This is a genomic window from Shewanella xiamenensis, assembly GCF_014647135.1.
Taxonomy (GTDB): domain Bacteria; phylum Pseudomonadota; class Gammaproteobacteria; order Enterobacterales; family Shewanellaceae; genus Shewanella; species Shewanella xiamenensis.
In genome coordinates, this window is record NZ_BMOP01000008.1 from 57,672 (window position 1) to 115,342 (window position 57,671).

53 protein-coding genes (2 of these 53 cut by a window edge) are annotated in these 57,671 nt (G+C 47.7%); 29 read left to right on the forward strand and 24 right to left on the reverse strand.

Going from position 1 to position 57,671, the window contains the following annotated elements; all coding sequences use genetic code 11:
• Positions 1 to 25, reverse strand: partial view of a ComFC family protein gene (locus IEY09_RS09340; RefSeq protein ID WP_188870810.1) — the start only. It extends 764 nt beyond the left edge of the window; the window shows 25 of its 789 coding nt (coding positions 1-25); it begins with the start codon at positions 23 to 25; its stop codon lies beyond the left edge, outside the window.
• Positions 26 to 50: 25 nt separating this feature from the next.
• Between IEY09_RS09340 and bioH the strand changes: the two genes are divergently transcribed.
• Complete coding sequence (gene bioH / locus IEY09_RS09345; RefSeq protein ID WP_188870812.1) at positions 51 to 845, forward strand: pimeloyl-ACP methyl ester esterase BioH; 795 nt, start codon at positions 51 to 53, stop codon at positions 843 to 845.
• 61 nt (positions 846 to 906) lie between these two features.
• Positions 907 to 1,461, forward strand: coding sequence for a hypothetical protein (locus IEY09_RS09350; RefSeq protein WP_188870814.1), 555 nt, complete (start codon positions 907 to 909; stop codon positions 1,459 to 1,461).
• Positions 1,462 to 1,518: 57 nt separating this feature from the next.
• Here IEY09_RS09350 and IEY09_RS09355 read toward each other — a convergent pair whose 3' ends face one another.
• From IEY09_RS09355 to greB, 3 genes are all read right to left on the reverse strand, one after another.
• Positions 1,519 to 3,492, reverse strand: coding sequence for an LTA synthase family protein (locus IEY09_RS09355; protein ID WP_069453971.1), 1,974 nt, complete (start codon positions 3,490 to 3,492; stop codon positions 1,519 to 1,521).
• A gap of 215 nt (positions 3,493 to 3,707) precedes the next feature.
• Positions 3,708 to 6,074 carry a Tex family protein gene (locus IEY09_RS09360; RefSeq protein ID WP_188870816.1) on the reverse strand — a complete coding sequence of 789 codons (2,367 nt, stop codon included), beginning with the start codon at positions 6,072 to 6,074 and terminating at the stop codon, positions 3,708 to 3,710.
• Positions 6,075 to 6,203: 129 nt separating this feature from the next.
• A complete protein-coding gene (gene greB / locus IEY09_RS09365) occupies positions 6,204 to 6,719 on the reverse strand; it encodes a transcription elongation factor GreB (protein WP_037423740.1) in 516 nt (171 codons plus the stop codon).
• Positions 6,720 to 7,093: 374 nt separating this feature from the next.
• Between greB and ompR the strand changes: the two genes are divergently transcribed.
• The 3 genes from ompR (at position 7,094) to IEY09_RS09380 (ending at position 11,269) form a co-directional block, all read left to right on the forward strand.
• A complete protein-coding gene (ompR, locus tag IEY09_RS09370; protein WP_037423742.1) occupies positions 7,094 to 7,819 on the forward strand; it encodes an osmolarity response regulator transcription factor OmpR in 726 nt (241 codons plus the stop codon).
• 40 nt (positions 7,820 to 7,859) lie between these two features.
• Positions 7,860 to 9,176: a two-component system sensor histidine kinase EnvZ gene (gene envZ / locus IEY09_RS09375; RefSeq protein WP_037423745.1), complete on the forward strand. Its 1,317-nt coding sequence runs from the start codon at positions 7,860 to 7,862 to the stop codon at positions 9,174 to 9,176.
• Between the two features lie 116 nt (positions 9,177 to 9,292).
• Entirely contained in the window at positions 9,293 to 11,269 is a 1,977-nt protein-coding gene (locus IEY09_RS09380) for a methyl-accepting chemotaxis protein (protein WP_188870818.1), read from the forward strand.
• 83 nt (positions 11,270 to 11,352) lie between these two features.
• Here the strand turns inward: IEY09_RS09380 and IEY09_RS09385 are convergent, their stop codons facing one another.
• Positions 11,353 to 12,630, reverse strand: a complete 1,278-nt coding sequence (locus tag IEY09_RS09385) for a DUF5666 domain-containing protein (RefSeq protein WP_188870820.1) — start codon at positions 12,628 to 12,630, stop codon at positions 11,353 to 11,355.
• A gap of 89 nt (positions 12,631 to 12,719) precedes the next feature.
• Here IEY09_RS09385 and IEY09_RS09390 point away from each other — a divergent pair, with 89 nt between their 5' ends.
• The 3 genes from IEY09_RS09390 (at position 12,720) to IEY09_RS09400 (ending at position 15,132) form a co-directional block, all read left to right on the forward strand.
• On the forward strand, positions 12,720 to 13,388 hold the full coding sequence (locus IEY09_RS09390; protein WP_055646990.1) for a response regulator transcription factor: 669 nt from the start codon (positions 12,720 to 12,722) through the stop codon (positions 13,386 to 13,388).
• Entirely contained in the window at positions 13,360 to 14,652 is a 1,293-nt protein-coding gene (locus IEY09_RS09395) for a sensor histidine kinase (protein WP_188870822.1), read from the forward strand. The genes IEY09_RS09390 and IEY09_RS09395 overlap by 29 nt, the downstream gene beginning before the upstream one ends.
• Positions 14,653 to 14,742: 90 nt before the next feature.
• Positions 14,743 to 15,132, forward strand: coding sequence for a YgiW/YdeI family stress tolerance OB fold protein (locus IEY09_RS09400; protein WP_188870824.1), 390 nt, complete (start codon positions 14,743 to 14,745; stop codon positions 15,130 to 15,132).
• Positions 15,133 to 15,239: 107 nt separating this feature from the next.
• Here the strand turns inward: IEY09_RS09400 and IEY09_RS09405 are convergent, their stop codons facing one another.
• The 6 genes from IEY09_RS09405 to IEY09_RS09430 form a co-directional block, all read right to left on the reverse strand.
• Complete coding sequence (locus IEY09_RS09405) at positions 15,240 to 15,716, reverse strand: peroxiredoxin (protein WP_037423763.1); 477 nt, start codon at positions 15,714 to 15,716, stop codon at positions 15,240 to 15,242.
• Positions 15,717 to 15,894: 178 nt separating this feature from the next.
• The gene (locus IEY09_RS09410) at positions 15,895 to 16,197 is read right to left on the reverse strand and encodes a type II toxin-antitoxin system RelE/ParE family toxin (protein WP_188870826.1); all 303 of its coding nucleotides are present in this window, start codon (positions 16,195 to 16,197) and stop codon (positions 15,895 to 15,897) included.
• Positions 16,185 to 16,442: a type II toxin-antitoxin system Phd/YefM family antitoxin gene (locus IEY09_RS09415; protein WP_011074236.1), complete on the reverse strand. Its 258-nt coding sequence runs from the start codon at positions 16,440 to 16,442 to the stop codon at positions 16,185 to 16,187. The genes IEY09_RS09410 and IEY09_RS09415 overlap by 13 nt, the downstream gene beginning before the upstream one ends.
• 140 nt (positions 16,443 to 16,582) lie before the next feature.
• Entirely contained in the window at positions 16,583 to 16,912 is a 330-nt protein-coding gene (locus tag IEY09_RS09420; RefSeq protein WP_188870827.1) for a hypothetical protein, read from the reverse strand.
• Positions 16,913 to 17,170: 258 nt separating this feature from the next.
• Positions 17,171 to 17,632, reverse strand: a complete 462-nt coding sequence (locus tag IEY09_RS09425; RefSeq protein ID WP_050991324.1) for a hypothetical protein — start codon at positions 17,630 to 17,632, stop codon at positions 17,171 to 17,173.
• Positions 17,633 to 17,938: 306 nt separating this feature from the next.
• Positions 17,939 to 18,859, reverse strand: coding sequence for a choice-of-anchor H family protein (locus IEY09_RS09430; RefSeq protein WP_069453963.1), 921 nt, complete (start codon positions 18,857 to 18,859; stop codon positions 17,939 to 17,941).
• 360 nt (positions 18,860 to 19,219) lie between these two features.
• Here IEY09_RS09430 and IEY09_RS09435 point away from each other — a divergent pair, with 360 nt between their 5' ends.
• The 4 genes from IEY09_RS09435 (at position 19,220) to IEY09_RS09450 (ending at position 23,231) form a co-directional block, all read left to right on the forward strand.
• Positions 19,220 to 19,522, forward strand: coding sequence for a PepSY domain-containing protein (locus tag IEY09_RS09435; RefSeq protein ID WP_037423775.1), 303 nt, complete (start codon positions 19,220 to 19,222; stop codon positions 19,520 to 19,522).
• 1 nt (position 19,523) lies between these two features.
• Complete coding sequence (locus tag IEY09_RS09440; RefSeq protein ID WP_037423778.1) at positions 19,524 to 20,219, forward strand: response regulator transcription factor; 696 nt, start codon at positions 19,524 to 19,526, stop codon at positions 20,217 to 20,219.
• A complete protein-coding gene (locus tag IEY09_RS09445) occupies positions 20,212 to 21,576 on the forward strand; it encodes an ATP-binding protein (protein ID WP_037423781.1) in 1,365 nt (454 codons plus the stop codon). The genes IEY09_RS09440 and IEY09_RS09445 overlap by 8 nt, the downstream gene beginning before the upstream one ends.
• A gap of 149 nt (positions 21,577 to 21,725) precedes the next feature.
• Positions 21,726 to 23,231 (forward strand): DUF3300 domain-containing protein, encoded by a 1,506-nt coding sequence (locus tag IEY09_RS09450; RefSeq protein WP_188870829.1) that lies wholly within the window; start codon positions 21,726 to 21,728, stop codon positions 23,229 to 23,231.
• 60 nt (positions 23,232 to 23,291) lie between these two features.
• Here the strand turns inward: IEY09_RS09450 and IEY09_RS09455 are convergent, their stop codons facing one another.
• Both IEY09_RS09455 and IEY09_RS09460 read right to left on the reverse strand, forming a co-directional pair.
• Positions 23,292 to 23,768 carry a cytoplasmic protein gene (locus tag IEY09_RS09455; protein ID WP_188870831.1) on the reverse strand — a complete coding sequence of 159 codons (477 nt, stop codon included), beginning with the start codon at positions 23,766 to 23,768 and terminating at the stop codon, positions 23,292 to 23,294.
• Between the two features lie 74 nt (positions 23,769 to 23,842).
• Positions 23,843 to 27,466: an EAL domain-containing protein gene (locus IEY09_RS09460; RefSeq protein ID WP_373290362.1), complete on the reverse strand. Its 3,624-nt coding sequence runs from the start codon at positions 27,464 to 27,466 to the stop codon at positions 23,843 to 23,845.
• 625 nt (positions 27,467 to 28,091) lie between these two features.
• Here IEY09_RS09460 and IEY09_RS09465 point away from each other — a divergent pair.
• The 6 genes from IEY09_RS09465 (at position 28,092) to cyoE (ending at position 33,532) form a co-directional block, all read left to right on the forward strand.
• Positions 28,092 to 28,412, forward strand: coding sequence for a hypothetical protein (locus tag IEY09_RS09465; RefSeq protein WP_050991325.1), 321 nt, complete (start codon positions 28,092 to 28,094; stop codon positions 28,410 to 28,412).
• A gap of 188 nt (positions 28,413 to 28,600) precedes the next feature.
• On the forward strand, positions 28,601 to 29,629 hold the full coding sequence (gene cyoA / locus IEY09_RS09470) for a ubiquinol oxidase subunit II (RefSeq protein WP_188870833.1): 1,029 nt from the start codon (positions 28,601 to 28,603) through the stop codon (positions 29,627 to 29,629).
• Between the two features lie 2 nt (positions 29,630 to 29,631).
• Complete coding sequence (gene cyoB, locus IEY09_RS09475) at positions 29,632 to 31,611, forward strand: cytochrome o ubiquinol oxidase subunit I (RefSeq protein WP_188870835.1); 1,980 nt, start codon at positions 29,632 to 29,634, stop codon at positions 31,609 to 31,611.
• 1 nt (position 31,612) lies between these two features.
• Positions 31,613 to 32,233 (forward strand): cytochrome o ubiquinol oxidase subunit III, encoded by a 621-nt coding sequence (gene cyoC, locus IEY09_RS09480; RefSeq protein WP_037423799.1) that lies wholly within the window; start codon positions 31,613 to 31,615, stop codon positions 32,231 to 32,233.
• A complete protein-coding gene (cyoD, locus tag IEY09_RS09485; RefSeq protein ID WP_188870837.1) occupies positions 32,233 to 32,586 on the forward strand; it encodes a cytochrome o ubiquinol oxidase subunit IV in 354 nt (117 codons plus the stop codon). Before cyoC ends, cyoD begins: the two co-directional genes overlap by 1 nt.
• A 13-nt stretch (positions 32,587 to 32,599) precedes the next feature.
• A complete protein-coding gene (gene cyoE, locus IEY09_RS09490; protein WP_188870839.1) occupies positions 32,600 to 33,532 on the forward strand; it encodes a heme o synthase in 933 nt (310 codons plus the stop codon).
• A 110-nt stretch (positions 33,533 to 33,642) separates the two neighbouring features.
• On the opposite strand, the gene IEY09_RS09495 is transcribed toward cyoE, so the two are convergent.
• Positions 33,643 to 34,428: a class I SAM-dependent methyltransferase gene (locus IEY09_RS09495; RefSeq protein ID WP_188870841.1), complete on the reverse strand. Its 786-nt coding sequence runs from the start codon at positions 34,426 to 34,428 to the stop codon at positions 33,643 to 33,645.
• Positions 34,429 to 34,579: 151 nt separating this feature from the next.
• On the opposite strand from IEY09_RS09495, the gene IEY09_RS09500 reads away from it, so the two are divergent.
• Positions 34,580 to 35,425 (forward strand): 23S rRNA (adenine(2030)-N(6))-methyltransferase RlmJ, encoded by an 846-nt coding sequence (locus IEY09_RS09500; RefSeq protein WP_188870843.1) that lies wholly within the window; start codon positions 34,580 to 34,582, stop codon positions 35,423 to 35,425.
• 112 nt (positions 35,426 to 35,537) lie between these two features.
• Here IEY09_RS09500 and IEY09_RS09505 read toward each other — a convergent pair whose 3' ends face one another.
• The 3 genes from IEY09_RS09505 to IEY09_RS09515 are packed head-to-tail and all read right to left on the reverse strand — an operon-like array spanning position 35,538 to position 37,903.
• Complete coding sequence (locus tag IEY09_RS09505) at positions 35,538 to 36,260, reverse strand: lytic transglycosylase domain-containing protein (RefSeq protein ID WP_037423814.1); 723 nt, start codon at positions 36,258 to 36,260, stop codon at positions 35,538 to 35,540.
• Positions 36,260 to 37,288, reverse strand: a complete 1,029-nt coding sequence (locus IEY09_RS09510) for a DUF3137 domain-containing protein (RefSeq protein WP_188870845.1) — start codon at positions 37,286 to 37,288, stop codon at positions 36,260 to 36,262. The genes IEY09_RS09505 and IEY09_RS09510 overlap by 1 nt, the downstream gene beginning before the upstream one ends.
• 48 nt (positions 37,289 to 37,336) lie before the next feature.
• Positions 37,337 to 37,903 (reverse strand): LemA family protein, encoded by a 567-nt coding sequence (locus IEY09_RS09515; RefSeq protein WP_037423819.1) that lies wholly within the window; start codon positions 37,901 to 37,903, stop codon positions 37,337 to 37,339.
• Between the two features lie 477 nt (positions 37,904 to 38,380).
• Here IEY09_RS09515 and IEY09_RS09520 point away from each other — a divergent pair, with 477 nt between their 5' ends.
• On the forward strand, positions 38,381 to 39,988 hold the full coding sequence (locus IEY09_RS09520; protein ID WP_229777812.1) for an AbgT family transporter: 1,608 nt from the start codon (positions 38,381 to 38,383) through the stop codon (positions 39,986 to 39,988).
• A 79-nt stretch (positions 39,989 to 40,067) separates the two neighbouring features.
• Here the strand turns inward: IEY09_RS09520 and IEY09_RS09525 are convergent, their stop codons facing one another.
• The 4 genes from IEY09_RS09525 to IEY09_RS09540 form a co-directional block, all read right to left on the reverse strand.
• Complete coding sequence (locus IEY09_RS09525) at positions 40,068 to 40,388, reverse strand: hypothetical protein (protein ID WP_229777818.1); 321 nt, start codon at positions 40,386 to 40,388, stop codon at positions 40,068 to 40,070.
• Positions 40,389 to 40,420: 32 nt separating this feature from the next.
• On the reverse strand, positions 40,421 to 40,696 hold the full coding sequence (locus IEY09_RS09530; RefSeq protein WP_172590706.1) for a hypothetical protein: 276 nt from the start codon (positions 40,694 to 40,696) through the stop codon (positions 40,421 to 40,423).
• Between the two features lie 134 nt (positions 40,697 to 40,830).
• The gene (locus IEY09_RS09535) at positions 40,831 to 43,965 is read right to left on the reverse strand and encodes an efflux RND transporter permease subunit (protein ID WP_037423831.1); all 3,135 of its coding nucleotides are present in this window, start codon (positions 43,963 to 43,965) and stop codon (positions 40,831 to 40,833) included.
• A gap of 9 nt (positions 43,966 to 43,974) precedes the next feature.
• Positions 43,975 to 45,123, reverse strand: a complete 1,149-nt coding sequence (locus IEY09_RS09540; RefSeq protein ID WP_037423834.1) for an efflux RND transporter periplasmic adaptor subunit — start codon at positions 45,121 to 45,123, stop codon at positions 43,975 to 43,977.
• A gap of 768 nt (positions 45,124 to 45,891) precedes the next feature.
• Here IEY09_RS09540 and IEY09_RS09545 point away from each other — a divergent pair.
• On the forward strand, positions 45,892 to 46,638 hold the full coding sequence (locus IEY09_RS09545; protein ID WP_099458477.1) for a TorF family putative porin: 747 nt from the start codon (positions 45,892 to 45,894) through the stop codon (positions 46,636 to 46,638).
• A gap of 103 nt (positions 46,639 to 46,741) precedes the next feature.
• On the opposite strand, the gene IEY09_RS09550 is transcribed toward IEY09_RS09545, so the two are convergent.
• Positions 46,742 to 47,431, reverse strand: a complete 690-nt coding sequence (locus tag IEY09_RS09550; RefSeq protein WP_188870847.1) for a DNA-3-methyladenine glycosylase I — start codon at positions 47,429 to 47,431, stop codon at positions 46,742 to 46,744.
• 206 nt (positions 47,432 to 47,637) lie between these two features.
• Here IEY09_RS09550 and IEY09_RS09555 point away from each other — a divergent pair, with 206 nt between their 5' ends.
• On the forward strand, positions 47,638 to 48,285 hold the full coding sequence (locus tag IEY09_RS09555; protein WP_037423840.1) for a glutathione S-transferase family protein: 648 nt from the start codon (positions 47,638 to 47,640) through the stop codon (positions 48,283 to 48,285).
• Between the two features lie 12 nt (positions 48,286 to 48,297).
• Here the strand turns inward: IEY09_RS09555 and IEY09_RS09560 are convergent, their stop codons facing one another.
• Both IEY09_RS09560 and prlC read right to left on the reverse strand, forming a co-directional pair.
• Entirely contained in the window at positions 48,298 to 48,828 is a 531-nt protein-coding gene (locus tag IEY09_RS09560; protein WP_037423843.1) for a thioesterase family protein, read from the reverse strand.
• Between the two features lie 128 nt (positions 48,829 to 48,956).
• Positions 48,957 to 50,996 (reverse strand): oligopeptidase A, encoded by a 2,040-nt coding sequence (gene prlC / locus IEY09_RS09565; RefSeq protein WP_055647785.1) that lies wholly within the window; start codon positions 50,994 to 50,996, stop codon positions 48,957 to 48,959.
• Between the two features lie 268 nt (positions 50,997 to 51,264).
• Here prlC and IEY09_RS09570 point away from each other — a divergent pair, with 268 nt between their 5' ends.
• The 7 genes from IEY09_RS09570 to IEY09_RS09600 all read left to right on the forward strand — a co-directional run.
• Positions 51,265 to 52,050, forward strand: coding sequence for a hypothetical protein (locus IEY09_RS09570; RefSeq protein ID WP_037427432.1), 786 nt, complete (start codon positions 51,265 to 51,267; stop codon positions 52,048 to 52,050).
• 100 nt (positions 52,051 to 52,150) lie between these two features.
• A complete protein-coding gene (locus IEY09_RS09575; RefSeq protein ID WP_188870849.1) occupies positions 52,151 to 52,681 on the forward strand; it encodes a hypothetical protein in 531 nt (176 codons plus the stop codon).
• Positions 52,682 to 52,848: 167 nt separating this feature from the next.
• A complete protein-coding gene (gene gorA, locus IEY09_RS09580) occupies positions 52,849 to 54,204 on the forward strand; it encodes a glutathione-disulfide reductase (protein ID WP_188870851.1) in 1,356 nt (451 codons plus the stop codon).
• Between the two features lie 332 nt (positions 54,205 to 54,536).
• A complete protein-coding gene (locus IEY09_RS09585) occupies positions 54,537 to 54,713 on the forward strand; it encodes a hypothetical protein (protein ID WP_023266152.1) in 177 nt (58 codons plus the stop codon).
• A 3-nt stretch (positions 54,714 to 54,716) separates the two neighbouring features.
• Positions 54,717 to 56,213, forward strand: a complete 1,497-nt coding sequence (putP, locus tag IEY09_RS09590; RefSeq protein WP_188870852.1) for a sodium/proline symporter PutP — start codon at positions 54,717 to 54,719, stop codon at positions 56,211 to 56,213.
• 9 nt (positions 56,214 to 56,222) lie between these two features.
• A complete protein-coding gene (proB, locus tag IEY09_RS09595; RefSeq protein WP_089068828.1) occupies positions 56,223 to 57,329 on the forward strand; it encodes a glutamate 5-kinase in 1,107 nt (368 codons plus the stop codon).
• Positions 57,330 to 57,340: 11 nt separating this feature from the next.
• A protein-coding gene (locus IEY09_RS09600; RefSeq protein WP_188870853.1) for a glutamate-5-semialdehyde dehydrogenase crosses the window boundary here: on the forward strand, positions 57,341 to 57,671 show its start. Its footprint extends 917 nt past the window's final position; only the first 331 of its 1,248 coding nucleotides appear in the window; the start codon lies at positions 57,341 to 57,343; its stop codon lies off the right edge, out of view.

The following is a 57,671-nucleotide window of genomic DNA, read 5'->3' on the forward strand; positions in this document are numbered from 1 at the left end:
AAATCCATTTGCTATCGCCCGACATACAACATCCTATTTGAGGTATTTTAGTGAACGCTACAACGTCTACTCATCATCCCCAACTGCATATCGAAACCATTGGCCAAGGGCCAGATCTGGTGATGATCCACGGTTGGGGGGTTAATAGCGCCGTGTTTACACCGATGCATGAGCAACTGTCTGAGTATAGAGTGCACTATGTCGATCTGCCGGGTTTTGGCTTAAGCCAACCGATAGCGGGCGATTTATCTGCTTGGGTCGATGCGTTAATCAGTAGCTTACCCGCCAATGCAATTTGGGCTGGCTGGTCGCTGGGCGGTTTAGTGGCAACTCAAGCTGCCATTCGCTATCCATTGCAAATTAAAGGGTTAGTCACTATCGCCTCTTCCCCCTGTTTTATGGCAAGGGAAGAAGAAGCATGGCCCGGTATCCCGCCACAAGTACTCAGTATGTTTGGCGAACAGCTTGGGCAAAATTTACCAAAAACCATTGAACGTTTTTTAGCAATTCAAGCCATGGGCAGTGAAACCGCCAAAGAAGACATCAAACAGCTACGGGATTTAGTCTTAGCTCGCCCACTTCCCGATGCTGCGGCATTAACTCAAGGCCTTGATATGCTGAATCAAATTGATCTCAGACCGCAGCTACCCAGCATCAGCCTACCTTGGCTACGGATTTGGGGCAGGCTTGATGGACTCGTGCCCAAACGCGTACAACCTAAAATGCCAACTGCAAGCCACATCACCGATGTGATGCTCGCCAAAGCCTCCCACGCGCCATTTGTGTCACATAGGCAAGAATTCTTACAAGCACTCTTACCTTGGTTGGCACAATTCAAGGACTAATGCTTTATCTTTGTGCAATTAGTGGCTAGTATTTAACCATTAAGGCTACAAGGAATTTTTCATGCTGCTTGTCAGTAACTACCCCCAAGTTCCGCTAGCGACCACGAATGTCGCGACGGACTCGGCTCGGGTCGACAATCAGCTAAAACCAGTGGTTATCCCACCTCAGGCTGCGACTAAAGGCCATGAAGAACGCGCCTTTAACCCGCAAAATGAACGTACCGCTGACCAAGCTCAGCAACAGGCTCGATTACTTGAGCAAAATCAGCAACAAGTTCAACAAAAGCAGCAGCAACAGCAATCCTCGCAGCAACAGAGTCAACAACAGCAAGAAAAACAAGCTCCAGTTGTGGCTGCTGATCGCGCACTTCCTAAAACGCTTAGGGTGCCAGTCCGAGGTCCTGCGGCCTTGCAACGCAAGGATATTCGCTTAAAGGTTGGCCAAAACAATACTCCGCCAACAAATACTAATGCAAAAACCAATACCAGCGCCGCTCGTCAATCTATACAAGGTGAGTCACCTCAGTTTTATCAACAAGTTGGGCAACGTATTAGCCAATATTATGCGCAGCAGACTCAACCAGAGGCCGAGCCCGCCATGTCGTCATGGATTTGATGGGTTATGGCGTGTAGAAATAAAAATGCCGCTGATTAAGCGGCATTTTTTATGCGGTTATTTGCTCGAGTTACCCGAGCGATACAGCTCTTGCTGGTAGGCTAGGCTGCCCCACAGAGCCCAACTTAAGGCCTTTTTCTCCAGCGCCTGCGCCGCAGGCGCATAAGGCGTTAAGTGCTCAGTTTTTTCATCATATTGGAAACCTTGCGCCGCTTTCTCTGGCTGTAGGATAACCACATCTTTACCTTCCATCAGGGCAAAGTTTTTATCGTATTGCATCAGTGCACGCCCAGGCCAATCATCGCTGACCTGAGTTAAGTCACGCCCTAACATAGGGTAAGAGTCCGAAATACCAATCAAAGATAACAAGGTTGGCGGTAAGTCGATTTGACTCACGATACGGTGATCGCGTTTTGGTGCAACATTATCCCCAAGGATTAACCCAGGAATACGGAAACGCGATACTGGTACCAGATCCGCACCACCGACTCGACTGTCATGGTCAGCTACCACAATAAAGACGGTGTCCTTCCAGTAGTCGGCATTTTTGGCCAGCTTAAAGAACTCACCAATCGCATAATCGGCATATTTTGCCGCGTTATTACGGGTTTGTTTTGGTTGCTCATACAGCTCAATACGGCCATCGGGGAATTCGAATGGATCGTGGTTACTCGAGCTAAACACTAAACTAAAGAACGGTTTACCTTCGCTATGCAGACGCTCAAACTCACTATTTGCCTTACGCATTAAATCTTCATCAGAAGCACCCCAAGAGCCGACAAACGCAGGAGATTTATAATCCTTCTGATCGATAATGTCGCTAAAACCATTCCCGAGGAAGAAGCTACGCATATTGTCAAAATGGCTCTCACCACCATAGATAAATTGGGTGGTATAGCCGTGATTTTTTAACAATTCAGCGATACTGAAGAAACCCGTCTGGCTCTTGCCTAATTTCACCACCGCACGGGCTGGCGTAGGGGTAAAACCAGTCGTAACAGCTTCAATTCCGCGCACAGAGCGTGTGCCAGTGGCGTAGAGATTATCGAAATACCAACCTTCCTGTGAGAGGGCATCGATATTCGGCGTTAACGGCAAACCGCCTAAACTCCCCACAAAACGGGCTCCCAGACTTTCTTGCAGCAAGATCACTAAATTTTTAGGCTTTCCGGTATAACTGGCTTGGTTAAAGCTCAGAGAGGGAAGTTCATTTGAGGTAAACGCACTCTCAGGGCGACCGCTCTCCTGCCTAATGACCTTGATAATCTCATCTTTGTCCAAGGAGCCATACACCTTAGAAGCATCTTCCTCACTGCCCATTTGTTTGATCGCAAATACTAAAGAATAAGCGGAGTTAATCACTAAGGAGTTTACTAATGGATCATCGGCAAATGCCACCATCGCAGGGTTAATCGGTCTATGACCTAAGGTTGAACGCGCACCCAATAGGGTCAAAATGATAACCAGCACGGCTAACACCGGGCGCCAATACCAACGGGGGAAACGCAGGTTTTTACACAACTTACCGCTCAATACCCAGCCGCCCCATAGGGTTGCGATACTCAGCACCACAGAAAAAATCAGCTCAAGCTTGCGTCCCGCCCACAGCATCGACAGCACTTCTTTGGGATAAATCAAATACTCCACATACAAACGATTAGGGCGAATGCCGTATTCCTCAATAAAGGCGGGCGTCGACACTTCGAGGAATAAGATAGTCCAGAGGCCTATGGTTAGCCATAAACGCAGAATCCATTGCCATGCTCGGCCAATCAAATGATCGCCCGAAAATATCGCCGTACCTAAAGCAGCCACACCCCATAACCAACATAGGGTTGCAATATCGACACGAATACCTTGCAGCAACAAATGCGACCAACCGTCAACAGCAGCTACACGTTCGCCCTGCCACAGGCCTAAACCGATTCGGCTAGCGGTAGCAATAGCCAGTACTAACAGACTGAAAATAAGAATGACGCGAAAGGGCCCGTGGGCGCCCTTGCGTCCACCAGCAGATAAACCTGACTGCATGTATTACCCCAAAAACATTAAACGCACACTCAGCTTTGGAGTGTCAATTTGAAAAATTACCAGAAGTTGCTATATGACAACCGATCTGGCTTAAGGTTGCATTAAATTGCCGCCTTTATATTACCTGTCGTAGCAAACATGCAACAATTTTGTGATTGAGGGGTAAAAAATGTCGACTCGGGCACATGCTAATGCCCGAGTCACATCGAGATGACTTACTTTTTCAGCTTAGCGAAAGCATCAGCAAAGGCATTGCCCATCGCCGCATTGACAGGGGCTGGCTTGGGTGCTGACCGCCCAGACTGAGGTTGTGATGATTTGTGCTGTGACGCTTTGTGCTGATTCGGCTTGTTACCCTGATGCTTACCCTGCACTGGCGTGCGAGTTTGCGACTTACTCTGATCAATCGCCTCATCCAGACGCATACTCAGGCCAATTCGGCGGCGCTCCACATCCACTTCCATCACCTTCACTTTTACCACATCACCCGCTTTGACCACGGTATGGGGATCAGTAATAAATTTGTCGGTTAATGACGAGATATGCACTAAACCATCTTGGTGCACGCCGATATCCACAAAGGCACCAAAGTTAGTCACGTTGGTGACAACGCCTTCGAGGATCATCTCAGGCTTGAGATCCTTAAGCTCTTCAACCCCATCTTTAAACTTAGCGGTTTTAAACTCGCCACGGGGGTCACGGCCAGGTTTATCCAGCTCGCTAAGGATGTCGGTCACTGTCGGCAGACCAAACTCAGGAGTCGTAAACTCCTGCGGTTTGATGTTGCGTAATAATTCTGAATTGCCGATAAGGCTCGCCACATCGACTTGTTTGGTCTTGGCAATCGTTTCGACCAACGAATAGGCTTCGGGGTGAACCGCTGACATATCCAATGGATTATCGCCGTCACGAATACGTAAAAAGCCTGCGGCTTGCTCAAAGGCTTTAGGGCCTAAACGCGGTACTTTTAACAGCTCTTTACGATTTTTGAAGGCGCCGTTGGCATCGCGGTAATCCACCACGTTTTTGGCCAAGGTTTTATTTAAACCTGCAACTTGCGATAGCAAAGGCACAGACGCCATGTTTAAGTCCACGCCCACACCGTTTACGCAATCCTCGACCACGGCCTCGAGCGAGCTAGAAAGCTGGCTTTGACTCACATCGTGTTGATATTGACCAACGCCAATAGACTTAGGCTCAATCTTCACCAGTTCCGCTAATGGGTCCTGTAAACGACGGGCAATTGAGACCGCGCCGCGAATCGAAACGTCTAGCTCAGGGAATTCCAGCGCCGCCAGCTCTGATGCGGAATACACCGAGGCGCCCGCTTCGCTCACCATCACTTTGGTCAGCTGTGGTTGGCTATCCTTGAGGCTGGCGATCAACTCAGCCGCTAATTTATCGGTTTCACGGGAGGCGGTGCCGTTACCAATCGCAATTAACTCTACCTTATGCATTTGCACTAAGTTGGCCAGGGTACGAATCGACTTGTCCCATAAATTCTGTGGTGCATGGGGGAAAATCGTGGTGTGTGCCACCAACTTACCCGTGTTATCCACCACGGCGACTTTAACGCCAGTACGTAGACCTGGGTCTAAGCCCATGGTTGCCTTGGCGCCCGCTGGCGCGGCCATCAGCAAATCACCCAAGTTACGGGCAAATACGTTAATGGCTTCCGCTTCGGCGCGCTCACGCATTTGCGAGATAAACTCGGTTTCCATTTGCAGGGCAATTTTAATTCGCCACGTGGCAGTAACGACCGTTTTGAGCCACTGATCCACACTGCTATCGCCCAGCTTTAAGCCTAAATGCTCACTAATAATGACTTCACAGTAACTGCCTTGACCGGCCTCTGCACCGGGATCGGCATTCATCGATAACGACAGGAAGCCTTCATTACGGCCACGGAGCATAGCTAAGGCGCGGTGAGATGGCACTTTGGCCAAAGGTTCGTTGTGCTCGAAATAATCGCGAAACTTCGCGCCTTCCTTCTCTTTGCCGGCGATAACACGGCTCTCTAACACACTGTTTTGGCTTAAATGTTCGCGAACTTTACGCAGTAATTCCGCATCTTCGGCGTAGCGCTCCATTAGGATATAGCGGGCGCCTTCCAGCACCGCTTTAGTGTCGGCAAAACCCGCCTCTAGATTCAGATAACCCGCAGCTAATGCTTCAATATCGGCATTGCGATCCGCTAACAAGGTTTCAACCAGCGGCTCTAATCCCGCTTCAATGGCAATTTGGCCCTTAGTGCGGCGCTTGGGTTTGAAGGGAAGATACAGATCCTCGAGACGCGTTTTACTATCGGCGCCTTCGATTTCCCGTTGCAACTCAGGCGTTAATTTACCCTGCGCTTGAATGCTGGATAAAATCACCTGACGTCTGTCATTTAACTCACGCAAATAACCTAAACGGCTGTACAGCGTACGTAACTGGGTGTCGTCTAAACCACCAGTCGCCTCTTTACGATAACGGGCGACGAAGGGAACAGTGGCACCATTGTCGAGCAAATCTATGGTGGCAGTGACTTGATGCTCACGAACATTGAGTTCCTGAGCAATAATTTGGGCAATAGTCTGCATAAATAAAGTATCGTGCCTAACGGTTTGATTAATCCTAATTGCGCCCAAGATACCACAGGCGCAGTCGTTGTTTCATATGATGCGAGCGATTTGCCGCTGAAAATCGCCGAGAGTTTGATCTCGCGAGGTTTATTCCCCCTCGTCCGCGAGCGACGAGTCAAGCAAGGTGTCGAACGGCGTATAACGGATTTCGTTGATATACCATGTCTTTGGGCCAGAGGGCGTTTGCACCACCACTTCATCATCAACTTGTTTGCCAATAAGCGCCCGTGCCATGGGGGAATCAATAGTGATATAACCCAGTTTAGTATCGAGCTCATCTTTACCGACAATCCGATAACGCACCCGCTCACCCGCGTCGTTTTCAAGCTCAAACCAAGCACCAAAGTAAATTTTGCCTTCCTGCTGCGGAGAATAGTCGACAATTTTGAGTTCTTCGAGGCGCTTAACCAAATAGCGGACACGACTATCTATTTGACGTAAAAGCCTTTTGTTGTAAGTGTAATCCGCATTTTCACTTCGATCGCCCTGCGCGGCAGCCTCTTGCACTTTGAGGGTGATCTGCGGGCGATATTCTTTCCACAGGTATTTTAATTCTTTATCTAAGGTCATCCAGCCTTGGCGGGTGATCAAATGCGCTTTCATGTTAAGACTCTATAGTTAACTAAAACGAGCATAATTTTAAACAGGCGTGCACTGATGATACTCAGAGTCGTCGCCAAAGTTAAGGACTAGCAAAAAGCACCGCTACCAGAAATGCCAATTTAGTTACAATTTCATATGTATAGTGAATATATTCAACGATTCCCATGCAATTTCATTTGCTTAGTATTAACATGAGTTGGCAATTTGTCGCATTCGACCGTCGTTGGCTTACATCATGAGCTAGTCGCTCAGATTGAATCCAGCTATATTAAGCGCATTCTTAGCAGATTCGTTTTCAATTTCAGCCAGTTAATCTTTGTTGTATGACGGCATAAAAAATAAAAGCAATAATCCGAGCAATTTAAGGACATCCCATGGGACAAGAAACCTCGAAAATCCTCGTTGTCGATGATGATATGCGCCTACGAGCACTACTCGAGCGTTACCTGATGGAGCAAGGCTATCAGGTACGCAGTGCGGCCAATGCTGAGCAGATGGACCGTTTACTGGAGCGAGAAAACTTTCATTTGATTGTGCTCGATCTGATGTTGCCCGGGGAAGATGGCTTATCTATCTGCCGTCGTCTGCGTCAACAGGGCAGCACCATTCCGATTGTGATGCTCACCGCCAAAGGCGATGAAGTCGACCGCATTATCGGCTTAGAACTCGGTGCCGATGATTATCTACCAAAACCCTTTAACCCACGGGAATTATTGGCGCGGATTAAAGCGGTGATGCGCCGCCAAATACAGGATGTGCCCGGCGCGCCCGCGCAGCAAGAAGCCGAAATTAGCTTTGGTGAGTTTTCCCTCGACCTAGCAACCCGCGAGATGTACCACGGTGATGAAGCCATCGCGCTGACCAGTGGCGAATTTGCGGTATTAAAAGTGTTAGTTACCCATCCACGCGAACCGTTATCGCGGGACAAACTGATGAACCTCGCCCGTGGCCGTGATTATTCGGCGCTCGAGCGCTCGATTGACGTGCAGGTATCGCGTCTACGGCGCTTAATTGAAAAAGACCCCGCTAATCCGCGCTACATTCAAACCGTGTGGGGATTAGGCTATGTATTTGTGCCCGACGGTGCCGCCCGTCGATGAGCTGCTTTTGGCCTGTTGTTGACGCTTTTTTGGCACGACTATGAAACTTAAGTGGTGGCAGCGACTCCTTCCACGCAGCGCCTTTAGTCAAACGGTACTGCTGATTGGTTGTTTGCTGCTGATCAATCAGCTGGTGTCCTATGTCACTGTCGCTGTGTATGTGTTGAAACCCAGCTATCAACAAATCAACCAGTTAATCGCCCGTCAAATCAATCTGTTATTTGTCGATGGTGTCGATATCGGCCGCGAGCATTTAACCATAGTCGATGCGCTCAATGCCAAAGTCCGCGACGATGGCATGAAGGTGTATAACCAACAGCAAGCCCGTGAAGCTGGCATCGAACAAGCCACCTACTACGGTTTTTGGTCATCACAGATGTCGGAATATCTCGGTGGCGATGCCGAAGTCCGTGTTACCCACGGCAGTGTTTTGCAAATTTGGATCCGCCCACCGCAGGCGCCGTCTGTGTGGATTAAAGTGCCGCTGATTGGGCAAAATGTTTCCGACTTGTCGCCACTGACCTTGTACTTGATGGTGATCGGCGCACTCAGTGTTGCCGGCGGATGGTGGTTTGCTCGCCAGCAAAACAGACCATTAAGGCGCTTACAAAAAGCCGCGATCTCGGTGTCCCGTGGCGAGTTTCCCGATCCTTTGCCGCTTAAAGGCTCCAGCGAACTGGTGGAAGTGACCAACGCCTTTAACCAGATGGCCCATAGCATGAAGCAGCTAGAGCAAGATCGTGCACTGTTGATGGCGGGAATTTCCCACGATTTGCGCACGCCGCTGACCCGCATCCGCCTTGCCTCTGAGATGATGGTTGAAGAAGATCAATATCTTAAAGACGGTATCGTCAACGATATTGAAGATATGGATGCCATTATCAGCCAATTTATTGCCTATATTCGCCAAGATCAGGAAGCCAGCCGCGAGCTCGGGCAAATTAATAAACTCATTCAAGATATTGCCCAGGCCGAAGCCAACCGCGACGGTGAAATTGAAGTCGTGCTGAGCGATTGCCCCGAGGCCTTATTTCAAGGGCTGGCGATTAAGCGGGTTCTCAGCAATCTGGTCGAAAACGCCTTTCGTTATGGATCTGGCTGGGTGCGGATAAGCTCGCAATTTGACGGCAAACGCATCGGCTTTAGCGTTGAAGATAATGGCCCAGGGATAGATGAATCACAAATTCCTACACTCTTCCAACCTTTTACCCAAGGTGATATTGCCAGAGGCAGTGTCGGCTCAGGGCTTGGGCTCGCCATCATCAAACGGATTATCGACCGCCACCAAGGCCAAATTACCCTCTCGAATCGCGCCGCAGGCGGTTTAAAAGCCCAAGTTTGGCTACCGCTAGAATAATCTCAAAATCATAATGACAACGCTGACATTTGATTGGTTCTGTCATATTTATGTCACGCGAAATTCATAAACTTTAGGAAGTTAACTTACCTTAAGTTTCCAATGAAGATTGCATCATGAAGATTTCGACCTTGTCACGTACTGCTTCAGCGCTGTTGTTATTGCTTGCGGGATTATTAGCAGCAGTAGTACTTTGGAGTAGCGATCAAAGACAGCAGATTGAGCAACAAACCCAAGTACTCCAAGGCCTGCAACAGGACTTTCTCGTAGGTGTGCGCCGCGATCTTGATGGCTATTTAACCAGCGGCAACGCGACCCAACTCGAAGAAGCCAAAGCCAAGCTGAGCAAAATCAAAAACCAACTCAGCGAACTCAACCTTGCCGAATCAGGTAATGCCGATGAGGAATTACAGGCCGGCCTGAATCAATTTATTCAAGACTTAGACACTAAATACCGCGCGGCGGGCAAACTCGCAGGTAACCCAAGACAACTGCTGGCTCACGCCGAATCCGAAATGCTCGACTATAACCGCAGGCTTGGTAGCTATGCCGACAAAGGCTTAGTCGTTAATGCAGCAATAGCCGAGCAATATTTGCAATTAAGCCGTGACTTTCCCAGCATTGTTTATCAACTGTCGCAGCTTACCGATGGCTATCTCATTGATAAAAACCAGCAACTTAAGAATATTCTCGACAGCACCAGTAAAGCGCTTAACCAATGGCGCGATCAACTCAACGCCCTGCCATTAATCGGTGTATATGAACAACAGGAAGCCGATGAATTTGCCCTCGGTGCAAGTGAGCCAGAGCAAATTGAAGTGGGCGAAAATGATCGCAACGAGCTGCTAAGCCTTGCCAATCGATACAATAAAGAAGTCGCCAACACCCACCAATTGCTCCAAGCCAATCAGGAGATGCAAGCGCAATTAATTCAAGCGATTGGCAGAGTTGAACAGCAGCTCATTGCCCTCGGTGAAGCCCAAGCGGCCAAAAACCAACAGCTCAAATATGAGTTACAAGTCATTCTTTATGCGATGGTTTCGATTATGACGCTGTTTGCTATCGGCTATTTAATCCTGCAACAGAACCGCGTGGTTAAACCCCTTAAACGCCTCAATCAAGCCTTTATGCAATTAAGCGAGTCCAACAGCCGTGAACGTTTGGACATCAATCGCCGCTGCGAAACCGGCCAAATTGCAGGGCATTTTAATCAGCTACTGCATCGCTTTGAACAGGAAGATGAACTCCAGCGCCAACAGATGACTAAGGTTTCTCAATCCTTAAGTCAGCTGGTCGCGCGCATTACTCAACTGTCGCAGCATACCGAACACACTCAGACCATAGTCGCCGACACGCAGTCGCAAACCGAGCATATCCGTAGCCTCGCCAATGAGGTCAGCCATACCTCGGCCCTTGTTGAACAAAGCGCGGCCGAAACCATGCGCCAAATGCAGTCGAGCCAAGCCGAGGCCGAAGCGGTACTGAGTGCCACAGAGCAAACCCAAACGGCGGTTGGCCTTTGCCATGCCTCGCTCGAAAGCCTGAATAACTCGGTAGCAGATGTGGCTAAAATCATTGATGTGATTGGCAATATCGCCGAGCAAACTAATTTACTGGCACTTAATGCCGCCATTGAAGCCGCCCGCGCAGGCGAGCAAGGGCGCGGTTTTGCCGTGGTCGCCGATGAGGTGCGCAGCCTTAGCCAGCGTACTCAGGTATCGTTAAATGAAATTGTGAAAATCCTACATCAGCTCACCCAATCTAACCTTGCTCTCGGCGAGAGTGTCGATGGCATTGCCCAAGCGACCAATAGCCAAAAACAGCGGGCACAGAGCCTATGGCAAATGGCACAAACCGTACAAAATCAAGCGAGTGAAATGGCCAATACCGCCAAACAAGGCTCGCTCAACGCCAAGGAACAGGTGGATTACCTCGATGAATTTGTTCGCAGCATGGATAACCTGAAAGACCAAGCGCAAACCAGTTCGCAGCAGAGCGAAGTCATCGCCCAAGAAGTGCAGCAAAGCGTGGAAAATATCGAAACCAGTTTAGGTATTGCCGGCAGTCGTGTCGTGCCAATGCGCGCGGCTTAAGCTTAAGCACATAAAAAATGGCAGCAAGAAAATAATCTTGCTGCCATTTACAGGGATTAACGAGCGTTAGTCGTTAACGAGCATTAGTCGTCAATGCGGCAACTGTGGATTTGCATGCCATCAAACTGACATTCCACATTAACCCATTTACCATCAAAGGTCGCTAATGAGGCATCACTAGCATGGTAACCCCACAGACTGTTCTGGCTCACCTTTCCGGCTAGCTCCAGCTCATTACTCTGCTGTTCAAGATCAATTTCCTTCACTAGCCATTGGCCATCGGCTAATTCAACACCTTCAATTTGCAGCCATTTTTGATCAAGATTTGCAAGGGTTAAGCCATCATCAAACAGGGTTCTCGCGTCGATAATAAAGGTAAAGCCATTGATTTGTAGCTGGTTATTGCTATCGAGCGTAGCTCGCCCTTCAAGCTCAAACTTGTTACCTAAATCGGGTAATGGGTCACCCGCATCTGAACTTTCAAAGTCGACCTCTTTGGCCCACAGGCCCTGCGCAGTAGATTGAATATCCACCTCTAGGCGCTTACCTTCCAGCAAATTGGCGCGATTACCATCTTCAAATTGAGTCTGTTCATTCACATAGAGTCGTGTGCGGCTATTAAGCTCAAACTGGCTCTTGTCTTGGTTAACCCAAGTTACTGTGCCCTCTAACTCCATCTCGTTGAACGTCGGCGCATCATTCGCATCTTCCACCTCGACTTCATGGGCCCTAAATACGGCGCCTTCCAATTTACCTTCAACCTCAACCCACACGCCTTCGGCGAGCTGCCCCTCTGGGCTGATACCAGCGTAATCGATCAAGGCTGAGCCTAGGCGGAATTGCTGCGCAACAGGATCAAGCTCTGTTACTCGACCTTCGATTTCAGCAATTGCGAGATTAGGGAAAAGGTTAATCGACTCTACCTGCCATTGTCCGACCACTGTGGGATAGCCATTTACCGCCACCCAATCGCCCTTTTTATATTGGCTAGCTGATGCAACGGCTAACTGTATGCCATTGACCGTAATATTATTTTGATTGATGGCACTGATTTCACCAACCAGCGCAGGATCGACAGCAACCGTTTTAGCCTGCTGACCTTGGTTAACCAAATCTAGGCGCATCCCCACTTGAATAGCTTTGGCATCCAGTGGTTGTTGTTGATAACGAATATCTGCATTGGCGATATTAATCTTGTATCCATTCACAGTGATCTGTTGGTGGTCTGCGGACACTTGAGTCACAGTCCCCATCACTTTAGCGGGTAAATTCGCGGGAGGTGGCGTCACATCCGTTGATGAACCGTCGCCACCACAAGCGGTTAATAGTAATGCGCTAATACCTACTAAGTGCTTATTCATTTTTTTCTCCCTTATTTACCTTGTTAAATCAACGGCTGGCATCTTAGTATGGGAAACGTCAAGCAAACGTGAAGAAATGAAGATAACTAATGAAAGTATTAATTGTTGATGACAATCATGATGTTATAGAAACAATCATGGACTATTTAACCCTCGAAGGCATTATTGCTGACTGTGCCTATCACGGTGAAAGCGCCATCAATTTAATACAGCAAAACCATTATGACGTGATCATTATGGATATTATGATGCCCAAATTAGACGGTATTCGTACGGTCAAAAAACTGCGCGAAGAGCTGTTTTGTAATACGCCGATTTTGTTTTTAACCGCTAGAGATAGCCTGCAGGACAAAATTGACTCCTTTACCTCGGGCGGTGATGACTTTTTAAATAAACCCTTCGCCATGGAAGAACTATGCCTGCGTCTACGGTCACTGCATAACCGCGGGCCGCGTTTAGATGTAGGTATATTGCGCTTTGGTGAAATCAGCTTAAATGTCGCAACGCAACAAGCATGCCGCGCGGGTAAGGAAATCAAGCTGAGTAAAATCCAACGCACGATTTTGACGCTACTGCTCAAACATGCCCCCGCCATTGTGAGTAAAGAACAAGTTATCGATGCGGTTTGGGGTGACGAAGCCCCCTGTAGCGACGCGCTTCGTAGCCATATTTACGGCCTGCGTAGTGCATTGGATAAGGGCTTTACAGATTCCAAACTAGAGACGATTCATGGCCAAGGTTACCGACTCCTCCCCTAAGCCATTACCGAGCTTATACAAAAAAATTCGCCTAACGTTTTTAGTGCTCACGAGCCTCATGTTCGCGATTTTCTGGGGTTTGATTTATATCGCCGAAGAACAAATTGAGGTCATTAGCCTTGAACACAAATTGGCGACCGAGACCCGCGAATACCAAAAAAACTATCAACGATTTGGCGATAAAGCCCAGCTCCCCGATATCCACGAACTCACCACCTATTGGAGCAAAGAGTTTGTGCCGCAATGGCTGCAAGCTTATCAACAAACGGGTTTTTATGAGCACCAATTGGACGCCGAAGATAAGCACTTTTTGATTTCGCCGCACCCATCAGGGCAAGGTTTATTGTATGTGGTGTATAAGGATGATGCGGATGACTTTCTCGATGGATATGAGGACAGACTGCATATTTTGATATCCCTCTTCGGGGTAGGTTTACTGCTGTTCATCATGGCCTATGGCTTGTATTTTGTACGGCTACTATCGGCACCATTTTTTGAAATTGAACGCAAAATCAATGCGTTGACGCCAGAGGAGCCGAGCTTTGTCCCTAGCACACCCTACAGTGAAACCCGCCATATCGAACAAACACTACTGGAAAATAAAGCCAAAATTGCCGCCTATTTTACTCGGGAGCAGGAGTTTAGCCGCTTTGCCTCCCATGAACTGCGCACGCCCATTATGGTGATCCAAGGCTCGACAGAATTACTTAAAAAACTGCCAAACAACGGGAACGAAGCTCAGCAGCGGATCGCCAACAAAGCCATTGCCCGCATTGATTACGCAGGGCAACAGATGAAAACCCTCACCGAAACCTTTTTGTTATTAGGCAAGGAACAAATTGAATCGCAACACTATGATCAAATTGATTTAGCCGCACGGCTTACGCAGCTATTAAGTGAAATGGCGCAGCATTTTGCCAAACACGAAATCCGCTATCAGCTCAGCGTTAACCAAAATACCGCCATTTGCGCACCGGTGAGTTTTGTGGACATAGTGATAGGCAACTTAATTAAAAATGCCTTTAACTACAGCAGTGGCGATATTGAAATCACGCTGAATAACAATCAACTAACCATAAAAAATCCGCTTAGTCCCCACTGCACCGAGCCCACGGGCTATGGCTGTGGTTTGATCATTATTGAACGGATAAGCGAGCGCATGGGGTGGCACTTTTCGGCCCAAAGTCTAGGGAATGACTATCTGGCAACTATCCAATTTATGGATAACGGCGAGCCACAACAGCATCTAAATGAATCCGCTTAAATTCTTCACAACTGCTTCACGCTCGTCTTGGCATGATACTCGCCGTAGATGAGTCGCCCAGCGGCGTAAGATTAGAAAGAGGACATTTAGATGAATAAAATCACCTTAAGCATGTTAGCAATCACATTGTCATTGAGTGCCCTGTACAGCCAAGCTGGATTTCAACCAACAACGGGCGAACCCCAATTACGTGGCGGCTTTCAAGGCCCCAGCGCACGGCAAATTATTCATGATGTCGTCAGTGCGCTCAATGCCAGCGATGACACTCAAGTGGAGTTAACCGGCCATATCATGTCTTCAATTGGCCACGATGATTATATTTTCCGTGACAGCACGGGAGAGATTAAAATTGAAATTGACGATGATCTGTGGCTCGGACATACCGTCACGCCTAAAACCCAAGTCATTATTCGCGGTGAAGTGGATAAGGACTGGTCAGAAGTCACTATCGATGCCGACAGCATTCAACTCGTTCAATAACCGTATAAAAAAGCCCGAATAAAAAGCCAGCCTCATCTAGGCTGGCTATTGTTCTCGCTCAAGCAAGCGGCACATCAGCCCCATAAGCGCAGGGGCATCCGCTTATCTTAACTTAAAGCCGCCAACACCACTTCGGCCTTGCTCACCTCGAATGACTTAGGTGCTTCAACATTCAGTAACGTTACCACGCCATCATCGATAATCATCGCATAACGTTGTGAACGCACACCGCCAAAGCCAGCGGTATCCATCTCGAGTCCCAGCGCCTTAGTAAAGCTGGCGTCACCATCGGCAAGCATCAGTAACTCAGACGCATTTTGCGCTTCGCCCCACGCTTTCATCACAAAGGCATCGTTTACCGATACACAGGCAATTAAATCAACGCCTTTGGCTTTAAACTGATCGGCCAGCACCACATAACCTGGCAAATGTGCTTCAGAACAGGTTGGTGTGAAAGCACCAGGCACTGCAAACAATACCACTTTTTTTCCCGCGAACAGCTCGGTAACTTGATGATTTACCATGCCATCTTTTGTTAGTTGGCTTAACGTCGCCGCTGGTAATTTTTGACCTTGAGCAATCATGTCTCTCTTCCTTTAGTTAACGTAACTCGCCCATACTAGCCCGAATCCAACAGGATAAACACCGAGAGAAAAAGGGGGATTTGTAGCAGCGGAATCGATATTGCTATGCGGGAACGCCTTAAAGGGAGGAGCAAAGTATACTGGTTAGGATGAGTCTAGGTTTCAGTGCTTAGCCAGCTTACTGTTTCGTCAGCATAAAACGGCGCAAATCTCTTTCCGCACGCATAACAAAAAGAATTCGAACCTTTTCATCGTCATACTTGTAAAAAACACGACATGGATTTACCACTACTTCACGATAATTGAGCCGCTCTAGTTCTGGTGGAATACGCCCAGAATCGGGAAAATCAACTAAACGCTCAACCTTTGCAAAAACCATTTGAACCAGTTGCTTGGCAGCAACGATATTTTCAAGTGCGATATATTCAGCAATATCATTCAGATCAGCTAAAGCAGGTTCCGTCCAAATTATTTCAGCCATTTTGACATTCTGTCCTTAGCATCTTGATGGCTGACGACTTTTCCATCCGCTAAAGCTCGCTCACCACGTGCAATACCTTCAAGAATCGCCAAACGATTTTGCATAAACTCATAATCTTCTACATCAATAAGATAAGCTGACGGTTTACCATGCTCAGTAATTAATACTGGTTCTTTGGTCTCATGCAGATCGGCAAGGATCTTAGTTGCTTGACGTTTTAGTGACGTCACGAGTTCCACTTTCATTTGAACAGCTCCCGAAAAACACTAAAGTGATACTATTCTATCACTATAAGCATAACAAGCTTTGAAACGGCTAACGGCAAATGCAGCGCGCAGCGGATTGATTTCGTAGCCAGTGTTTTGCTGGCAATAAAATGCGTCTGTTAGCGTCTGTAACTGCAAAGATGGGCAACCTCATCCTGTGTTTCTTGCGAAAACAGCGCCAATTGCTCATCAGTCAATACACCATGATGTTTCAAGGCTGCTATTTTAACGACCGCATTACTACGCTTAAGATCATCAAACATCTCAGCGATGGCATTATCTTCTTTGTTAATCACTTTCCAAAGAGCTAAGTAAGCCTCATGCTCCCGACCTTTACGGGTAGATGATATCTGCTCTATACGCTCAAAAATTGTCTCGCATGCCGAATTGAGCAAACTCTGTTTGAGGCTGCTGAGCCTCTTCCAATCTTTTTCAGATACAGATGACATCTGACTGTTCTCCTAATACATGAGGCTAATAAATGAGGTCGCCCAAGATAAAACAAGCACATAATGCACTTTAGATTTGCCTACAACTTACTCAGGCTAAAGTGGCTTGAATAGGGTCATTAAAAATACTTGGGCAGCATCATAGGCAAAATCGACGTTTTAAGATGGGTGTCCACTTTCTTCCTTCTTTATTCCTTTACTTGGAGATGTGCCCACTTCTTTCTGTCGTCACAGGGCAATGAGAAATGGGTCAATCAGCTAAGTAGTTACAACCCATGCATCGTTGTGCTGAAAATAATCAAACAGAAATACAGCTTGCTCCAAGCCATAAATAAAATGCTTTAATTCATTGAATTGCATACGTTCGCTCAACTCTACGCCCAAGTTTCCAATTAATACTTGGTTAGCCAATAACTCGTGAGCGGCATGGTTTCGATCTTTGACGACTTGCTTTAGTAGCTCTGTATAATCGGCTCGTAAACCAACAGTTTCTAGTTTTGCTCGCGACCGCCCAAGTGTGAGCTTTTCCGTTTCCGACTCAGGTATGCCAAAAGATTCCTCTAAAAGTTTTTTTAAGGCAAACTCGAGAATTTGTGCCGTACCAAGGTAAATTGAGAAACATTCTAAGAAGGACTTATCATTGTATTTCTCCATTCGCCGGAGTACTTCACTTTGTACATCGCTACCTGATAACTCTTCTTTTTCGTAGATCGAAGACATTACCCTTCCTTGTATACATAACGATTTATATCGTGCGCTTGCGCCTAATCTCACCTCTGAACACTTGGTAAAACTACACACAACCCACTGATTTAAAATTTGATTTCCACAATAGCAAAAATCATTCTGGGTAGAAAGTGCGCAAATGCATGATTGCTGTTTGTTTTGCGGTGTGCATTTTGAAATAAAAAAGCAGCGTATCGATGGATACGCTGCCTTGTTAGGGTGAGACCGACTTCTTACTCTGCGTGCATAGTCAGTATGGCCTTTGATAAACTCAGTCAAATTGCATATCAAAATCAAATCTTAAATAAACTCTTCACGTTTACGCAGTACCGCCAACAGTCCTAGGCCAAGCAGAGCAAAGAAAGAAACAGCACCGCCTTCTTCGACAATAATGACCTCACCAGAGCTATCGCGATCACGACTTTCTAGCGGCAAGGCATATAAGCCATCGGTATCATCGGCGCTAATGGTGGCGACAATATCGCTATAACCAACCTCATAGACATCGATTAATACATCGTAGTGATCCGTTTGATAGCCAGTGTAGAGGGTGGTCAGCACTTCGTAATCATCCTGAGTCGAGTCACCGTAGATGGTAAACACGTCCGTGGTGTAGTAATGCACCCAAGGGCCACCGTTACGGCTGAGGTATAACTCGGCAAACAGGTCGGCGCGCTCATTAAGATATGCACCAAACACATCTACATCGAAGGTTACGCTAAAGGTTTGATAAAACCCATCGTAATCAAAGTCTTCAAACAAACGGCTGCTGGCATCAAAAATCGCAAAGCTGTGATAAATAGGGGCGCGATAGGGATCTTCAGTGGCGGCGCTTGAACTGGGGATCGGCTGACTCGTATGTTTGGCGATCACTTGTTCGCGAGTCATGGGGGTTGCACCCATCAATTGTACTCGCTGAACATTCGCACCTTGTGCCGAGAAGGACGGCGCCAGCGATTTAACCGCAGCGGCAGTAGCTTCCGCTACACTTTGAGCGGGAGCCGACTGTTGCAATAGGCTTAAGGCTTGCTGCTCTTGCTTGACGGCTTGCTCGGCATCGGTCTTTTTCATCATCCCAATACTCGCTGCACTAAAAGGCGCCAAGTTTGACTCGTCGCTCGGCTGCGCGCTTACCATTGTCGATGCCAGAAATGCACTGGCCAATACTACAGCCTTCACATAAGTCGTGGTTGCGATAACTTGTTGTTTCACTGTGTTCATCTTGAATACCCCATTGGATAATCCGCTCAAATTGGTGACATTAGAGGGCACTCAAGGTGAACATAAGCTGAACATTAAAATCTGCTGTATTTCAGAGCAACACTGCTGTTCAGCCTTAATTCATCTGCTGTGGTTAACACTACTAATATGTCACAGGATATGACTCCTGATATGTAAAGAGGTTCGATGAGGATTAACTCGATAAAATCTCACGAATCACAGTGAATTTTAAAGGAATTGTGTTTACCAATTGGCTGATCTCTATGTGTTTGTTATGGTGATGAGGTATTCTTAGTCGACTCGATAAGCTAACCAGCTCGCCACTTACTTAAGATCGCCGAACCTGTACGGGTAACAGATATGAAACTTGGTTTGACACTGACCCTAGTCGCTTGTTTATGTGCCTCCTTTGGCTGCATAGCGGGCAATGATAAACACGATGATCGCAATCAATCGCGCGACCAAGGCGTTAAGAATGAGCAGCGCCGCCTTGTGGTGAATAGTCCAGACCAAGCCGTGGCTATGGCGCAGCGTCAATATCGAGGCAAAGTGCTCAGCGTGCAGTCGAGCGGCTCAGGCTATCGCGTCAAAATCCTCAATAATGATGGCCAGGTTTTTTCAGTTTCGGTGGATGCCGCCACAGGACGCGTGTCGAGGAATTAATATGCGACTCTTACTCGTTGAAGACGACTTAGCACTGCAAGCCAACTTAAAACAACACTTGCTCGATGCCCATTACAGCATTGATGTCGCCAGCGACGGTGAAGAAGGCTTGTTTCAAGCCGTTGAATATAACTATGACGCCGCCATTATCGATGTCGGTTTACCTAAACTCGACGGTATTAGCCTTATCCGCCGCATTCGCCAAAAAGAGCGCGCTTTCCCGATCTTAATTTTAACCGCGCGCGACAGCTGGCAAGATAAAGTCGAAGGCCTCGATGCTGGTGCCGACGATTATCTCACTAAGCCCTTTCATCCCGAAGAATTAGTGGCTCGGCTCAAAGCCTTGATCCGCCGCTCGGCAGGTAAGGCAAGCCCAATCATCACTAACGGCCCCTTTAGTTTAAATACCAGTAGCTTAGAGGTCCGCAAAGGGGACGAACTCGTCACGCTAAGCGGCTCTGAATACAAGCTATTTGAGATCTTTATGCTGCATCAAGGCGAAGTGAAATCTAAAACAGCACTCACCGAACATATCTATGATCAGGATTTTGACCTCGACTCTAACGTCATCGAAGTCTTTATCCGCCGTTTACGCAAAAAGCTCGACCCCGATAACCAATACAATTTGATCGAAACCCTGCGCGGGCAGGGCTATCGTTTAAGAGTCATTGCTCCTGAGCAAGGTACTGATGAGTAAGCGCGCGCTTGCCTGGCAGTTGCTCAACTCCTTAAAGACTCGGCTCGTCCTCAGTGCGCTGTTGTTTATATTAGTGCTGCTGCCGCTGATTGGGGTCGCCCTCAATGACGCCTTTGCTGAACAGGTAAAGAGTGCCGCTAAAAATGAGCTAAGTGCCTATGTATATTCAGTATTAGCGGTGACTGAAGTCGAAAATAAACGGATTTTTATCCCTGAATTAGTGCTCGAGAACCGCTTTAACCTTATTCAATCAGGGCTTTATGCCATAGCCACCACCGAAGATGCGGAGCATAAACAGAGCATCGTCTGGCATTCGCAATCCTTTATGGGCATCACGCCACCAGCACAGTTCACCATTCCGCCAACGGGCCAAAGTGCCTTTGAGCAAATCGACCTCGCGGGCGCGCCACACCTTATCTATAGCTTTAGTGTGAGCTTTGCCAGCCTGAATGAAAATGTGCCAGTGACTATCCATATCATTAAAGATGAACATGAATTTCAGCAGCAGATAGCTCAATTTAATCAACAGCTTTGGACTTGGTTACTGATCTTAATTCTCGTGATGCTGATATTTCAGCTGAGTTGGTTGATTTGGACCATTAGACCACTGGCACGCTTTACCCAAGAGCTGCATGATGTGGAACAGGGTAAATCAACCCAGCTGAGCAGCCAGTACCCCAGCGAGTTACAAGCGGTGGCGAGGCAGCTCAATATCTTGCTCAATACCGAACAAACCCAGCGTAAGCGCTACCGCAACGCCCTTGCGGATTTAGCTCATAGTCTCAAAACACCACTGGCGGTGATTAAAAGTCAGGTGGATTTAAGTGAAGCCTCGAGTGAGCAAGTGTCGAACATCAGTCGCATCATCAGCCACCAGCTTAAACGCGCCCAAACTGCGGCGGCCGCCTCATGGCATTTAGGGATTAAGGTTGATGAGGTGGCCAATAAACTGCTACGCACCTTAGCCAAGATTTATCGAGAACCGCAAATTAACCTCGGTGGCGAAATCGCTGAACAAGCGGTTTTTAAGGGCGATGAAGCCGATCTCACCGAGATTTTAGGTAACTTACTCGACAACGCCTGCAAAGCCGCTAAATCAACGGTCAAATTAACCGTCACTGGCGATGCTTATCAATTGCAACTTTGTATCGAAGATGACGGCCCAGGGATCAGCGAAACCCTGCAAACGCAAATCTTTGAGCGCGGGATCCGCGCCGATTCCTATCATCAAGGTAACGGCATAGGTTTAGCGATTGTCCGCGATTTAGTGGATAGCTATAACGGTCGAATTTCTGTTTCCCGCTCAGAAAATTTAGGCGGAGCCAAGTTTACCGTTAACTTTACCCATTCTGCTTAATCTTTTATTTTCAATGCCATATATCGTTTTATTGGTAAGAAAATAAATCTACAACACGCTTTTGCCGCACAATATACTTTCAGCTTATGTTCATATTCACGCGCCTATGATGCCAATAACATCCGCAAATAGGATTATTGGAGCGAACCATGAACAGATTATATCGATGGAAATGGCTAGTGTTATCGGCGGCTTTAGTTGCTCTGCCTTTCACCGCGCCGACGCAAGCTGCGGGCGTATCCGTTAGCCAAGGTTCAAGTGCTTCACTGAGCCAAGCCGAACTCGAGCAGATGCTTGCGCCCATTGCCCTCTATCCCGATAGTTTGTTGAGCCATATTTTGATCGCCTCAACCTATCCACTCGAAGTAGTACAAGCGCAACGTTGGTTGGAAGATCATCCTAAGTTGTCGACTGATCAAGTGATGTCTCGCACCGAAGACAAGGACTGGGACCCGAGTGTTAAAGCACTAATGGCTTTCCCCAATGTCTTACAGAAAATGAGCGAAGATTTGGATTGGACCCAAAGGCTTGGCGAAGCCTTCTTGGCCGATGAGGCGCAAGTGATGGACGGTATTCAATCACTCAGACAACAGGCGGATAAAGCCAACAGTTTAGCCAGTATGGAGAATATGGCGGTAACTCGCGCCAATAACCAGATCATCATCGAGCCTGTACGCCGCGAAGTGGTATATGTGCCCTATTATGACCCCCGCGTAGTTTACGGTACTTGGCGTTGGGGCGTGGCCTATCCGCCAGTATATTGGGAGTTTGGCGGCTATGTTGGCTACCCTTACCGCCCAAGCCATAGCTACTTTTACTGGTCGCCTGGTATCCATATTTCCTTTAACTACTTCTTTAGCTCATTTCATTGGCATCGCCATAAAGTCGTCGTGATAGATCACCATCACTCCCACCATTATCGTCCACGGGAAAGATATTCGGTCAGTCATGGTGCTCAACCTTGGAAGCATAAACCCGAGCACAGACGCGGCGTGGTTTACCATAATCCCGTGGTAAAAGAGCGCTACTACGCTGACAGCAAGTTCCGTGGCCGCGACTCCCACTCCAGTGGCAGCAGCCAGCACTTTACCAGCCAGTACTCGAAATCAAGGGAACACCAAGACACACGTTATAACCGAGACAGCAAGGGCTATGATAAAAGCCATGATAAGGATAGAGGCAATAACTTAAGCCGCGACAATAACTATAGCCGCGAGCGGGCGCCCAGCTTTCAGAATACTCAAGCCGAGTTAAAAGAGCGCCGCGTGGCACCGACGAACTCGGCGCAAACCAAAAGGGAAGGTTACCAAAAAGAGCGTAACGACAATGCCCGCAATGATAATCAGGTAAGGCAAATGCAGGCTAAGGCATCGCGGGAACAAGCTAAGGATATCTCACAAAGGCAGTACCAGAGTCGAGACCAGCAGCCGCGTAACGTCGAGACTCGCTCTCAGCCACAAAGACAGGAAGCTCGCCCCGAGGTAAGACGCGCCGAACCACAACGTATCGAGCAACCCCGTCAAGCACAGCCAAGACAACGGGAAGAGACGAGAGTAAGGCAGAGCGAACCCCGCCAAAATATGCAAGCATCACGCAGTGTGGAGCGTAATCAAGGCCGCTCAACTCAGAGCCAAGAACGTCGCCACCGGGAATAAGCAAAGATCAAATATAGCAAAAGAGCGCGAAGATTCGCGCTCTTTTTGATAACTCAGTCGTTAAAACTTTAGGGTCAAGGACTGGCCTTCTCCCATACCTTGCCACTCGATAGTAAGCTCCATTATCTCATTGATAATATGTTCAAAGTCAGATTGTGAAATCTCAGGTACGGCTAATTTACGGTTACTACAGGCCTGCTCGAGTAAATAGATAAATCCCGCATAGCTAGGCGTATCAGCAGACCATAGCAGAGATTGCAATGCTTCGACGATCGATTCGGTTTGCCAAATTTCGGTTTTATCAGCAACCGCTAAAGAAGCTTCGTTATGCTCAAGGGTGAAATTGATATCGGCACCAGCACGTATTTGCGCGAAAAAAGCGCCTTGAATCCGCAGGCGTTTTTCAACGACGTAGTGAATCATATCGTGGGGAGCAATCCCCTGCTCAGGCATCTGAGTTTGTGTGGCACTACCATCCATGCGAACACAACGTAATTGAGCGTAACGGGTCGAACCTTTAGTGAAGATAACTTGCATAGCGCTGTCCTTAATGTATCCATGTCCTATCGCCAGACTGACTCAAGTATAGTGCTAAATGGATAAAAAACGGCCTAAAAATTGCGTTCAATAAAACGTAAACAATCATCGGCAGATAAGGGTTTACTGAAATAATATCCCTGCACCAGATCGCAACCCATGCTCGAGAGCAACACCAGTTGTGCCTCGTTTTCCACTCCTTCAGCCACCACGGTTAACCCTAACTCATGGGACATCGAAATCGTGGCCGCGCTGATGGCGGCATCGTTTGGATCATTTTCAATATCCTTGACAAAGGAACGGTCGAGCTTAAGCCGATCTAAGGGCAGCAACTTCAAGTACGAGAGTGACGAATAGCCGGTGCCAAAATCATCAATTGCCAATTCAATCCCATATTGACGCAACTCGGCCAGCAACTTGGCATTTTGCTCAGGATACTGCATGGCGACACTTTCAGTGATCTCAAGCTCCAATGCTCCCTTGCCAAGATCATATTGAGCTAACACATTGATAATATCAGCAACTATGGTCTCTTTACGCAGTTGATGCGCCGACAGATTAACCGCCATTCGCAAGTCTTTCGCGCCCTTTTTACGCCACTGCGCCAGTTGTGCTAGTGCTTGCTCTAATACCCATTGGCCGATGGGGATAATCATGTCGATCTCTTCGGCAATAGGAATAAAGCGATCGGGAGCAACCAATCCCAATTCAGGATGTTGCCAGCGGATCAACGCCTCAACACTCACCATTTGTCCGGTGTTGATATCGATCTGCGGCTGATAATGCAGCAGTAACTCATCACGGGCAATGGCTTGCCTGAGCCCAGTTTCAATTTGCTGGCGCTCAGTCACTAAGGTATTCATTGCAGCGGTGAAAAACTGATAGTTGTTTCGCCCCGCCGCCTTGGCGCGGTACATGGCCATATCGGCATTTTTCATCAATGCCTCAACACTGTCACCATCGGTTGGGAACAGGCTGATGCCTATGCTAGGTGATGAATGTAAGGGCTTGTTATCTATGATGTAGACTTGATTCAGACCGCTGCGCAAGGCTTCCGCCACCTTAGCGACGCTATCGTGATCCGTATCGGACAACACCACGACAAATTCATCACCGCCTAAGCGCGCGACGATATCGTCACTGCTTACAATACTCTTTAAGCGCCGCGCCACTTCGAGCAACAACATGTCGCCGACATGATGTCCCAGGGTGTCGTTAATATTTTTGAAATGATCCATATCGATAAACATTACGGCAATCTGGGTTTGGCTGACAAAAGCCTCCTGAAAAACCATCTCCAAACGCGATTGCAGACTCAAACGATTCGGTAGCAAAGTTAAGGAATCATGATGCGCTAAGAAGTGAATGCGTTCCTCATTAACTTTGCGTTCGCTGATATCGGTAAAACTGCCGATGTAATGGCTGATTGCCCCAGTTTCGTCGCGAACCACAGACATCATCAGCCATTTCGGGAAATCATAGCCATCTTTGTGGCGATCCCACACTTCTCCTTGCCAAAACCCCGTTTGCTCAAGCGCAGCTCGCACTTGAGCATCAATGTTTTTATCGGTTCGAGCGGCTTCAATAAAACGACAGTTTTTACCTATGATTTCATCCCTTGAGTAACCAGTAATTTGGCTAAAGGCGCTATTAACATCCACGATGACATCATTGGCATCGATAATAGTGATACCTTCCCCACTTTGCTGGAATACCTGCGCCAACAGGTTTACCCGAGCAACGGTGCGTTCTTGCTCGGTAATATCTTCCACAACAAACAGGATGAGCGGCTCACCATTGGCCGCCGTCACTAAGGAACCATTTAACCTGACGGCGACCAACTGCCCATTTTTATGGCGATAGTGCTTTTGGTAAGGACCATAACGGTGTGTTTGCTTGAGGCGTTCGAGCTGCTCAGCCTCAGTCACTTGGTAACGAATCGGGGTAAGATCCCAAGGATCAAGCGCCTGAAGCTCCTCTAGTGTGTAGCCCGTAATTTCAGTAAATGCTTGGTTAATGGCGACAAAGTGCCCATCCTCAAGACGTTTTAACACATGGCCAACGGGTGCCTTATCGAATAGGTTACGGTATTTTTCTTCGCTCTCGACGAGGGTGGCTTGAAATGCTTGATTACGCGCAATCTCCTTCGAAAGTGCCATAGTTTTTTCTGCCACTTTATCCTCAATCCGATGACGCTCACCGGAAGAGATTAATGTCACACCACTCACAACGGCACAGGTGATAAAGGCTAAAAGTAATAGCAACAGTGACAGACTGTAAGATTCACCCATCAGTTGAGCATACGACTCGTAAATCACAATATGCCATTGCCTATCGGCAAGCGTTAAGTGGGCCTGATAGTATTGGCCTGTTTTATCGCTATGTAACTTACCAGAAAAGGTAGGAAATTCTTTCTGACTATTCGCATAGAGCAAGGCTCCATCAGCACTCATATCCATTAGCCGCCAATGCAAACCTTTTACCTGTTCGACTTTATTGATGATGCTTTGGATATCGATCACCGCCGAACAAAATCCTTTAATGTTACCGACGCGATCGAAAGAAGGCACCAATAGTAGCGTGCCTCCAAGGCCATGAGGATCTTCAGCTAATTGGATTTTGCCTGTGATCACCGGCGCAAGCGTTGATCTCCCTTTTGCTATGGCTGCCGCCCTCGCAGACTCGCTGTTGAGATCTAATCCAAGTACGGCGCGACTGCTATACATAGGTTGCACATACTTAACAGGCACAAGCCAGCCGTCGGCGTTTGGTTTGCCCCCCTCTAAATATTTGATATTGAAAGGTTGTCCCAGCTCAGCTGTGGTTGCAGACTCAAAACTCTGTTTATCGCTCGCCGCAACCAATGGTGACCAAGCCCAAGCCTTAAAGCCATCTAATTGGAGTCGATTACGTTTACCGAACTGAATAAATTCATCTTCCGTGACTATTTCACTGTTATCAAACAGGCTGGCAAGGGCAACTAATTGTTGTAGATTGGTTCCCTGAAAAGTTTCCACACTACTGATAATCGCATTGGATTGAATTTGAAACTTATCCTGCAGTTGCTGCCGCTGGTTCATATCTGCGTAATAATAAATCCCCACGCAAAGTAAAAAACCAATCACCAAAGGTAGTCCTGTTTGAATCCGCCTTGAGCGCCAAATGGGTCGCCTATCAAACACTAATATGGTTAGCGGGATAAAAATGACCGCTCCAAGGAAATCGCCCATCCACCAATTGAGCATACTGGTAACGAGATCCGAACTTGGAATCATGCCGTAAACTGCAAGTGCAGCATTACCCAATAGAGAGGCAATAATACAACCAGCACTGAGACTAATCATTGATTTAATAACAGTTTCTGGTTTATCAAAGGTCAGTAAAGGATCGATGTATCGAATAATTCGAGCAGATATAATGGTCTGTAGTAACGTGCCCAAGGCAATACTGATGGGCAACCAACCGAGATGTAGTTGCCCACCAATATTAATATTAATCAGCAATGCCCCTATAAAAACCCCAATCCAAGGCGCATATGCTTTCCATAAAAGACAAGCAGCGATTGCTATCCCTGCCGCGGGCCAAATTGCCGCAGAATATCCGGGAGGTAAGGCAATCATCAAACCCATTTTACCGACAATAAAGTAGGCTAAGGCTATGAATAAATTGACCTTAAAATAGTGCGCAAATGCGTTGATATTTAATCCCTTGTAGTAATTGGGTTGATAATCAGAATGGGCCCATAATGCCTTAATCTGCAAATCAATCTCAAGAGTAGTCAAACCGTTAGCTCATTGGGAGTTGAAAGCCAAAGCGGTACCATGATGTAAAAATTATTTTTACGCTATCTAACCAGTTAAACTGCCACAAAACACCCTAGGGTGATAGCTACGCTTTATTGTAGGATTCAGCATTGAATATCGGCAAGGCATCACTAAAATCAGAAACTATAAACAACCAACTCGGCAAATAAGCGCGCTAAACGACTCACAGTAAAGCCAAGACATTTACATATCGCCATCACATTTTCCACACAGAATGTGAGTGAAATCAGTTTGTTTTTAGTTAAATATGTAACCATCATGTTTAATTATGGTTTTAATTAAGGTTTTTTTAATGCAAAAGCCCTTTTGTGACCTAGATCTACTTTCAATCAATCCCCGCTTCTTGTTATCCTCCCGCCCGCACAAAAAAGTTGCAGCTTGAATTTTTATTCAGCCAACAATTCTTCTCGCTCAACGCCGGACCTGTTAATTGAAATTCGCACTCAGCCAATTTTGCGCTGAAGGATTGAATCTCGTTGCGAGGTTCTCCCACTTCAGTATGACAAACTTAGCCCTGCTTTTTGGGTTACTGTTTGTGCTGCCCGCAGCTGACTTAGTGTCAGTGATGGTCGGCGGCTGCATCGATATTGGCGAATTAATCACCCTAAGTGATGGCTTTTTAATCGAGTTCTTCGGCGCCACGCTGCTGAGCATTTTGCTGCTCAATCCCCAGATTATTAAGCAATTGTGGAATTTGTTCGACAATGGCTTCAAGTTTTTCAACAGCTTAGATTTAACTAATGCTGCCCTGTTTTTAGCACCCCCAAGGCTAAAATCCCTCGAGCATCTTGCGCACGGTTGTCGCGCCCCACCATTGTAACCCTCTGTTTTAAAATTCAAATTTAGCATTAAGCGCTGAAAGTCGATCCTCGATCTTGCATTGGGGTGGCAGGCATTTTTGTGCCGCGCTCGAGCCACTTTCGGATTTGCCTTCGGATAACGCCGCTCAATGCTACTGCCAATCTCTCAGGGCAGAGTTGTAAACCTTAGGGTTAGAGGAATCTTCCTTTGTTAATTCGAAATTTAAGTAAAGTAGCATTCGCGGCGCTTGCCCTGATGCTCGCAGGCTGTGATGGCGGCGTATTGGATCCCAAGGGCCAGATCGGTGCCGATGAAAAGCACCTGATCATCATCGCTACCCTACTCATGCTGATTGTGGTTATCCCCGTGATCTTTATGACCTTGTTCTTCGCATGGAAATACCGTGATGGCCGAGATCAGGAGGTTTACGCCCCTAAATGGTCCCATTCAAGCGCGATTGAAACCGTGGTTTGGATTGTGCCGATAGTAATCGTCGTGATTCTAGGGGTGATTACCTGGGGCTCGACCCATGATCTCGACCCTTACAAACCACTCGAACACCAGGCCAAGCCGATTACGGTTGAAGTGGTTTCTATGGACTGGAAATGGTTGTTTATCTATCCAGAACAAGGTGTTGCATCGGTAAACGAACTGGCTTTCCCAGCGAACGTACCGGTGAACTTTAAGATCACCTCTGATACCGCCATGAACTCTTTCTTTATCCCGCAGTTAGGTAGCCAAATCTACTCAATGGCTGGGATGACGACTAAGTTGCACCTGATTGCCAACGAACCCGGTACCTATGATGGTATTTCCGCCAACTATAGCGGCGCAGGTTTTGCCGGCATGAAGTTTAAAGCCATTGCCACGCCAACGGCCGCCGACTTCGATGCTTGGGTTGCCAAGGCAAAACAACAGGCGACTAAGACCTTAGACTCTGCGACTTATCAAGCCTTAGCACAGAAGAGTGAAAACAATCCTGTTGAATACTTTGGCTCAGTGAGTCACGGCATGTTCGATCAAATCGTTATGCAATACATGCACATGGACTCAAACGAGCACATGGCAGGCCATGAAGGTATGGAACACATGAGTGCCGACCACAATATGGCTGGCATGCACCACGATATGGCACATATGGCGAGCGAACAGAAGATGGCCGACATGGAAAGCTCAACCCATTCTGACACTTCATCAACAGAACACTCATCCACTCACCCAGTGGAGGCGGAGTAATCATGTCTTTTCTCGGTAAATTAAGCGTAGATGCGATCCCGTATCATGAGCCTATCATCATGGTGACCCTTGCGGTTGTTGCCGTGATAGGCCTGTACGTCGCAGCCTTGATCACTAAACACAAAAAATGGGGCGTGCTTTGGCACGACTGGTTAACCTCGGTTGACCATAAACGCCTCGGTATCATGTACATAGTGCTTGCCTTCATCATGCTGATCCGCGGTTTCTCCGACGCCATCATGATGCGTACCCAACAGGCACTGGCCACCAATGGCGCCGCAGGTTATCTGCCGCCTGAACATTACGACCAAATCTTCACTGCCCACGGCGTGATCATGATTATCTTTATGGCGATGCCATTTATGATCGGTCTAATGAACTTAGTGCTGCCACTGCAAATCGGTGCCCGCGACGTTGCCTTCCCCTTCTTGAACAACCTCAGCTTCTGGCTAACCGCGTCTGGTGCCGTGCTGATCAATATTTCATTAGGTTTAGGTGAATTCGCCCGTACCGGTTGGGTAGCTTACCCGCCGTTGTCTGAGCTGGCTTACAGTCCGGGGGTTGGGGTTGATTACTATATCTGGGCGCTGCAGATTTCGGGGATAGGGACAACCTTAACTGGGGTTAACTTTATCGCGACCGTGCTTAAGATGCGCGCTCCTGGCATGAAGCTGATGCAAATGCCCATCTTCACTTGGACTTGTACTTGGGCCAACATCCTGATCGTGGCGTCGTTCCCGATCCTGACCGCGGTTTTAGCGCTGTTAACACTCGATCGCTACATGGGTTTCCACTTCTTCACCAATGATGGTGGTGGTAACGCCATGATGTATATCAACCTGTTCTGGGCCTGGGGTCACCCTGAAGTGTACATCCTGATTTTACCTGCGTTCGGTATCTTCTCGGATGTGATTTCAACCTTTACCTCTAAGCGTCTGTTCGGCTATTCCTCCATGGTATGGGCCAGTGGCGCGATCTCGATCCTCGGTTTTATCGTGTGGTTACACCACTTCTTTACCATGGGCTCTAGCGCCAACGTCAACGCCTTCTTCGGCGTGATGACCATGGTGATTGCAGTTCCTACTGGGGTAAAACTGTTTAACTGGTTGTTCACCATTTACCGCGGCCGCCTGCGCTTAACAGTGCCAGTGCTGTGGACCTTAGGCTTTATGGTGACTTTCACCATTGGTGGTATGACGGGCGTGTTATTGGCCGTACCTGGTGCCGACTACGTGCTGCACAACAGCTTGTTCCTGATCGCTCACTTCCATAACACCATTATCGGTGGTGCCGTGTTTGGTTACTTAGCTGGTTTTGCTTACTGGTTCCCGAAAGCGACTGGTTTCCACTTAAATGAGCGTTTAGGTAAAGCGTCATTCTGGTGCTGGCAAATTGGTTTCTATGTGGCCTTTATGCCGCTGTATGTACTCGGTTTTATGGGTATGACTCGCCGTATCAACCATATTGATAACCCAGCATGGAACCTGTGGATCTATATCGCTGCCGTGGGTGCTTGCATCATCATGGTCGGTATCATTCTGCAATTCGTGCAACTGTACGTGAGTATCCGTGACCGCGACCAAAACCGTGACACCACGGGCGACCCATGGAATGGCCACACGCTGGAATGGTCAACCGCCTCACCACCACAGTTCTACAACTTTGCTAAGTTGCCACAAGTGTCTGATATCGATGCCTTTACCGATGCCAAGGAAAAAGGCACAGCGTATCAACGCCTCAAACACTATCAGCCAATCAATATGCCGAAAAATACTCCGAGCGGGATCTTAATGGCGCTGGGCATTACTGCCGCTGGTTTTGCTGCGATTTGGCACATTCTGTGGCTCGCGATTGTGGGCATGGTGGGCGCGTTTATCGTGTTCTTATTCCGTGCTTATAACAACGATGTTGACTATTACGTTCAACCCGATGAAGTGGCACGCATTGAAAATGCTCACTTAAACAATGTAGTAAGGGGCTGATATGAGTGTTGCAATCCCAGCTGATTTAGACGTTGCTCACGCCGAGGAGCACCACGAGCACCATGATACGGGTGGCAACACCCTGTTTGGTTTTTGGCTCTACCTGATGACCGACTGCATCCTGTTTGCATCGGTATTCGCCACCTACGCCGTGCTCTATATGAACACCGACGGCGGTGTATCGGGTAAAGACATTTTCGAACTGGACTTTGTGCTGATCGAAACCGCAGCCCTGCTGCTCAGTAGTATTACCTATGGCTTCGCGTTGATTTTCGCTAAGCGCCACAACAAAGCGGCGACCCTCACTTGGTTAGCCATTACCTTTGCACTGGGCTGTATGTTTATCGGCATGGAAGTCTATGAGTTCCATCACCTGATCGAACATGGCAACGGCCCACAACGCAGCGCCTTCCTGTCATCTTTCTTCACCTTAGTGGGCATGCACGGCTTGCACGTGACCGCAGGGTTAATTTGGATGGCAATCATGATGATTGAAGTCGCCAAAACGGGCTTAGGCAACCGCAGTATCACTCGCCTGAGCTGCTTAAGCTTGTTCTGGCATTTCCTCGACATCGTGTGGATTTGCGTATTCACCGTTGTGTACTTATTGGGAGCACTGTAATGGGCGCACATACTCAATCCCAGCATAATAGCCATGATCATAGCCATGGCGCAGACGATCTGGCCTCCAGCATCAAGTCCTACTTAGTCGGTTTTGTACTGTCAGTGGTGTTAACTGCCATCCCATTCTGGGCGGTAATGACCCATCACTTCGAGCAATCGACGACGCTTGCCATCGTTATTGTCACGGCACTGGTGCAGATTTTGGTACACCTTAAGTACTTCCTGCACTTGGACTTCTCTAAGGAAGGCAAGATCAACACCTTCTCCTTCCTATTTACCGCACTGATCATCGTGATGGTGGTTGGTTTGTCGGTATGGATCATTCTCGAAGCTAACGCTTTGATGATGTAACGAGACACAGCAAATGAACACACAAGCTAGATTGACATCGACGCAATGGAAAGCACGCTTCAAAGGGTATGTACAGGTAACTAAGCCTGGCATCATTTTCGGGAATCTGATTTCCGTTGCTGGCGGCTTCCTATTGGCCGCTAAGGGCGATGTGGATCTGGTCTTGATGCTGGCAAGCTTAGTGGGATTATCCTTAGTCGTCGCCTCAGGCTGTGCGATTAATAACTGTATTGACCGTGACATTGACGCCAAAATGCAGCGCACCTGCAAACGCGTCACCGTCACGGGCGAAATCCCCCTAAGCCATGTCTTGCTGTTTGGCATCGCCTTAGGCGTGCTTGGATTTGGCATCTTAGCCATGTTCACCAATGCCTTAGCCCTACTGTTTGCCGCCATTGGCTATGTCGTTTATGTCGGGATTTATAGCCTCTATATGAAGCGAAACTCGGTTTACGGCACCTTAGTCGGCAGCTTTTCGGGCGCAGTACCGCCCGTGGTGGGCTATTGCAGTGTGACGGGGCAAATGGATATGGGCGCAGTGATTTTATTGCTGATGTTCAGCCTCTGGCAGATGCCACACTCCTACGCCATCGCGATTTTCCGCTTTAATGACTATGCAGCCGCGAAGATCCCCGTGCTGCCAGTCGCCGAAGGGATGGCCAAGGCGAAGCACCATATAGTGCTCTATATCGCAGTGTTCGCCTTGGTCAGCACTATGCTGCCACTCGCAGGTTACACAGGCACCGCCTTTATGGCCGTGACCTGTGCCACCAGCCTCTGGTGGCTAACTATGGCCCTCAAAGGTTATCGTCAAGATGTGGATATGCCACGTTGGGCCAGACAAGTGTTTGGTTTTTCAATTATTACCATCACAGCACTCAGTGTAACCATGGCGCTGGATTTTCAAGCGGTCAGTCAAACCCCACTGTTTACCTTAGTGCGATAAACATAACCTTTATTCAAAAACAAAAGCGCTAACCTAGGTTAGCGCTTTTTTATTGCCTTAATCCTCAATAACTAAGGGACAAAAGGGCGTTAAAAAATGGATGACGAGCACTACTTCATTGCCGATTTTATATAGACATCGAAACGGTTTTTCTTAGTTTCGATAACCATGCTGGGCTTAACGCCGGCGAGGTCTTCGGCATAATCGGGGCGCTTCACCACTACACGCTTACTGGCTAAGGCCATGGCGGGGGCGAGCAAACCGTCTGCATCAAGATCCGCGCCGACTAAGGTTTGGAAGACCCGCATTTCTTTTTTTACTAAGGCTGATTTGTCACGGTGGGGGTACATAGGGTCGAGGTAGACGACATCAACTTCTTGCTCCAATTTTGCGAGTGCTTCGAGGCTGGAACCATGGAAAAGCTGCATACGTTCACGCATCCAGTCGCCGATTTCGGCATCTTGATAGGCGCGGCGTAGACCGTCTTCTAATAATGCGGCCACCACAGGATGGCGCTCTACCATAGTCACAGTGCAGCCTAAACTTGCCAGCACAAAGGCATCGCGGCCGAGGCCCGCAGTACCATCGACCACTTTTGGCGTAACGCCCTGCTTTAACCCAACAGCCTTGGCAATCGACTGACCACGACCGCCACCAAACTTGCGTCTATGGGCGACCGCGCCTGTCACAAAATCCACCACTATGCCATCGAGCTTAGGCTCATCACGCTTATGTAGCGTCAAGGTGTCTGATTCAAAACGCAATTCAAATGGCGCATCGACATCAAAAACCAGTTGCCAGCGGGCACAAATGTCCACAAGTGTTGGAAATTGCTGATTAAAAAAGACTGGAATAGACAAAGGGATCACTGTTTGACAGGTAGAAATTGCCGCCATTATGCCAAAAGCAAGCAGAGCTGAATACTCTCTTGCATGGCGAATTCGGGGCAGCACTTAGTGTGGCTAATTTACCCCAAGGAGTATTGTCCCTATAATTGCCTCATTGAATGCGGGTATCTCACCTGTACTGCTCACCTTGGAAGATCCGATGTTAAGTTACCGCCACGGTTATCACGCCGGCAATTATGCCGATGTGCTGAAACACGCTATTTTGCTGCAAACTTTGCAGTTAATGCATAAGAAAGACAAACCCTTAGTCTATATCGATACCCATGCGGGTGCCGGTGGTTATGCATTAACGGATGAGTTTGCCCAAAAGACAGGTGAATATCTCGACGGGGTAGCAAAACTGTGGGACAAAACCGATCTGCCCAAATCCTTGCAAGATTATATAGATGCGGTGCGTCATTTTAATGAAGACAATCCAGAAGAACTGAACTTTTACCCAGGTTCGCCAGCCTTTATCGATATGGATCTTGGGCCAAAGGATCGTATGCTGCTACACGAGCTGCACGGTACCGATCATCTGCTACTGGATGAGTATTTCGAACAAGATAAGCAAGTTAAAGTGATTAAAGGCGATGGCTTAAAAGGGCTGATTGCCGCAGTACCGCCACTAGAGCGCCGCGCACTGGTACTTGTTGACCCCAGTTATGAGATTAAGACCGACTATCAAACAGTGGCCGACACGTTAATCAAGGCGCACAAACGCTTTGCCACGGGCGTATTTATGCTCTGGTATCCGGTAGTCAACCGCGCGCAAACAGAAGAAATGCTCTCCCGCTTAGCCACTAGCGGTATTAAGCGCCAACTACGTATCGAGCAAGCCATCAAGCCCGACTCTAATGAGTTTGGCATGACAGCCGCTGGACTATGGGTGATCAATCCACCTTGGCAACTGGATGAAATTGCTACCGAAATGCTCGATTACTTAGGTAAAACCCTCGGCCAAGCAGATGGTCATGTCAGCGTAAAATGGGAAGTTGGCGAATAAGCTCTGCCAGATTGGCTTCAACATTATGAGGCTACAACATAGCGCAGCAGATACTTTACTTGTCCCGCTGCACTATGTTGTTAAAGCAGAATATCGATAGTTACAGCGAACCTTATACCTTAGTACTGCGGTAACGCTTGAGCAGAATTTGCACCCGTTCTACGTAGGCTTGGGTTTCTGGATAGGGCGGAATACCGTTGTACTGAGTCACAGTTGTAGGCCCAGCATTATAGGCCGCACAGGCCAGCGCAATATCCCCATTGAACTGTTTTAGCATTTGCGCCAAATACTTACTGCCACCGAGAATATTCTCCTCTGGCAAAAAGGCATTAGTCACACCCATCTCTTTGGCGGTTTCGGGCATCAATTGCATTAACCCCATAGCCCCCGAGCGGGATATCGCTCTAGCATTAAATGCTGACTCAGCATGGATAACCGCACGGATAAGTGCAGGATCTAACCGATGTTTATGGGCCGCACGGCTGATTAAACTCTCGTAATTACGGGTAAACAACCGAATACCATTCCAATCGATAGTCGAGTCTGGGCGACAAGCAAAGCAATCGTACAGTAGGATTTGGTAATCGCTGCTCGATGGCGCTTTATCGGTAAAAACCGTTACGCCATTGGCCTGTTGATATTGATAAACCTTAAATTTTTCTTGGCCTTCCGCGCTGACGATGCCACTGTCAGAATAGCGCGCCACAATGCGCGGCTTAGTCGGTTTGACCTCTTCGGCGAACACGGTTGCAAAGCTCCCCCAAGTTAACAATAAGCCGAGCCCATATAGCGCAATCGACTTAAGGTAAGTAGGTGGTTGGTGCATTGCTATCATCAAAGTCCCGTGTATTCGTTTAGTTTAAGTATTTCAATAATAGCAAAGAGTTGCTTCATCTCACGGTTTAACTGGCTAAATTCTGTCGAAAAATTCGCACTATCAAAGATAGAGCGCATTTGGAAACGACTCCTACGATTGGGCAAAAATAGGATCAGCCGGTTGCGAAAGAAGGCACATTGGATATCACCCGCAAAGACCTTTGCCAGTTGCTGTAATCGCTCCATAAAAGCGGTGTTGAGCAAATAACGTGATTCAATTTGATCTGTTGAAAACACATCAAACTCTTTTTCAAACAAGGGGTCTTCTAGTCGCACTCTTTGCAGCCCCGAATGACTGTCGGATAAGAAATTCGCTAATCCGCCACGATCCTTTAATACCACGGTATGGCCGATAAACTGCTTGTGACTACTGAGCTCGACCACAGTGCCGCGAAAACGGGTTTCAGTGCGGGTTACGGTTCTGCGTTTATTACCGTCCCACTCTTCCACTCGCACATCTTTGGTCAGGGTTAACTCATTGACGATTAGTTCTACGCCTTTGTATTGACCGTGAATATAGTCACCAAAACTCACCTTGTCGTAATGAGGTAAGACTTTTGCCGCCGAGAGCCGATTTATATCAAGGCGCATCTCGCGATTGTAGATAAAGTCTTCACCAAAATACTTAAACATGATGGGATAGATTTCTTGCTGCACTTGACGCGTAAACTGCCTTGTCGGGGTAAAACTCCAAAAACCTAATAACAGTAGTGCAATCATTGGTAGCGGAAACAACACCAGCCCACGGCTATGTCCCAATATCGTTAATAGTACGAGACTCGCAACAATCACTAAACTGAGATACAAGCGTTGACGTGTTGCCTTAAGGCTCGCCACGCGCTTGGTTTCATAACGGGCAGCAAGCGGTGCAAGGTGGGAATCATAATACTGTTGCAGCGACTCCCTATCCGCAGGCTCTGCAGACAGTTTTACCGTCTGTCGCTGTGCCTTAATGGGACTACCTAAGATAAAGGTGAGTATATTCATTGAGATCGTTATTTTACGGGGGCATTTTGCCCCCGCAAATATTAAAGATTACAGATAATCTGCGGCGTCTATTGGTGCTTTAGATGCCTCACTGACTTCATAAAATGGCATCACTTTAATCTTAGCCATTGACGCAATAATCGACCCGGGAAAAATTTCAACGGCTGTATTTAACTCCGATACCGCTGAGTTATAGAAACGACGAGCCGCCGAAATATGTGCTTCGACCTCGTTATAGGTTTGCATGGCTTCAAGCATAGTGTTGTCGGACTTCAGCTCGGGATAGTTTTCAACATTAACCATCAAGGTAGCCATTTTGTCGTTTAATTGCTCGGCTTGTGCAATATGCTCTTTAACCGCATTGGGGTCAGTCTTGTTGTAATGACGGGTTAATTGCGTGCGTAGCTCAGTAATTTCAGTGAGCAATGACTTTTCATGATCCATAAATCGCTTGGCGATTTTGAGGATATTGGGCACGAGATCGGCGCGTTTAGCCAACTGCACATCGATCCCCGACAGAGCCTCAAGGGCGGTATTGCGTTTTTTGACTAGGCTGACATACCAAAGATAGGTCACGATAAAAATCAGCGCTAATCCCAGTAACAGTTTGTCCATCTTCCATCCTTAGTGTTTATTATTGTTTTTAATGGCTACAGCTAACCATAAATAAGCAAGAATTTCATCTAAAGCGTTAGCTAGTGCAATGAAATGTTATCTTTTACTGCACAGGTAAGAGCCTCTGACCCAAGATTTTTTGTGACAAGATTAAACCCGAATTGATTGAAAACATTCAGCTTGGATACAGAAAAACTAAGCTATAGTTAATTTGCACAACGTTTAGAGCAACCTTTTTGCTCGTGAATACTGGACTCCCCGTGAGTCCATTTTTTTATCCAAAATCTGCCTACATACTGCTCTAGCCACATTTAAGTTTTATTTAAAGCACAAGCATCATACTTTTCGGCCAATTTTTTCACTTTTACCTTAGCGTTAATCCAATCACTTGAGCGAGAGGCTCCTCAGCCAAGTCACGCCGCATCGATTCAGCTCACGGATAAAAAATGCGCTAGCAAAGGTCGACAGAGGCAAGGCATGAGTTTGAAATCCAATCATATTCCCATAAAGACACAGCCCCCACATGACATCAGCTCAAGTGGCTGGTTTGTACGCTTTCTGAATATTGTCGAACGGTTAGGTAATTTATTGCCACACCCTATTACCCTGTTTGCTCTATTTTGTGTCGCCGTGATTCTGGTGTCTGGCATTGCTGGCTACTTTGAGTTGACGGTGGCCGATCCACGCCCCGAGGGCGCCCACGGCCGAGGTGCCGATGGACTTATCCATGTGGTCAGCCTGATGAATGCCGAAGGCTTGCGGATGATAGTGTCCAACTTAGTCACTAACTTTACCGGTTTTACCCCCTTGGGCACGGTTCTGGTTGCCCTACTGGGTGTGGGTATCGCCGAGCGTTCAGGACTATTATCCGCCGCCATGCGCGCACTCGTTATGGGAACATCAAAGCGTTTAGTGACAGTGACTATCGTGTTTGCGGGAATTATGTCAAACACTGCGGCAGAGCTAGGGTATGTGGTATTAATTCCCATGGCAGCGATGATTTTCCACTCCTTAGGTCGCCATCCGTTGGCTGGATTAGCCGCTGCATTTGCAGGAGTATCAGGGGGATACAGCGCAAATCTATTGCTCGGTACTGTCGATCCACTGTTATCGGGCATAACTGAAGCGGCGGCGCGGATGATCGACCCCGACTATAACGTCGGCCCTGAGGTTAACTGGTACTTTATGTTTGTCTCGACCTTTGTGATCACTTTCCTCGGCGCCTTTGTAACAGAGAAAATTGTCGAGCCCAAACTGGGCAAGTATCAGGGAGATGATGCCGATGAAAGCGTGCATCAATCCATGGGCAATGTCACTGAGCTGGAAAAACGCGGCCTCAAGTGTGCGGGATTAGCAATGCTAGTGTTGGCGGTGATCCTTGCGCTGTCAGTCGTGCCAGAGGGTGCACCACTGCGCGATCCTAAAACCGGTCTGGTTTCGGGCTCACCCTTCCTCAAAGGCATCGTCGCCTTTATCTTTATCTGTTTTGCGATCCCGGGTTTTGTCTACGGCAAGGTCGTTGGCAGCATTAAAAACGATAAAGACGTTATCAATGCCATGTCGCACAGTATGAGTACAATGGGACTGTATATAGTACTGGTGTTCTTTGCGGCACAATTTGTGGCCTTCTTTAACTGGAGTAATCTCGGCGCCGTGTTAGCCGTGCTGGGCGCAGATGCCTTGCAATCCATAGGGTTAACTGGGCCAATCCTGTTCCTGTTTTTTATTATGCTGTGCGGTTTTATCAACCTAATGCTGGGCAGTGCTTCAGCACAGTGGGCCATTACCGCGCCCATTTTTGTGCCCATGCTGATGTTAGTTGGCTATGCGCCCGAAACCATTCAAGCGGCCTACCGTATTGGGGATTCGGTAACTAACTTAATCACGCCAATGATGAGTTATTTCGGATTGATTTTAGCAGTGGCCTGTCGCTATCAAAAAAACCTCGGCATAGGCACACTGATCGCCACTATGCTGCCGTACACCTTAGTGTTTTTCGTTGGCTGGACGGCGTTTTTCTTTCTGTGGGTATTCGGTTTTGGTTTACCAGTAGGGCCGGGGGCAGCAACTTACTACACGCCTTAGGCACGAGTTTAACTTTCGCTAGGTTGATTAGGGCGTCGCAGCTAGTCTCGGCGCCTTTTTCATGGACAGGTTTAACGGGCTAGTCGTACAACCATTCCATTAAAAAGCCACAAATCAGTAAGAAAACCCCAAAGTTAAATACCATCGTTTGTAATTTCGACTTAGGCGACTTATCGTCGGCTTGGGTCATGACCTGACTTAACGGTGTAAAAAACATATTGGGTTCGAGTCCCATGCCGATAAAAAATACCGCTACGGCAACACTACGGATGAGCTCGGGGACGACAAGCTGCTTAAGATAAAACTCATAGGCACCATAGGCCAAAATGCCAATAGCGATAGCATGGCAAATCATCGCTACGACAAGTTGCTTAGTGATAAGACTGCTCACCGATGACACGATTTTGCTCCTACGCCAGCGCTATGTATTGATTATGGACAACATTTGCCGCGCAGTTTATCTCTTCTGTGATTTAACTGCATCCATAGCGTCCAGCCAAATAGCACGCCACTCGCGGGATAAATATATAGTGCGACTTTCATTGCCTGCCAAAATGGCGTCTCAGCGGTGAAGTATTGAAACCCCGCCACCAAAAGTGACGTCACACTCCCCCAATACAATACGCCAATCACCAAGATGAAATACCACTTTCCCTTTGCGAGAGATGCCTCTAATTTGATTAATTGATCCTTACTGACTGCCGACATCACCTACTCCCTTTTTATCTTGACTCATTTAATATGCCCGAATTGATTCAAGGTAGCTATCCATCCTTGTAACGATAATATTTTTCGCCCAACAAAAAGCCCTGTAAATACAGGGCTTTGATTAGAACGTTAGATTACTCCGCCGATGTTGGCTTTTCGTCTTTCGCTTTTCTCTCTCGTTTACTAAAGATCCGCTCAACAATAACGAAGAACAGTGGCACGAAGAAGATACCTAAGAACGTCGAACTCATCATACCGCCAAGTACACCAGTACCGATGGCATTCTGGCTACCTGAACCTACACCCGTACTAATGGCTAACGGCACAACCCCTAAACCAAACGCGAGCGATGTCATCAGAATCGGACGCAAACGCACACGTACAGCATGTAACGTCGCTTCAACCAGACCCGCCCCTTTCTCGTAGAACTCTTTCGCAAATTCCACAATCAAGATGGCGTTCTTGGTTGCCAAGCCAACAGTCGTCAGCAGACCTACTTGGAAGAACACGTCGTTTGGCAAGCCACGGCCATTCATCGCCAGCAGGGCACCGATAATACCTAGAGGAACCACTAGGATTACCGCAAACGGAACTGACCAGCTCTCATACAGTGCAGCCAATACGAGGAATACCACCAGAATCGACAACGCATATAGCGCAGGCGCTTGGTTACCCGATAAACGCTCCTCATAGGATAAGCCGTTCCACTCGATGCCAAAGCCCGGTGGTAACTGTTTAACTAGGTCTTCCATAATATTCATGGCCGCACCAGTACTAAAGCCTGGTGCTGTTGCGCCTTGAATATTCACCGCAGGTAAACCGTTAAAACGTTCTAGACGTGGTGAGCCGTATTCCCAAGAACCTGTCGCAAAGGCTGAAAACGGCACCATATCGCCCTTGTTGTTACGCACATACCAAGTGTCTAGGTCTTCTGGCTGCATACGGTATTGAGCATCACCTTGCACAAATACCTTTTTAACACGACCACGGTCGATAAAGTCGTTAACATAAGAACCACCCCAAGCTGTTGCCAACACATTGTTAACGTTAGCAATCTCAACGCCTAATGCGCTCAACTTAGCATGATCAATGTGCAATTGATAAATTGGCGCATCTTCCTGACCATTAGGGCGAACCCCCACAAGGTTTGGATTTTGAGCTGCCATACCCAGCAATTGATTACGCGCCGCCACTAACTTATCGTGACCTTGGCCGTTTTTATCTTGCAGGTACATATCGAAACCATTGGCCGTACCCAACTCGATGACCGCTGGCGGTACGAAGGCGAATACGAAGGCTTCTTTCATTTGGCTGAATACACCCATAGCGCGGCCCGCAATGGATTGAACATCCATACCTGGCGCTTCACGCTCTGACCAATCCTTCAAGCCAACGAAGGCAATACCCATGTTCTGGCCTTGACCCGCAAAACTGAAGCCCGCCACGCTAAATACCGACCTTACGCCTTCTTCAGCCATAAAGTGATCAGAGACTTTCTCTAACACTTTCATGGTGCTTTCTTGGGTAGAGTTGGTTGGCAAAATTGCCTGCGTGAACAAGATACCTTGGTCTTCGTCTGGTAAGAATGCCGTTGGCATGCGCATGAAAATCCAGCCCACTGCCACCACTAATGCAGCGTAAATCATCATGACCCTGAAGCCACGCTTCACAATGCCAGCCACGCTCGATTCGTAACGGTTCGTTAAGCGATCGAAACCACGGTTAAACCAACCGAAGAAACCCGTTTCGATATGGCCATGACCCTTCTTCAACGGTTTGAGCATCGTCGCACAGAGTGCGGGGGTTAAAATCAAGGCCACCAGCACAGACAGCGCCATCGCAGAAACGATAGTGATCGAGAACTGACGGTAAATTACCCCAGTAGAACCCGACATAAACGCCATAGGTACGAATACCGCAGACAAGGTCAGACCGATACCGACTAACGCGCCAGTAATTTGATCCATCGACTTACGGGTCGCTTCGAGTGGACTTAAGCCCTCTTCGGCCATCACCCGCTCAACGTTTTCAACCACCACAATCGCGTCGTCCACGAGTAGACCAATCGCCAGTACCATTGCAAACATGGTGAGGGTGTTGATGGAGAAGCCCGTTGCCGACAGAATCGCAAAGGTACCCAGCAATACCACAGGTACTGCAATCGTTGGAATTAAAGTCGCACGGAAGTTCTGCAGGAAGAGGTACATGATGACGAACACCAGTACGATCGCTTCAAGCAGAGTGTGGACTACGCCTTCAATCGATTTATCAACGAATGGCGTTGTATCGTAGGGGTAAACCACATCTAACCCAGCAGGGAAGAAGGGACGCAACTCTTCCACTTTAGCGCGAACCGCTGCCGCCGTATCTAAGGCGTTAGCACCGGTTGCCAGCTTAATCGCAATACCCGAGGCAGGTTTACCGTTATACAGAGACTCTACGGCATAACTTTCTGAACCCAACTCGACACGCGCCACATCACCCAAGAACACGTTCGCACCCGACGTATCGGATTTAAGAATAATCTTGCGGAATTGTTCTGGCGTTTGCAGACGACTCTGTGCCGATACGGTCGCGTTTAGCTCTTGTCCTGGCAGTGATGGCGTACCACCGAGTTGACCAGCAGATACCTGTGCGTTTTGCGCGCGGATAGCACTCACCACATCTAAGCTAGTGAGGTTATATTGAGTCAGTTTCAGCGGGTCTAACCATATACGCATCGCGTACTGAGCACCGAAAATCTGAATTTCACCCACGCCCGGTACACGGCTCATAGGATCTTGGATGTTAGCGCCCACATAGTCGGCGATGTCACCCTTATCCAAAGAACCGTCGGTCGATACGAAGCCCAATACCATCAGGAAGCCAGAGCTTGACTTGTTAACGTTAACCCCTTGAGATTGAACCTCTTGTGGTAACAAGGTCATTGCGCCCTGTAACTTGTTTTGTACCTGAACCTGCGCGATATCCGGATCGGCCTCAGCGTTAAAGGTTAAGGTAATCGATGCGTTACCAAAGCTATCACTGGTTGAAGCGATATAACGTAGGTGGTCGATACCCTTCATACGTTGCTCAATCACCTGAGTTACTGAGTCTTCAACGATTTTGGCCGATGCACCTGGATAGTTCGCACTGATCACTACTGTCGGTGGCGCAATACTGGGGTACTGCGAGACTGGCAGGGATCGGATCGATAAAATCCCCGCCAACATAATGATTAAGGCGATCACCCACGCAAAGATGGGACGATCAATAAAAAAACGTGCCATAGCTATGCCCTATTTTGCTTGGGTTTCAGAAATAACTTTGGTGGTGACTGGTGCACCTGGACGGATCTTTTGTAATCCTTCCACAATCAACTTATCGCCCGCTTCTAAACCAGCAGTAATACGCCATTGATTGTCGATAACTTCCGCTGTGGTAACAATTTTTGCTTCCACTAGACCTTGATCGTTCACCACCATCGCCACGGCCTGACCCTTAGCGTTACGGGTAATGGCTTTTTGCGGCACTAGGATGGCTTGAGGATCGGTACCGGTATTCAATACAGCACGAACATACATGCCAGGCAGTAAGATGCCATCTGGGTTAGGGAACTCGGCGCGTAGGATCACTGAGCCAGTATTTTCATCCACGCTCACTTCAGCAAATTGCAGCTTACCGTTGTGACCATAAATCGTGCCGTCTTCTAAGACTAACTGCACGTCAGCGTTATCCGCCGCCTGCAGCTTACCTTGCTTCAGCTTGGCTTTTAGGCGTAACAGCTGAGCACTCGATTGAGCGATATCCACATTGATAGGATCAAGCTGTTGAATGGTTGCCAGAGTTTGGCTTTGGTTAGCCGTTACTAGCGCACCCGCTGTTACACTCGACTTACCGATACGGCCTGAAATCGGCGCTAATACTTCAGTGTATTGAAGATTGATTTTCGCAGTATTAATCGCCGCTTCTGCTACAGTCACGCTGGCCAGCGCTTCTTTGTAAGCGGCTTCGGCTTCATCGAAATCTTGTTTACTGATTGCGTTAGTTTTAACTAACTGCTGATAACGAGCCGCTTTTGCCTTAGCAGAAGCAAGGCTTGCATTTGCTCGAGCTAAGTCAGCATTTGCACTGACAAGTGCAGCTTTATAAGGCGCAGAATCAATTTGATAAAGAGATTCGCCTTGCTTCACATTGCCGCCTTCGACAAAGCTACGCTTAGTGATAATGCCATTCACTTGAGGACGAACTTCGGCTTCAAGAAATGCCTTGCTACGACCCGGTAACTCGACTTGGATAACCTGTGGCTTAGCCTCCACTTTGATTATCCCAACTTCCATGCTCTGCGGCCCCGCGCCGCCATGAGCGGCTTTATCCTCTTGAGGGCTACAAGCTGCCATCCACAACGCCACGCTGATTACTGAGGCAAGTTTAATTGTCTGCCGCATGAGAACTCCTTTAAATTTTAACGCCACCGTGTTCACACAATATGGATGATTTCACGGCCATAATTATAACTAAAATCAAAGCTATTACTTATCGTATACCCTATAAGGATCAACAAGAAAGATAAACAAACAAAAGTGTAAACTAATGAAAATATTCACACCTTTGCCAATACCTTATTAGTAGAATTGTTATCCTATTTAAGAAGTATGTTAACTGTAGATAAGATTGTTAGCGTTATACGATACAAAGCACTTATTCAGCCTACTCTATATCAAAAATGTTGCAAACATGTTTGGCGACACAAATGTTTATACTCGATTAACCTGAGTAAACATTTATTTGATACAGCTAGGGCATATTAGCACAAGCTTTTACATAAGGTTTTGTGCATATATAACCCCTGTGTGGTCATATTGGATCAAGCATGGAATGACCATACCTTGCTATCCGAATGCATACTATTGCTACGTAAATCCTTGTTACAAATGGGTCAGGGAAACGAATAGATATTCAAACCTTTGGACGCGACATTTTATGACCAAGCGTTGTATAGCGCAAATTGGATATTACATTTTGCACCCCATTTAATGAAACTCAGCTTCCCAAAAAAATGCAGTTTTATAAATTACGCTTTTATTGACCCTGTTATTTCGCTGCTTATTCACATTCATTCATATCTTTTCGTTATTGGTTCATCCCAGGCGGCACCGCTATTAACAATTTATTTTTACGATATAGGTGCGCTAACAATTTCCAATCACTTTGAGATGATGATTATGAAGACTCGTACTAAATTGCTGCTCACTGGGGCGTTACTTTCTTTGGCGGCCAGCTCCCACGCTGCTGAAGATAATCAACTCTTTGGTGGCACCCTTAACGGCAATGTTAATTTTGCTTCGGACTATGTGTTTCGTGGTGAATCCGAGACCTTAGACGGCGATATTCCGGTCGTCCAAGGCACATTAAGTTGGAACCACAATCAAGGCTGGTATGCTGGGGTATTTAGCTCCAACATTAAGTTTGCAGACCCAAACTTAGAAATTGTTACCGCGCCTTTTATTGGTAAAGCGGGAGAGTTTGGCGATTCTGGCTTTACCTATGATGTCATGCTGTTTTCATACCTTTACCCCGGTGCTTCCTATTCCAACTACACCGAATTATGGCTAAAAGTGGGTAAACAATTCGGTCGAGCCAATCTGCAACTCGAAGTCACCCCAACGGTGGATGACTGGTTTGGTGTCGATGGCTGGCACGGGGTGAACTACGCTCTACACCCCAGCTATAGCTTTGACAACGGTGTAAAAATCTCAGCATCTGTAGGTTATCAAGACCTCACGGGTGATGGTGCCGAAGGTTGGGGCCACTGGAACATAGGTTTAAGCAAAGCCTATTACGGCCTTAACTTCGATTTACGCTACCACGGCAGCACCGTCGACACTGACCATAAAGTCTATGGTACACAAACTGAAATCTTCGATGACAGAGTCGTCATTGGGATCAGTAAAAGTTTCTAATCCTGTTTTTGCTTATACGTTCATCCCGCTGCTTCCCTGCAGTACTCCAATTGCTTGAAATATCGAGCCTTGACCAGCCAAATTTGGCTGGTCTTTTTTTTATCTAAATACGATTATCACCCACGCTACAGGCTAACACCCGGCTGATATCCGCAAGACAACGGCCCGACTCCTGTTGCCATTGATTGAACACGGCCTGTACCTGTTTTAACGCCGTTTGCGAGCTAAAGCCGGCATCTACCAGCTTGTGCGCTTTAAAATAGCCTTGCACATCATCGGTTAACAAAAAGGTATCCTTACCGATTCCACGTAAGAAATACGGCCCCGTATTGCCACCGAGACGAGCGCCGCGCTTCTTTAAGAACGCCCAGAGTCCGACGATATCGTCGGTCGGCCAGTCAGCAATCAGCTTAGCCAAGCTGCCATGTTCGCGGGCAATATCATGGATCATCAAAGCATTATCATAAATTGCTTGGGTTTTCTTTAGGTGGCGAATCAAGGTCGCATCCGCAGCGCGAGCTTGGATCTGCTCGGGTGACAACATTAATACCTTCTCGGGCACAAAATGAAAGAAGGATTTTTCGTAAGCAGGCCATTTATTATCGACCACGCGCCAGACAAAACCACTCTGGAACACTTGTCGGCTCATGGCCGAAAGCAGCGTAGCATCATCGTATTGACGAATTTCAGCACTCGTTAGACACCCAGGAAGTAAGGCTTCGAGTCCCTTTTTACCGCCTTTGCGCTCACTCGCTCTGGCATAGATGGATGAGAAACTTTCTAATTGGCTCATGCTGTTACCTTTGATTATCGATATTTCACTAGCGTTTCTAGGCGTTAATAGTACCGAATTTGAGCCCACGGGGATCATTCCGTATGGAAAACCTGTTTTACGTCCATTTCTGGCCCTTTGAAGAAATTCCCACTGCACGCATGTTGATACCGACTAAAGTTAAGGCGTAGAGTCAAAAAAATGCAGTGGTTATGGGGTCGGTACCTATGGAGCTTTTCTATCATCCGTTATCACGATATTCACAGAAAGTATTAATTGCTCTCTATGAGAAACAAGCGAACTTTTATCCGCGGATCACTGATTTACGCGACCCACTGGCACGCAAGGCCTTCCAGCAATTTTATCCTCCTGGCAAACTGCCATTGCTCAAAACTCAAGAAGGCCAACTGATCCCCGAATCCAGCATTATTATTGAATACTTAGACAGGCATTTTCAAAACGGTACAGAGTTATTACCCGCGGAGGCTGAACGGAATTTGGCGGTGCGCCTATTCGATCGCATTATTGATTTTGATATCAATAACCCACTATTCCAATTAGAAAAATTAAAGTATGCCCCTGATGGGCATGAGTTCGAAATCAAGCAGATTGAAAAACAAATGCTTACCCAATTTCAACGCTTAGATAGCCATCTTAGTCAAAATCATTGGGTGTGTGGCGACAGTTTTACCTTAGCCGACTGTGCACTGATCCCCTGCTTAAGCTACAGCTTTGCTCACTTAAACCTATTGGATTTAGATGAGTTAGTCCGTTATTGGCAACAGGCGCAGCTTCGCGGCGCCTGGACACTCGTGCTTGAAGAAGTGCTACTAGCCGAAATGGAAGAAGACACTGGGATTAGGAGTATTCCCTAGTACCAGCGCGTCCTAAAGATTACGCTCTTTCTTTAATTGTAAAAATGCTTTCCATTTCACGACTTCGGGCGGTAACTCTGGAGCCGGATCGGTATAGCCTGCTTCTTTAACTAATACCTCTAAAGGCACTTGCTTACCTTTACACACAAACACACCACGCACATGCACTATACAATGTAGGCCGCGCTCACTGATAAAGCGTTGTTCAATATAGAAATATTTTTCATCCCAGCCCACGACCTTGGTTTCAATCTCAAACTTTTTTAAGGGCTTGATATCGCGGATATAGGTAAATTCGGCGGCGTTAACAATTGGCATCCATTTTAATTTGAGGAAACGCTTCAGCAACCCCATTTCGGCCAACATATAGGTGCGTGCCAGATCCATAAACGCTGGGTAACGGGAGTTAGTGAGATGGAAATTGATATCGCAATCACTGGGCAACGCGCGATAAGTAATGCGGCTCGTCCCCAAAAAATCAATCTTACGGCAATGGCGCGTGCGCCAAAATAACAACCAAAACAAACGGAAATACAGATTCATATGCAGTAGCCCTAAAAAGAAGAGCCACAGGCTAACAGAGGTCATACCAGAGGGCAAGCGAGATCTAGCTCACAAAAAAGGCGCCATTCGGCGCCTTTTTATGCTCAAGCACAGCTATTTAGTATGGCTTAAGCGGCAATCCCAGAGTGGCGCAGCAGCGCATCAATACTCGGCTCGCGTCCCATAAACTGTTTGAACAAGTCCATAGGCTCAGCAGAACCGCCCATTTCGAGGATGTTGTGCAGGAAGCTACGGCCCGTATCAGGATTGAAGATACCCTCCTCTTCGAAGCGAGAAAACGCATCCGCCGACAGCACTTCGGCCCACTTGTAGCTGTAATAACCCGCAGCATAGCCGCCGGCAAAAATATGCGCAAAACCATGTTGGAAACGGTTAAATGCTGGCGGAATTAACACGGCCACCTGACGACGCACTTCGTCCAAGGTCTGCTGAATACGCGCGCCTTTTGCAGGGTCGTATTCGTGGTGCAGTCTAAAATCGAACAGTGAAAACTCGAGCTGGCGCAACATCATCATGCCGGATTGGAAGTTTTTCGCCGCTAACATCTTGTCTAGCATCGCTTTTGGTAAAGGTTCACCGGTTTCGTAGTGACCGGAGATCTCCGCTAAGGCTTCTTCTTGCCAGCACCAGTTTTCCATAAATTGGCTAGGTAATTCGACCGCGTCCCATGGCACACCATTGATACCTGATACGCCAGCAACATCGATTTTGGTCAGCATATGATGAATGCCATGGCCAAACTCATGGAATAAGGTCGTCACTTCATCGTGGGTGAAAAGCGCAGGCTTACCATCAACTGGACCATTGAAGTTACAAGTGAGATAGGCAACGGGTTTTTGTAGGCCATTGGCGGTTTGACGGCGCACGCGGCAATCATCCATCCAAGCGCCGCCGCGTTTACCAGTGCGGGCGTATAAGTCTAAATAGAAACTGCCTCTGTGCTCGCCCGTTTCGTCAAAAATATCGAAGAAACGCACGTCTTTATGCCAACGGTCAAACTCGGTTTGCTCAACAATCTTTAAGCCAAATAGGCGTGAGACACTGTAAAACAAGCCTGATAGCACTTTATCTTCAGGGAAGTAAGGGCGCAGCAACTCTTGTGAAATCTCATACTTATGTTGCTGTAACTTCTCAGCGTAGAAACTTAAATCCCAAGAAGCCATCTCGCTCACACCATAATGCTCCAGTGCAAAGGCTTTTAACTCGGCTAATTCGGCCTTGGCTTGGTCTTTTGAACGCAGCGCCAATTCATTTAAGAAGGCCATCACCTGCGCAGGCGTTTCAGCCATTTTCGTGGCGAGGGATTTTTCGGCAAAGCTATCAAAGCCTAACAACTGTGCCAATTCATGGCGCAGTGCGAGGATTTCATCCATCAATGGACCGTTATCGAATTCGCCCGCATTTGGACCTTGATCCGAGGCGCGAGTCACGAAGGCTCGGTAACACTCTTCACGCAAGTTGCGGTTTTCGCTGTAGGTCATCACAGGTAAATAGGAAGGGAAATCTAAGGTAAATAGCCAGCCCTCTAATGCGCGGGCCTCGGCCATCGCTTTTGCGGCCGCTTTAGCTGAATCGGGCAAGCCAGCGAGTTCTGCCTCATCGGTAATTAACTTAGTCCAGGCTTGGGTTGCATCGAGCAGTTGATTGGAAAAGCCGCTGGTAAGTTCAGAAAGACGTTTAACGATTTCACCATAACGCAGTTTTTGCGCATCGTCTAAGCCGATACCCGAAAGCTCGAAGTCGCGTAAGCTGTGCTCAATCACCATCTGTTGTGCTTGGCTTAATTGAGCAAACTCTGCCGATGCACGCAGCGATTTGTAGGCCTCGTATAACCCTTGGTGTTGGCCAACGTAAGTGCCGTATTCGGATAACAGTGGCAAACAAGCATCATGGGCCGAGCGCCATTCATCTGTGCTCACCACTGAGTTCATATGGGAGACGGGTGACCAAATTTGGCTTAACTCATCATCTACTTGCTCCAGAGGGGCGACTAAGTTATCCCACGTAAAAGGCCCAGGGTTTTGCAGCACTTCATCAATCTTGGCACGACACTGAGCAATGGCTTGCTCAACGGCAACTTGAATATGTTCAGGTTTAATCTGTGAAAAAAGCGGTAATGCAGCGCCGTTAAGCAAAGGGTTGCTCATAATGATTCCTCTACAATCTGTGTAGCTAATAAATAAGGGCTTATGTTCAATTTATCAAGGCGAGAAAACCGATTGCTATCTTCGTTTGTAGGCCTAACGCCATTTCATCAATAAAAAAGTGAACCAGCTCTCAATTAGGATTTACACTAAATTTACCCTTTGAATCTTGATAGTTTGATCGCAAATCAAATCCATTCTCATTAACGCTTATATGTATATAGGCTAACATCAGTGCATATTCTATATTTTCAATTAGATTGGCTTATTTATGGCAGCATCAGTTAAATCCATCATTAGCGCCGTAGGCGCCATTAGCTTAGTTTGCTTTAGCCATCCATGTTTGGCCAACGAGAGCTTGGCGCAAACCGAAGGGATATTAAACAGCAAATTATCTGCGGCTAACGTGCCTTTAACTGCTAACATCGATTTAGGCTGGGATAGCAAGTATGTTTCGCAGGGGCGCAATAACTTGGCTAAAGGCGGTATTTATTGGATGAATACCAGTATTCAATACGGCAATCTCACCACCTATGCCCTCGTTGGCCGTGGTGATAGCCAAGCCTATACTGAGTGGAATATTGGCCTAGAATACGCTTTGGATTTAAGTGAACATTTAGAAGCGAATCTTGGCTATCAACGTATTGAAGGCTATAGCAGTAGCCGCTGTCAGGATAACGAACTGTTTGCTGAATTGGCTTACACCGCCAAGCCTTGGCTAGTGCCTTCCGTGAGTTATGTCTACTCCACCGAGGCGGCGGGCTATTTTGTGGAGCTGAGCCTACACAGCTATTGGCAAGTTACAGAGCAATTCACACTCTCCCCCTACGTAACACAAGGCGTTGATTTTAAATATCGAACAGAAGAGCACAATGGTAGAAATCATCTCCAGTTTGGGCTAGAAGCAAGCTATAACCTTACCGAGAATATGAATATTAGTGGCCATATTAGCCACAGCATTGCGCAGGCAGATATAGAGCAAGAAGCGGCCACGAATGGCGACTTTAGCTCACAGGATCAAACCTATGCGGGCATCCACTTCAATATCAGCTTCTAAGCGTTACTCGGCCTAACTCCCTTCGGCTTGGCAAACCGTTCCCGTCCAAACTACACTCAAGATGTCGATGGAACGACCTTGATTTAGCGAGGCACAGGGAATGTTGGCTAATCAGTTTAAAATACTCACGAATACATTTATTACACTAGCATTTTGTACTCTGCCATCCTTAGCGGCACCCGAGAGCGAGCCTGAATTAGTATTAGAATCTCTCTCAAAAAGTAGCACGACTGACTCACTACCACTGGGGACATTGCTCGACAGTCAAGGTAAACCGCTGCCCATTCCCGCAGAGCAAAGCGCTTTGGATTATTCACCTCCCACCGTCAATGTTGACAATACGTCTCCAAAAACAAAGACCAACAAGACGCAATCCACTAAGACTAAAAATAAAAAATTGAGTCGCAAGCAACAACTCGCCAGCAGAGATAAAATCGCTAACGATCCTAGTTGCCGTTGGCTTGATGCGCGCATGTCACAGCTCGAAACCCAGATCGGCAATAAGCGAGAGCAAGCCGCCGACTACCATAGCGATGAGCTCAATGCTCGCAAGCAGGAGTGGCAATGCCTTAAATGCGGCGTAGAAGGACCAAACCCTGATGATTACCATCGCTGCCAATATCGCCGTTAAGCTTAAGCTAACCGCCAAGGGATAAAATCTCAGCTTCATGGAGATTTTTTGTGACAAACCAAGGTCTATACCATGGCGACTTAATGGGCTGGTCTGCAAACCCATTCCAACCTACAATGACCTTCTGCTATTAAGCACCTCATTCTTAGAGTTAGACGGAGAAACTCATGGCTCAACATTTTGACTATATCTGCCTAGGCGCAGGCAGCGGCGGTATCGCCTCAGCTAACCGAGCTGCCATGCGTGGCGCTAAAGTGCTACTCATCGAAGCGAAACACGTCGGCGGCACCTGCGTAAACGTGGGCTGCGTACCCAAAAAAGTCATGTGGTATGGCGCGCATATCGCCGAAGCCATGAACCTCTACGCCAAAGATTATGGCTTTGATGTTTCAGTCAACAAATTCGACTGGAACACCTTAGTAAACAGCCGCGAAGCCTATATTGGTCGCATCCACGAGGCCTACGGTCGCGGTTTTACCAATAACAAAGTCACCCTGCTCAATGGTTATGGCCGTTTCGTTAATGGCAACACCATTGAAGTGAATGGCGAGCACTACACGGCTGACCATATCCTGATCGCCACCGGCGGCGCGCCAACCATCCCAAACATTCTGGGTGCGGAATACGGGATTGATTCCGATGGTTTCTTCGCCCTGCGCGAACAACCTAAACGTGTCGCAGTCGTCGGCGCAGGCTATATCGCCGTCGAAGTCGCGGGCGTGTTACACGCACTTGGCAGTGAGACTCACCTGTTTGTGCGTAAACATGCGCCGCTGCGTAACTTCGATCCTATGCTGATCGACGCCCTAGTCGATGCCATGAAGACCGAAGGCCCAACCCTGCACACCAACAGCGTCCCACAATCTGTGGTCAAAAATGCTGACGACAGCCTGACTCTGAATCTCGAGAATGGCGAAAGCGTGACCGTCGATTGCCTGATTTGGGCCATTGGCCGCTCACCAGCAACGGGCAATATCGGTTTAGAAAACACCGACGTGCAATTGGATAGCAAAGGTTATGTAATTACCGACGCGCAGCAAAATACCACCCACCAAGGCATTTATTGCGTGGGCGATATTATGGCGGGCGGCGTGGAACTGACTCCGGTTGCGGTTAAAGCTGGTCGTTTACTCTCCGAGCGCCTATTTAACGGCATGAGCGATGCCAAAATGGATTACAGTCAAATCCCAACCGTGGTCTTTAGCCATCCACCGATTGGCACTATGGGCTTAACCGAGCCAGAAGCCCGCGCGCAATATGGCGATGACAATGTGAAGGTTTACACCTCCAGTTTCACCTCCATGTATACCGCTGTAACAAGCCATCGCCAAGCCTGCAAGATGAAGCTAGTCTGCGCCGGTAAAGAAGAGAAAGTGGTTGGTATTCATGGCATTGGCTTTGGTATGGACGAAATTCTCCAAGGCTTTGGCGTCGCCATGAAAATGGGCGCCACCAAAGCCGATTTCGATGCCGTTGTCGCGATCCATCCCACAGGGGCTGAGGAATTTGTCACGATGCGCTAAGCGCATGACTCAATCCTTAAATCAGGCTCTATAGCCTGTGAATGTTGCATTTATAATTTTATAGAAGCGGTTCTGATATTCTCAGCGCCGCTTTTTTTATGTTCAACGCTAGGTCATTCCGTCTATTTATCCGCTCTTAACATCCCACTCTTTCGCCCCAATTTTCGGTTAAAAGCATAGATAAATTTATCAGTATTCAAATCAATTTCCCTTGCTTTACGCCAACCGAAAGTATGCAAACTGGGCATTTAAACTTGATATTTTGCTAATAAAGATCTTATTATAGTTATAGCACTAACTATTATTCACCCTAAATACATCTAGGAGGCATTATGTCAGCTAAGCATGCTGCAGATGAAAACCCCATCTCACAGATCATCCGTTCCACCCGGGAACGCCTGCATGGAACACTACAATATTTCTGCCTGTTCGCCATTCTAAGTACCTATCTCTTTGTCATTTTGAAACCGAGCTTCATTCAAAATAACAAAGCGTTAGGAGGAAAATAATCGATGAATTCCCTCTCTTACGTTTCATTGGCAATTTACTTTATTGCCATGCTCGCTATTGGTTTATTCGCCTATCGTAAGTCGACCGATGATGTCTCTGGTTACATTTTGGGTGGCCGCCAAGTGAGTCCGCACGTCACGGCTCTCTCGGCCGGCGCCTCGGATATGAGTGGCTGGATGCTGATGGGCCTGCCCGGCGCCATGTTCCTAGTGGGGTTTGAAACCCTGTATATCGCCCTCGGATTATTAATTGGTGCTCTAATCAATTATCTGGTTGTTGCCCCTAAATTACGGGTCTACACCGAGGTCGCCGATAACGCGCTGACGATTCCTGAGTTCTTCGCTAAACGCTTTGGTCAGGCCGATAACAGCATTCGCATTATTGCCGCCGCCATCATAGTGATCTTTTTCACCCTCTATACCTCGGCGGGATTAGTCGCGGGCGGCAAGTTGTTCGAATCCGCCTTTGGGCTGAACTACGATATTGGCCTAGTCGTCACCTTAGCCGTCGTGGTGTCGTACACTCTGCTGGGGGGATTCTTAGCCGTTAGCCTCACCGACTTTGTGCAAGGCTGCATTATGTTTGTCGCCTTGGTGTTAGTGCCTTTCGTGGCATATCAAGAATTTACCAGTGCCGACCGCATGATGAACTTTGCCTATCAGTCGATCCCGCATTTTACCGACGCGATGCAAAATGTGACCCTGCTTGGCTTAATCTCCAGCCTGTCGTGGGGACTCGGATATTTCGGCCAGCCGCATATTATTGTGCGTTTTATGGCGATCCGCTCGGTCGCCGACATTAAAACCGCACGACGCATCGGCATCAGTTGGATGACAGTGACCATTATCGGCGCCTTAGCAACTGGCTTAGTCGGTATCGCCTACGCCAATAAATTTGGCATGAAGCTTTCGGATCCTGAAACCATCTTTATCGTGTTTTCAGAGTTGCTGTTCCATCCCTTAATCAGCGGCTTCCTGCTGGCAGCGATTCTCGCGGCCATTATGAGCACGATCTCATCACAGCTATTAGTCTCGTCGAGTTCGCTGACCGAAGATATTTATCGCACCCTGTCGAAGAAACAAGCGAGCGAGCAAGAGATGGTAAAAATGGGTCGTTACGGGGTCGCAGGTGTTGCCATTGTCGCAACGCTGCTGGCGCTTGATCGCTCTAACAGCATCCTCTCCCTTGTGAGTAATGCGTGGGCAGGCTTTGGTGCCGCCTTTGGTCCGCTGGTGCTGTTTAGTTTGTATAAGGCTAACCTCACCCATAAAGCGGCGATTGCGGGGATTATTTCGGGCGCGCTCACGGTACTCTTTTGGATTTATGCCCCCGTGCTTGCCGATGGTAAGGCATTGAGTAGCTTAGTGTATGAGATGATCCCAGGCTTTGTTGTCAGCAGCACAGTGATTTATCTGGTGAGCAAATTCGATACCGATCCTTGTCCTAAAACCACTAAGCAATTCCATCAGGCTGGTCGTGTACTGGCCGAGGAAAGCTAAGGAGGCGTTATGACAGACTCTCCCCGTAAACGTATCGTCGTCAAAGTGGGGAGCGCCTTAATCGCGCCCCACAAGCAAGGTTGCAGTAGTCATTATCTCTTGGGTATCGCGCAGTTTATTACTTACTGCCGCGTCCAAGGTATCCAAGTGGTATTGGTTTCGTCGGGCTCGGTTGCCGCTGGGTGGCATCATTTTGAGGGCCAAGCTCAGCCGAGTGTCACGGTGAAAAAGGCCATGGCGGCTGCGGGTCAGGCGGATATGATGGCGACCTGGAATAAGCTATTTGATTTTCCCACCGCCCAACTGCTGCTGACCCATGGCGATTTACGTAATCGCGAGCGTTATATCAGTATTCGAGACACGATTTTTAGCCTGCTCGAACACGGTTTAATGCCGATCATTAATGAAAATGATGCCGTGACCGCCGACAAACTTAAGGTTGGCGATAACGATAATCTCTCGGCCATGGTGGCGGCTGCGGCCGATGCCGACACTTTAGTAATTTGCTCGGATGTGGATGGACTCTATGATCAAAATCCCCACGAACATCCCAATGCTAAGTTGATAAAGCAAGTCACTGAAATCAATGCAGATATCTATGCGATGGCGGGAGGCGCCAGCAGCGATGTTGGCACCGGAGGCATGCGCACTAAGATCCAAGCCGCCGAGAAAGCCATCTCCCACGGCATTGAGACCTTTATTATTAATGGCTTTAATGCCGATTCCTTTAGCCAGCTGCTAAAGGGGCAAAACCCGGGCACCCTCTTTACCCCCTACGAAAAACCGATGCAGGAGCATTTGCATTGGATGACCCACACCTCGCAAGCGCAGGGCGAAGTGATCGTCGAGGATGATTTTGACCTCGCGCTCGATCAGCACAGCGAGCAATTAACCAGCGATGATGTGGTTGAAGTCAAAGGGGATTTCTCAGTGGGCGACACCATTCTGGTGCGTAAAGGCGATGGCACTAAGTTGGCGAAAGCCAAATCCAACTACAGCAGTTGTCTACTGAGTTTTATTACCGAGCAGGATGATCAGGCGTTTGCCAGTGAATTCCAGCAAAAAACCGGCCCCATCATTTCCGATAAGAATATCGCCATTCTTAAATCCATTTGAGTGGAGAAACTATGAGCCTAATTAAACAAATATCTGCCGATGCCGCCCATGCGGCCCGCACACTCGCCCAACTCGATGAGTCGTTAAAAAACACCGTATTACTGGATATGGCGCGCTCATTAAGGGAAAAAACCTATGAAATCCAAAGCGCGAACCTGATTGACGTGCACCGAGCGACTCAGGATAACTTAAGCCCTGCAATGGTCGATCGCCTCACGCTGAACCAGCATCATATCGAGGCGATGGCGCAAGGAATCGAAACCATCGCCGCGCTGCCCGATCCCGTTGGGCGCGAGCGTTTTATTGGTAAACGACCTAACGGCTTATCTATCAGTAAGATGC

What these genes read in the sequence shown, in the direction of transcription:
- IEY09_RS09385 (WP_188870820.1), bottom strand. Translation starts at nt 12,630, where the DNA reads ATGAATAAGCACTTAGTAGGTATTAGCGCATTACTATTAACCGCTTGT.
- IEY09_RS09510 (WP_188870845.1), bottom strand. Translation starts at nt 37,288, where the DNA reads ATGAATATACTCACCTTTATCTTAGGTAGTCCCATTAAGGCACAGCGA.
- IEY09_RS09465 (WP_050991325.1), top strand. Translation starts at nt 28,092, where the DNA reads ATGACAAACTTAGCCCTGCTTTTTGGGTTACTGTTTGTGCTGCCCGCA.
- IEY09_RS09555 (WP_037423840.1), top strand. Translation starts at nt 47,638, where the DNA reads ATGGAGCTTTTCTATCATCCGTTATCACGATATTCACAGAAAGTATTA.
- proB (WP_089068828.1), top strand. Translation starts at nt 56,223, where the DNA reads ATGACAGACTCTCCCCGTAAACGTATCGTCGTCAAAGTGGGGAGCGCC.
- envZ (WP_037423745.1), top strand. Translation starts at nt 7,860, where the DNA reads ATGAAACTTAAGTGGTGGCAGCGACTCCTTCCACGCAGCGCCTTTAGT.
- IEY09_RS09575 (WP_188870849.1), top strand. Translation starts at nt 52,151, where the DNA reads ATGTTGGCTAATCAGTTTAAAATACTCACGAATACATTTATTACACTA.
- IEY09_RS09495 (WP_188870841.1), bottom strand. Translation starts at nt 34,428, where the DNA reads ATGGCGGCAATTTCTACCTGTCAAACAGTGATCCCTTTGTCTATTCCA.
- IEY09_RS09540 (WP_037423834.1), bottom strand. Translation starts at nt 45,123, where the DNA reads ATGCGGCAGACAATTAAACTTGCCTCAGTAATCAGCGTGGCGTTGTGG.
- cyoC (WP_037423799.1), top strand. Translation starts at nt 31,613, where the DNA reads ATGAGTGTTGCAATCCCAGCTGATTTAGACGTTGCTCACGCCGAGGAG.
- IEY09_RS09585 (WP_023266152.1), top strand. Translation starts at nt 54,537, where the DNA reads ATGTCAGCTAAGCATGCTGCAGATGAAAACCCCATCTCACAGATCATC.
- IEY09_RS09445 (WP_037423781.1), top strand. Translation starts at nt 20,212, where the DNA reads ATGAGTAAGCGCGCGCTTGCCTGGCAGTTGCTCAACTCCTTAAAGACT.
- IEY09_RS09430 (WP_069453963.1), bottom strand. Translation starts at nt 18,859, where the DNA reads ATGAACACAGTGAAACAACAAGTTATCGCAACCACGACTTATGTGAAG.
- ompR (WP_037423742.1), top strand. Translation starts at nt 7,094, where the DNA reads ATGGGACAAGAAACCTCGAAAATCCTCGTTGTCGATGATGATATGCGC.
- IEY09_RS09415 (WP_011074236.1), bottom strand. Translation starts at nt 16,442, where the DNA reads ATGAAAGTGGAACTCGTGACGTCACTAAAACGTCAAGCAACTAAGATC.
- IEY09_RS09545 (WP_099458477.1), top strand. Translation starts at nt 45,892, where the DNA reads ATGATGATTATGAAGACTCGTACTAAATTGCTGCTCACTGGGGCGTTA.
- IEY09_RS09355 (WP_069453971.1), bottom strand. Translation starts at nt 3,492, where the DNA reads ATGCAGTCAGGTTTATCTGCTGGTGGACGCAAGGGCGCCCACGGGCCC.
- IEY09_RS09405 (WP_037423763.1), bottom strand. Translation starts at nt 15,716, where the DNA reads ATGATTGCTCAAGGTCAAAAATTACCAGCGGCGACGTTAAGCCAACTA.
- gorA (WP_188870851.1), top strand. Translation starts at nt 52,849, where the DNA reads ATGGCTCAACATTTTGACTATATCTGCCTAGGCGCAGGCAGCGGCGGT.
- IEY09_RS09360 (WP_188870816.1), bottom strand. Translation starts at nt 6,074, where the DNA reads ATGCAGACTATTGCCCAAATTATTGCTCAGGAACTCAATGTTCGTGAG.
- IEY09_RS09440 (WP_037423778.1), top strand. Translation starts at nt 19,524, where the DNA reads ATGCGACTCTTACTCGTTGAAGACGACTTAGCACTGCAAGCCAACTTA.
- IEY09_RS09420 (WP_188870827.1), bottom strand. Translation starts at nt 16,912, where the DNA reads ATGTCATCTGTATCTGAAAAAGATTGGAAGAGGCTCAGCAGCCTCAAA.
- IEY09_RS09550 (WP_188870847.1), bottom strand. Translation starts at nt 47,431, where the DNA reads ATGAGCCAATTAGAAAGTTTCTCATCCATCTATGCCAGAGCGAGTGAG.
- IEY09_RS09535 (WP_037423831.1), bottom strand. Translation starts at nt 43,965, where the DNA reads ATGGCACGTTTTTTTATTGATCGTCCCATCTTTGCGTGGGTGATCGCC.
- cyoD (WP_188870837.1), top strand. Translation starts at nt 32,233, where the DNA reads ATGGGCGCACATACTCAATCCCAGCATAATAGCCATGATCATAGCCAT.
- IEY09_RS09515 (WP_037423819.1), bottom strand. Translation starts at nt 37,903, where the DNA reads ATGGACAAACTGTTACTGGGATTAGCGCTGATTTTTATCGTGACCTAT.
- IEY09_RS09400 (WP_188870824.1), top strand. Translation starts at nt 14,743, where the DNA reads ATGAATAAAATCACCTTAAGCATGTTAGCAATCACATTGTCATTGAGT.
- IEY09_RS09380 (WP_188870818.1), top strand. Translation starts at nt 9,293, where the DNA reads ATGAAGATTTCGACCTTGTCACGTACTGCTTCAGCGCTGTTGTTATTG.
- IEY09_RS09410 (WP_188870826.1), bottom strand. Translation starts at nt 16,197, where the DNA reads ATGGCTGAAATAATTTGGACGGAACCTGCTTTAGCTGATCTGAATGAT.
- IEY09_RS09570 (WP_037427432.1), top strand. Translation starts at nt 51,265, where the DNA reads ATGGCAGCATCAGTTAAATCCATCATTAGCGCCGTAGGCGCCATTAGC.
- IEY09_RS09350 (WP_188870814.1), top strand. Translation starts at nt 907, where the DNA reads ATGCTGCTTGTCAGTAACTACCCCCAAGTTCCGCTAGCGACCACGAAT.
- IEY09_RS09435 (WP_037423775.1), top strand. Translation starts at nt 19,220, where the DNA reads ATGAAACTTGGTTTGACACTGACCCTAGTCGCTTGTTTATGTGCCTCC.
- IEY09_RS09520 (WP_229777812.1), top strand. Translation starts at nt 38,381, where the DNA reads ATGAGTTTGAAATCCAATCATATTCCCATAAAGACACAGCCCCCACAT.
- IEY09_RS09450 (WP_188870829.1), top strand. Translation starts at nt 21,726, where the DNA reads ATGAACAGATTATATCGATGGAAATGGCTAGTGTTATCGGCGGCTTTA.
- cyoE (WP_188870839.1), top strand. Translation starts at nt 32,600, where the DNA reads ATGAACACACAAGCTAGATTGACATCGACGCAATGGAAAGCACGCTTC.
- IEY09_RS09455 (WP_188870831.1), bottom strand. Translation starts at nt 23,768, where the DNA reads ATGCAAGTTATCTTCACTAAAGGTTCGACCCGTTACGCTCAATTACGT.
- IEY09_RS09560 (WP_037423843.1), bottom strand. Translation starts at nt 48,828, where the DNA reads ATGAATCTGTATTTCCGTTTGTTTTGGTTGTTATTTTGGCGCACGCGC.
- IEY09_RS09500 (WP_188870843.1), top strand. Translation starts at nt 34,580, where the DNA reads ATGTTAAGTTACCGCCACGGTTATCACGCCGGCAATTATGCCGATGTG.
- IEY09_RS09530 (WP_172590706.1), bottom strand. Translation starts at nt 40,696, where the DNA reads ATGTCGGCAGTCAGTAAGGATCAATTAATCAAATTAGAGGCATCTCTC.
- greB (WP_037423740.1), bottom strand. Translation starts at nt 6,719, where the DNA reads ATGAAAGCGCATTTGATCACCCGCCAAGGCTGGATGACCTTAGATAAA.
- putP (WP_188870852.1), top strand. Translation starts at nt 54,717, where the DNA reads ATGAATTCCCTCTCTTACGTTTCATTGGCAATTTACTTTATTGCCATG.
- IEY09_RS09425 (WP_050991324.1), bottom strand. Translation starts at nt 17,632, where the DNA reads ATGTCTTCGATCTACGAAAAAGAAGAGTTATCAGGTAGCGATGTACAA.
- prlC (WP_055647785.1), bottom strand. Translation starts at nt 50,996, where the DNA reads ATGAGCAACCCTTTGCTTAACGGCGCTGCATTACCGCTTTTTTCACAG.
- IEY09_RS09395 (WP_188870822.1), top strand. Translation starts at nt 13,360, where the DNA reads ATGGCCAAGGTTACCGACTCCTCCCCTAAGCCATTACCGAGCTTATAC.
- IEY09_RS09390 (WP_055646990.1), top strand. Translation starts at nt 12,720, where the DNA reads ATGAAAGTATTAATTGTTGATGACAATCATGATGTTATAGAAACAATC.
- IEY09_RS09505 (WP_037423814.1), bottom strand. Translation starts at nt 36,260, where the DNA reads ATGATAGCAATGCACCAACCACCTACTTACCTTAAGTCGATTGCGCTA.
- cyoB (WP_188870835.1), top strand. Translation starts at nt 29,632, where the DNA reads ATGTCTTTTCTCGGTAAATTAAGCGTAGATGCGATCCCGTATCATGAG.